46 protein-coding genes (2 of these 46 running past the window's edge) are annotated in these 57671 nt (G+C 38.7%); 38 read left to right on the forward strand and 8 right to left on the reverse strand.

Translation table 11 applies throughout. From position 1 onward, the window contains the following. Positions 1-748 carry the 3' portion of an MFS transporter gene (locus PaeCFBP13512_RS15305; RefSeq protein ID WP_193555957.1) on the forward strand. 536 nt of this gene lie to the left of the window's left edge, so the window shows 748 of its 1284 coding nt (coding positions 537-1284); its start codon lies off the left edge, out of view; the stop codon is at positions 746-748. A gap of 56 nt (positions 749-804) precedes the next feature. On the opposite strand, the gene PaeCFBP13512_RS15310 is transcribed toward PaeCFBP13512_RS15305, so the two are convergent. Next, positions 805-1686 carry an AraC family transcriptional regulator gene (locus PaeCFBP13512_RS15310; RefSeq protein WP_137224208.1) on the reverse strand — a complete coding sequence of 294 codons (882 nt, stop codon included), beginning with the start codon at positions 1684-1686 and terminating at the stop codon, positions 805-807. Between the two features lie 163 nt (positions 1687-1849). Here PaeCFBP13512_RS15310 and PaeCFBP13512_RS15315 point away from each other — a divergent pair, with 163 nt between their 5' ends. Then, entirely contained in the window at positions 1850-2884 is a 1035-nt protein-coding gene (locus tag PaeCFBP13512_RS15315; protein WP_137224210.1) for a quercetin 2,3-dioxygenase, read from the forward strand. A 74-nt stretch (positions 2885-2958) separates the two neighbouring features. Beyond that, positions 2959-4305 (forward strand): MFS transporter, encoded by a 1347-nt coding sequence (locus PaeCFBP13512_RS15320; RefSeq protein ID WP_137224212.1) that lies wholly within the window; start codon positions 2959-2961, stop codon positions 4303-4305. A gap of 209 nt (positions 4306-4514) precedes the next feature. On the opposite strand, the gene PaeCFBP13512_RS15325 is transcribed toward PaeCFBP13512_RS15320, so the two are convergent. Beyond that, positions 4515-5738, reverse strand: coding sequence for a glycoside hydrolase family 16 protein (locus PaeCFBP13512_RS15325; protein ID WP_137224214.1), 1224 nt, complete (start codon positions 5736-5738; stop codon positions 4515-4517). Between the two features lie 129 nt (positions 5739-5867). Then, positions 5868-6737, reverse strand: a complete 870-nt coding sequence (locus PaeCFBP13512_RS15330; RefSeq protein WP_137224216.1) for a helix-turn-helix transcriptional regulator — start codon at positions 6735-6737, stop codon at positions 5868-5870. 216 nt (positions 6738-6953) lie between these two features. Between PaeCFBP13512_RS15330 and PaeCFBP13512_RS15335 the strand changes: the two genes are divergently transcribed. From PaeCFBP13512_RS15335 to PaeCFBP13512_RS15430, 20 genes are all read left to right on the forward strand, one after another. After that, positions 6954-9341, forward strand: a complete 2388-nt coding sequence (locus tag PaeCFBP13512_RS15335) for a glycoside hydrolase family 31 protein (RefSeq protein ID WP_137224217.1) — start codon at positions 6954-6956, stop codon at positions 9339-9341. A gap of 192 nt (positions 9342-9533) precedes the next feature. Further along, complete coding sequence (locus tag PaeCFBP13512_RS15340; protein WP_441343335.1) at positions 9534-10910, forward strand: aspartate aminotransferase family protein; 1377 nt, start codon at positions 9534-9536, stop codon at positions 10908-10910. Positions 10911-10930: 20 nt separating this feature from the next. Further along, on the forward strand, positions 10931-12352 hold the full coding sequence (locus tag PaeCFBP13512_RS15345) for an MDR family MFS transporter (protein WP_342671984.1): 1422 nt from the start codon (positions 10931-10933) through the stop codon (positions 12350-12352). Between the two features lies 1 nt (position 12353). Beyond that, positions 12354-14336: an IucA/IucC family protein gene (locus tag PaeCFBP13512_RS15350; RefSeq protein ID WP_137224219.1), complete on the forward strand. Its 1983-nt coding sequence runs from the start codon at positions 12354-12356 to the stop codon at positions 14334-14336. Positions 14337-14436: 100 nt separating this feature from the next. Further along, positions 14437-16338, forward strand: coding sequence for an IucA/IucC family protein (locus tag PaeCFBP13512_RS15355; RefSeq protein WP_137224221.1), 1902 nt, complete (start codon positions 14437-14439; stop codon positions 16336-16338). Beyond that, the gene (locus PaeCFBP13512_RS15360; protein ID WP_137224223.1) at positions 16332-17138 is read left to right on the forward strand and encodes an HpcH/HpaI aldolase family protein; all 807 of its coding nucleotides are present in this window, start codon (positions 16332-16334) and stop codon (positions 17136-17138) included. The genes PaeCFBP13512_RS15355 and PaeCFBP13512_RS15360 overlap by 7 nt, the downstream gene beginning before the upstream one ends. 49 nt (positions 17139-17187) lie before the next feature. Continuing rightward, complete coding sequence (locus PaeCFBP13512_RS15365) at positions 17188-18480, forward strand: type III PLP-dependent enzyme (RefSeq protein WP_241669399.1); 1293 nt, start codon at positions 17188-17190, stop codon at positions 18478-18480. Then, the gene (locus tag PaeCFBP13512_RS15370) at positions 18477-20726 is read left to right on the forward strand and encodes an IucA/IucC family protein (RefSeq protein ID WP_241669400.1); all 2250 of its coding nucleotides are present in this window, start codon (positions 18477-18479) and stop codon (positions 20724-20726) included. Before PaeCFBP13512_RS15365 ends, PaeCFBP13512_RS15370 begins: the two co-directional genes overlap by 4 nt. Positions 20727-20838: 112 nt before the next feature. Further along, complete coding sequence (locus PaeCFBP13512_RS15375) at positions 20839-22455, forward strand: ABC transporter substrate-binding protein (protein ID WP_137224227.1); 1617 nt, start codon at positions 20839-20841, stop codon at positions 22453-22455. Positions 22456-22608: 153 nt separating this feature from the next. After that, complete coding sequence (locus PaeCFBP13512_RS15380; RefSeq protein WP_275094491.1) at positions 22609-23568, forward strand: ABC transporter substrate-binding protein; 960 nt, start codon at positions 22609-22611, stop codon at positions 23566-23568. Positions 23569-23695: 127 nt separating this feature from the next. Further along, positions 23696-24706, forward strand: coding sequence for a FecCD family ABC transporter permease (locus PaeCFBP13512_RS15385; protein WP_069327623.1), 1011 nt, complete (start codon positions 23696-23698; stop codon positions 24704-24706). Next, complete coding sequence (locus tag PaeCFBP13512_RS15390; protein WP_069327622.1) at positions 24697-25758, forward strand: FecCD family ABC transporter permease; 1062 nt, start codon at positions 24697-24699, stop codon at positions 25756-25758. Before PaeCFBP13512_RS15385 ends, PaeCFBP13512_RS15390 begins: the two co-directional genes overlap by 10 nt. Before the next feature lie 53 nt (positions 25759-25811). After that, positions 25812-26621 (forward strand): ABC transporter ATP-binding protein, encoded by an 810-nt coding sequence (locus tag PaeCFBP13512_RS15395; protein WP_137224229.1) that lies wholly within the window; start codon positions 25812-25814, stop codon positions 26619-26621. Then, positions 26602-27417, forward strand: a complete 816-nt coding sequence (locus PaeCFBP13512_RS15400; RefSeq protein ID WP_161594282.1) for an IucA/IucC family C-terminal-domain containing protein — start codon at positions 26602-26604, stop codon at positions 27415-27417. Before PaeCFBP13512_RS15395 ends, PaeCFBP13512_RS15400 begins: the two co-directional genes overlap by 20 nt. A 61-nt stretch (positions 27418-27478) precedes the next feature. After that, a complete protein-coding gene (locus tag PaeCFBP13512_RS15405) occupies positions 27479-28105 on the forward strand; it encodes an RraA family protein (RefSeq protein ID WP_137224233.1) in 627 nt (208 codons plus the stop codon). Between the two features lie 222 nt (positions 28106-28327). Continuing rightward, the gene (gene rhaD, locus PaeCFBP13512_RS15410) at positions 28328-29188 is read left to right on the forward strand and encodes a rhamnulose-1-phosphate aldolase (RefSeq protein WP_137224235.1); all 861 of its coding nucleotides are present in this window, start codon (positions 28328-28330) and stop codon (positions 29186-29188) included. A gap of 300 nt (positions 29189-29488) precedes the next feature. Beyond that, entirely contained in the window at positions 29489-31891 is a 2403-nt protein-coding gene (locus tag PaeCFBP13512_RS15415; RefSeq protein WP_137224237.1) for a bifunctional diguanylate cyclase/phosphodiesterase, read from the forward strand. A gap of 175 nt (positions 31892-32066) precedes the next feature. Continuing rightward, a complete protein-coding gene (gene licT, locus PaeCFBP13512_RS15420; protein ID WP_137224239.1) occupies positions 32067-32909 on the forward strand; it encodes a BglG family transcription antiterminator LicT in 843 nt (280 codons plus the stop codon). A 132-nt stretch (positions 32910-33041) separates the two neighbouring features. Beyond that, a complete protein-coding gene (locus PaeCFBP13512_RS15425; RefSeq protein ID WP_137224241.1) occupies positions 33042-34940 on the forward strand; it encodes a beta-glucoside-specific PTS transporter subunit IIABC in 1899 nt (632 codons plus the stop codon). 63 nt (positions 34941-35003) lie between these two features. After that, entirely contained in the window at positions 35004-36467 is a 1464-nt protein-coding gene (locus tag PaeCFBP13512_RS15430; protein WP_137224243.1) for a 6-phospho-beta-glucosidase, read from the forward strand. A 168-nt stretch (positions 36468-36635) separates the two neighbouring features. Here the strand turns inward: PaeCFBP13512_RS15430 and PaeCFBP13512_RS15435 are convergent, their stop codons facing one another. The 3 genes from PaeCFBP13512_RS15435 to PaeCFBP13512_RS15445 all read right to left on the reverse strand — a co-directional run bounded on the left by PaeCFBP13512_RS15435 (position 36636) and on the right by PaeCFBP13512_RS15445 (position 37925). Then, positions 36636-37097, reverse strand: coding sequence for a DMT family transporter (locus tag PaeCFBP13512_RS15435; protein WP_137224245.1), 462 nt, complete (start codon positions 37095-37097; stop codon positions 36636-36638). Positions 37098-37109: 12 nt separating this feature from the next. Next, positions 37110-37541 carry a DMT family transporter gene (locus PaeCFBP13512_RS15440; RefSeq protein WP_083243468.1) on the reverse strand — a complete coding sequence of 144 codons (432 nt, stop codon included), beginning with the start codon at positions 37539-37541 and terminating at the stop codon, positions 37110-37112. A 69-nt stretch (positions 37542-37610) separates the two neighbouring features. Continuing rightward, positions 37611-37925, reverse strand: a complete 315-nt coding sequence (locus tag PaeCFBP13512_RS15445) for an ArsR/SmtB family transcription factor (protein WP_069327612.1) — start codon at positions 37923-37925, stop codon at positions 37611-37613. A gap of 212 nt (positions 37926-38137) precedes the next feature. On the opposite strand from PaeCFBP13512_RS15445, the gene PaeCFBP13512_RS15450 reads away from it, so the two are divergent. Further along, complete coding sequence (locus PaeCFBP13512_RS15450; RefSeq protein ID WP_137224370.1) at positions 38138-39676, forward strand: acyl-CoA synthetase; 1539 nt, start codon at positions 38138-38140, stop codon at positions 39674-39676. Between the two features lie 319 nt (positions 39677-39995). Here PaeCFBP13512_RS15450 and PaeCFBP13512_RS15455 read toward each other — a convergent pair whose 3' ends face one another. Further along, on the reverse strand, positions 39996-40832 hold the full coding sequence (locus PaeCFBP13512_RS15455; RefSeq protein WP_137224247.1) for a helix-turn-helix transcriptional regulator: 837 nt from the start codon (positions 40830-40832) through the stop codon (positions 39996-39998). Between the two features lie 138 nt (positions 40833-40970). Between PaeCFBP13512_RS15455 and PaeCFBP13512_RS15460 the strand changes: the two genes are divergently transcribed. The 4 genes from PaeCFBP13512_RS15460 (at position 40971) to PaeCFBP13512_RS15475 (ending at position 46660) form a co-directional block, all read left to right on the forward strand. Then, the gene (locus PaeCFBP13512_RS15460) at positions 40971-41711 is read left to right on the forward strand and encodes an SDR family oxidoreductase (protein WP_137224249.1); all 741 of its coding nucleotides are present in this window, start codon (positions 40971-40973) and stop codon (positions 41709-41711) included. A gap of 442 nt (positions 41712-42153) precedes the next feature. Further along, on the forward strand, positions 42154-44367 hold the full coding sequence (locus tag PaeCFBP13512_RS15465) for a putative bifunctional diguanylate cyclase/phosphodiesterase (protein ID WP_161594283.1): 2214 nt from the start codon (positions 42154-42156) through the stop codon (positions 44365-44367). 209 nt (positions 44368-44576) lie between these two features. Further along, complete coding sequence (locus tag PaeCFBP13512_RS15470; RefSeq protein WP_137224253.1) at positions 44577-45509, forward strand: LysR family transcriptional regulator; 933 nt, start codon at positions 44577-44579, stop codon at positions 45507-45509. A 23-nt stretch (positions 45510-45532) separates the two neighbouring features. Beyond that, positions 45533-46660, forward strand: coding sequence for a 5-methyltetrahydropteroyltriglutamate--homocysteine S-methyltransferase (locus tag PaeCFBP13512_RS15475; protein ID WP_069327607.1), 1128 nt, complete (start codon positions 45533-45535; stop codon positions 46658-46660). A gap of 127 nt (positions 46661-46787) precedes the next feature. On the opposite strand, the gene PaeCFBP13512_RS15480 is transcribed toward PaeCFBP13512_RS15475, so the two are convergent. Then, positions 46788-47519, reverse strand: a complete 732-nt coding sequence (locus tag PaeCFBP13512_RS15480; RefSeq protein WP_137224255.1) for a spermidine synthase — start codon at positions 47517-47519, stop codon at positions 46788-46790. A 171-nt stretch (positions 47520-47690) separates the two neighbouring features. On the opposite strand from PaeCFBP13512_RS15480, the gene PaeCFBP13512_RS15485 reads away from it, so the two are divergent. The 10 genes from PaeCFBP13512_RS15485 to PaeCFBP13512_RS15530 all read left to right on the forward strand — a co-directional run. Continuing rightward, positions 47691-47930, forward strand: a complete 240-nt coding sequence (locus tag PaeCFBP13512_RS15485) for a YkuS family protein (RefSeq protein WP_137224257.1) — start codon at positions 47691-47693, stop codon at positions 47928-47930. A gap of 115 nt (positions 47931-48045) precedes the next feature. Beyond that, positions 48046-48984, forward strand: coding sequence for an alpha/beta hydrolase (locus PaeCFBP13512_RS15490; RefSeq protein WP_137224259.1), 939 nt, complete (start codon positions 48046-48048; stop codon positions 48982-48984). Between the two features lie 790 nt (positions 48985-49774). After that, entirely contained in the window at positions 49775-50242 is a 468-nt protein-coding gene (locus tag PaeCFBP13512_RS15495; RefSeq protein WP_069327594.1) for a DinB family protein, read from the forward strand. Between the two features lie 182 nt (positions 50243-50424). Beyond that, positions 50425-51006: a hypothetical protein gene (locus PaeCFBP13512_RS15500; protein ID WP_137224261.1), complete on the forward strand. Its 582-nt coding sequence runs from the start codon at positions 50425-50427 to the stop codon at positions 51004-51006. Beyond that, entirely contained in the window at positions 50984-52036 is a 1053-nt protein-coding gene (locus PaeCFBP13512_RS15505) for a BtrH N-terminal domain-containing protein (RefSeq protein ID WP_137224263.1), read from the forward strand. The genes PaeCFBP13512_RS15500 and PaeCFBP13512_RS15505 overlap by 23 nt, the downstream gene beginning before the upstream one ends. Then, positions 52037-52780 (forward strand): LytR/AlgR family response regulator transcription factor, encoded by a 744-nt coding sequence (locus tag PaeCFBP13512_RS15510; protein WP_069327591.1) that lies wholly within the window; start codon positions 52037-52039, stop codon positions 52778-52780. A 3-nt stretch (positions 52781-52783) separates the two neighbouring features. Further along, the gene (locus PaeCFBP13512_RS15515) at positions 52784-54070 is read left to right on the forward strand and encodes an ATP-binding protein (RefSeq protein WP_069327590.1); all 1287 of its coding nucleotides are present in this window, start codon (positions 52784-52786) and stop codon (positions 54068-54070) included. Between the two features lie 144 nt (positions 54071-54214). Further along, positions 54215-56275, forward strand: a complete 2061-nt coding sequence (locus PaeCFBP13512_RS15520; RefSeq protein WP_137224265.1) for a serine hydrolase domain-containing protein — start codon at positions 54215-54217, stop codon at positions 56273-56275. 148 nt (positions 56276-56423) lie between these two features. Beyond that, on the forward strand, positions 56424-57371 hold the full coding sequence (locus tag PaeCFBP13512_RS15525; protein WP_069327588.1) for an AraC family transcriptional regulator: 948 nt from the start codon (positions 56424-56426) through the stop codon (positions 57369-57371). Positions 57372-57605: 234 nt separating this feature from the next. Further along, positions 57606-57671, forward strand: the beginning of a protein-coding gene (locus PaeCFBP13512_RS15530) for an SDR family oxidoreductase (RefSeq protein ID WP_137224267.1). It continues 894 nt past the right edge of the window; the window shows 66 of its 960 coding nt (coding positions 1-66); it begins with the start codon at positions 57606-57608; the stop codon falls past the right edge of the window.

Here is a 57671-nt window from a genome sequence, read left to right on the forward strand (position 1 = left end):
TTCAGGTTTTATCTATATTCAGTTGAAAAGACAACTGGATAAAAGTAATATTTCTGAAGTACAAGAAAATGAACCTCAAAAACAAGTAAGCTCTTATTTTGCAGAATTAAAAGAAGGATATATTTTTGTAATTCGGAATGCTTTTCTAAAAGTGATGTTGCCATTTTATGCTTTGACTAATTTTGCAATGTCGATCTTAATTATTACGGTGCCTGCACTAGCTGTTTCGTATGGTTCGCCGATTTATTACAGTTTACTTTATATCGCTTTTTTTGCAGGGATTTTTGCAGGATCAGGTCTAATCAATATCATGAAGAAAAATGGACTAGTGATTGCATTATCATGGATTCTAATGGGTGTTTCCCTGTATCTATTCGCTATTGCGCCAGTACTATGGATGAAGCTCAGTGCAGTATTAATGATGGGTGTATTTACAGGTATTATCAATGTTCTGCAAACCTCTATGATCCAGATTATTACACCGACAGAACTGATGGGGCGTGTTATGGCGTTTCTGCATACTCTGTCTAATGCGGCATTACCTTTAGGAGCTTTAGTAGGTGGGATGCTGTCATTAAGATTTCCATTAGAAAGTGTACTTTATATCAGTGCGATGATCATTGTGGGATGCGGGATTATTTTACTCTTTATTCGTTCCGTACGTCAGTTCCAAATGCCATCTGAAAAAGAACAAAAAGAATCAGCCGCTGGCATTAAAGAACCTGCCATTGTAGAAAAGCTTATTTAATAAAAAATAAAAAGAACCTTTCTTATACAGCATAGACTGTAGGAGAAAGGTTCTTTTTATTTGGTACGTGCGTGATGCTGGCGGAAATGAAGCGGAGTTAGCCCACAACTTGTTTTAAATAAACGATAAAAATATTTCATATCATGGATACCAACTTCGTCAGCAATATGTTGAATACTTCGATCGGTATTGATTAACAATTCACAACTTTTTTGTATACGAATTTGTTGCAACATCTGAGTATACGTATAACCGGTTGTTTCTTTAAACTTGCGTTGGAGATGGCGGGGACTGATGGATAACCATTGGCAGAACTCTTCCATTTTGAGTGGATCACGATAATGGACTTGAATATATTCAATCGTAAAAGCAACAGGATCGACCCATTTATCAGGTCTCGATAACAGACTGAATTGTTGGAGTCGGTACAATGTATTGAGCAGATCGAGTAAGCAAATATACAACTTATAATGAAAACCCGGTGACTGAGAATTAACAGCAAAATTCATGTTATACATTATTCGAGCCAGTTCCCCACCTTGATCTTGATACCGTAGCCAAGCTTCACTTTGACGAAAAAATTGGGCAATTGCGTCAAATTCGCGATCTAATTCATTTTTGGGCTCATATTGAGGTGCAAGAAGCTCCGTTTGGAACATACAATTCATCATTTGCAAAGGTAGAGCAGAGGGAGAAGATTCTGCTTTGAGCAAGTGAGGCATTCCGATCGGAATAAAAAATAAGTCTCCTTCTTCAAAAGGTAAGGAATCTTTGTGAATAAATAATGTGCCTTTACCTTCTGATATATAAATAATCTCATAAAAATCATGGGCGTGTTCTTGAAAAGAGCCTTCCACCGTAAACATTTTAAAAGAGATCGGTGTTTCTATAGGAAAAGGATGCTCAAGCATTTGAAAAGAATGATCGGATGATGACATATTACAGCTCCTCTATACAACATAATCGTATGTCGCTTTTGCCTATTTTTTTGTCGTATTCAACTATATTTCAAATTTGTAGATTTCGCTACAATAAAATAGTACAAGAGATCAACAATAACTCTTACAGACTATACGAATACTCACATTTCAGGAGGAACATATGACAACATCATTAACAACACATTTACCAAATACTGTAGCACCTTATTTACTTCGCCGAGGAGAAGGGAAACGTTATTTATTTGGCAAACAGTTAGCTACTGTCATCGCTAATTTTCAAAGTACAGGCGATATTTTATCAGCGGCTATTCTGTCAGGGCCTAAAGGGGAATCGTTCCCACTGCATATGCATCAGAACACCTATGAATCTATTTTTGTATTAGAAGGTAAAATTCAATTTGTTATCAATGGGGAGAGTCATCTATTATTACCGGGCGATTATGCACATATCCCACCAATGACAGAACATGCGTATCAATTACTGGCTCATCGTAATGCGTTTATTTCCTATTCTATCGCAGGTAATGTAACTGATATTTATGAGATCTTAGGTCAAGCCCATACACCATATGAATATCCAGCAGTTAGCAACCATGTGTATTCTACAGATCATTTACAACAAGCTGCGCAACAAGCGGACATTATGTTTTCTACATCGCACACGGTATTTTCTGATTATACCTTGGTCAGCAACAGTGTAATTCCTGAATCTGTAGCAGCTTATGTATTAGAAAGTGGAGAAGGTACCAAATTATTAACAGGGGATCAATTACATCGTTTATTGGCTACACAAGCGTCTACAGATGGCGATTATATTATGGTATCTACAGAAGGACCCAAAGGAGATGCCATCGTATCTCATTATCATGAACACCATACAGAAACCTTTTTCTGTGTACAAGGGCAGATGACGATGTGGGCAAATGGAGAAGAAGTTCAATTGTTACCCGGTGACTTCTTGCATGTACCTGCTGGAACCGTACACTCTTATCGTCTGGATACACACTATACCAAATTTGTAGGTGTACTGGTTAGTGGATTATTTGAACCGTTTTTCCGTCTATTAGGAGATGAATATGAACATTATATTTTCCCTGATACACCGGGACCTCTTCGTATGGATCGAGTGATTGCCAATATCCAAACGTTGGATCTTAAAGTTGTAACTCCACCTGGCGGTCACCGTCCAGAATAATGGGATAAAGGAAAAGAATAACGCTAGTCTTATACGTCTCTACTATGTGTATAAGGCTAGTATTCAGGTATATTATGAAAATTATTTATATTTTAGCATTGGCTATGATCATTTCTGTCATGAACTCAACGATGTTTAATGTAGCTTTACCATCCATTCGTCAAGATTTTGATCTCAGTAGTTCACAAGTGAGCTGGGTCGTAACGTCATATATTATTATTTACGCGATTGGCTCAGTGACTTATGGCAAGCTAGCCGATAAATACCGTCTTAAAAATTTGCTGACTGTAGGTATTTGCTTATTTGCGGTCGGTTCTATTGTAGGGTTTGTCGCTTCTGATTATTGGATGGTGATTGCAGGAAGAATTCTACAATCAGCAGGTGCTTCTGTTATTCCAGCATCGTCAATGATTATTCCGATTCGTTATGTATCTCCTGAAAAGCGTGGGAGAGCACTAGGCATTACTTCTTCTGGTATGGCATTAGGTACAGCTATAGGGCCGATTATTGCAGGTATGATTACCAGTTTTGCAGATTGGCGTTATTTATTTGCGATCTCTTTGCTATCATTAGTAACGATTCCATTTTTCCGCAAATATCTTAATCAAGATCAGGTACGTCCGCTGAAAATAGACCTCTGGGGCGGTGTAATGTTAGCAGCAACCGTAACATTACTTTTACTAGCGATTACCAATGTAAGCCTCATTCTTGCGATGATGACGATTGTATTATTAATTATCTTTATTTTGTATATTCGTCAAGCCAAACAACCTTTTCTGGATCCAGCGATTTTTCGTAACTCCACCTATACAATGACGATGATTATCGCTTGTCTGGCATTGATCTTTAATCTATGTGTGCCTTACTTGATACCCCAAATGTTAAGCAGTATTCATCAGTTGTCTTCCTTTACGATTGGTATGATTATGTTTCCGGGTGCATTGATCGCTGCTATTTTTGGTATCGTCGGTGGACGCATTGCAGATAGCAAAGGAAATACGTTTTTGCTTCGGATTGCTTTTATCTTACAACTGATGACGTATATCATTCTTGCTGTGTTTACCGATCGTTCGTACTGGATGATTATGGGCGTACTGGTGATTGGGAACACCGGACTGACATTTGCCCAAGTAGGGCTTGCGAATACCGTTTCTCGGACACTAGACGGCGCACAAGTAGGTGTAGGGATGGGTCTATACATGATGTTAAGCTTTATTTCAGGAGCGATTGGGACAACGGTCTTGGGATTGATTTTAGATCGTGTACAATCGCCGTGGTCATTTAATAGCTTATGGCATTATAGTGAAGCCAATACGTTCAGTAATATTTTCCTCGTATTTGCGATATGGATGGCAATAGTATTTATCTTTTTCTTCCGTTATTTACGAGTAGCGAATCAGAATAGTAAGATTGCGAAATAAAGATGATTTTAAGGTCATACAATCTATTTTTTTAGATAACGCTGTGACAAGTGCTATTCCGAATTAGATTCTATATCACAAATAAAATGCCTAAAATTAAAAACAGCAATAATGCAAAAAGGAAGCCTGAGATTGCGTATAGGCTTCCTTTTTGCATTGTAATAGTGAATATAATAGTGCTAATTAGTGATACCTTTACATTTTACTTTTTACTGCTTGATCACTTCGAAAGCTTCCCAACCGCTAATGGTACTTCGATTGGCAATCAGCGGGCTATCTCCATAATTGTCTGCACAGACATACTGATTATTCGCTAATGATTTGAAGGTTCGTTTCCCATCCGCTGTTGTTCCGATTTGGAACGTTTCCCATGTGCCAATCGCCGTTTTGTTAGCTATTAATGGGCTTGCACCTGTATTATCAGCAGATACGTATTTATTATTAGCTAGAGAACGCAAAGCAACATTGTTATTTCCAAGATCGATTAACTCAAATTTCTCCCAATCGCTTACTGTAGTAGAACGGGCAAGTAGAGGTGCATTTCCATAATCTTCAGCAGCTACATATTTTCCATTAGCTACAGCTTTAAGGGCTACAATATTACCTGTATCTCCAGAGCGCTGGAATACACGTACATAGTCGATTGCATATTTTTGCGGGAATGTAGTACTTGCATCAGGATAGCCAGGCCAGTTACCGCCTACAGCTAAGTTAAGTAATAAGAAAAATGGTTTATCAAATACCCATTGATTACCACCAATATCTGCTGATGTACGTGTATGGTATAGATTGTTATCGACATACCAGCGGATGACATTCGGTTCCCATTCAATCGAGAACGTATGGTAAGCGTTACTGATATTTTCACCGATAGTATAAGCCGCAGATAGACCACCTGCGCCTGAATAACCAGGGCCGTGAATAGTGCCATACACAGTGTTTGGAGCATTAGCACCTACGTATTCCATAATATCGATTTCACCGCTTTTTGGCCATTGGTTGCTACCGATATCGCTACCTAACATCCAGAATGCAGGCCAGATGCCTTTACCATAGGGAAGTTTAGCACGCATTTCAATTTTTCCATATTTCACGTCGAATTTGCCAGCTGTTGTTAAGCGAGCCGATGTATAAGGAGCACCATTATAATTTTCTTTTAACGCTTGAATAACCAGATTGCCATTATCCATATAAGCATTGTTGGTACGATTTGTATAATACTGTAACTCGTTATTTCCCCAACCGCCAGCACCTGTTTCTGAATTCCATTTGGAACCATCTACCCCTGTTCCGTTAGAGCCATTGAATTCATCTGACCAGATCTGTTTCCAAGTGCCTGCTGCTTCGGCTTGAGAATTCCAAGTCCATGATCCCAATAATGTAAATAAGCATAGCGTGGATAAAAGAATAGCAATCTGCTTGCGTATCAACATGAATACCCCACCTTTTATATGGTTTAATTTCCATTTTATTGTATTTTATGAAAGGTGAAAAATAAACTGTATTTACAAAAGAGCGTAGAAATACACATGTTCTACACAATAATACAACTTTAGTTCATTCTACGATTTGGCGATATGCTTGAGCCAACGACTTGGCGACATCTGCTTGTATTGTTTAAATACTCTGCCAAAGTAATTTAGACTCGTGAATCCACAGTGATAAGCCACTTGACTGATATTCCAATCACCAGAACGCAACAATTGCTCGGCTTCATGAATACGTAGCATATTGATATATTCGATAAATGTTTTGCCTGTTGTCTTTTTAAATAAATAACAGAAATAAGTAGGCGTCAATTGACATAGTTCAGCGGCTGTCTCGATCGAAATAGATTCTCGAAAATGATGACTCAGATGTTGAAACAAAGGTTGCATATAAGCAGGTTGATGGGAGGCAGGCAACTCTATATGATCATGAGCAACAATACGATAAAGCCAACCTATACAAGCCAGCAGATAGGATTTGATCAATAATTCAGAACCATAGGTAGATTGTTCATACTCTATAATCATCTGTTGTAAATAAAAGGTGACCTGTTTGGCTAACGGATGATCTTTGGGGAAAATAGCAGGTAGTATTAATTGATTTTCCAATAGGGGTCGAATATAGCGTGACTCTGTATGATCTAACTGGATATTCCGAATCAATGCTTCATTGAACACAATACATATCAATTCAGTATCTTCCTCCAAAGGAAAAGCGGCATGAATCTGACGGGTATTAACAAACACAATATCTCCTACCGCAATATCTTGATGCTCTGTACCGATTTGAACACGGAAAGAGCCTTTATAGACGATCATCCATTCCAAATGTTCATGCCAGTGCAAAGGTACCCAGCGCCAATGAGGTGCAGCAACGTGAAAGATATTAATCGGAAATGTTTTGTCGGGCATTTGAGTAACTTCATAAGGGGGTGAGAGTTGCATCTGTGGTCAACCTCCATTATATGTATAGTGAAATTAGACGGTATAGGAATCGGAAGCGATACGGTAGAGTATATATTTTATTTTGATGTACTTCGATGATCGTAATATTGTGCGAATACTACATAGAATTAGAGTAGGTTGAATCTATACAAAAGTATACAATATTTTAAGATGTAAACGTTATCAATTAAATAAATAGTGAGAGGATAACTACGAATGATTCGATTATATGATACAGCATTACTTTGTGAACCTATTGATATGAGCAAAGCATTTGGACAGATTGAAAATACCTATTTTATGGGGATGCATATCGAACATTTCAATCCCGAAACGGCTACCGGCGAGATACATTGGGAACGGTATTCACGTAAGCCTAGATTGGATTTTGGTAAATATACATTGCCTTTTACAGCCACAGAATCGTGGGAATTTCCTGCCTATACCGAATCACCTTCTTTTCCTTTTCGCTTGGAATTTGTTGATGCACAGACAGTTCGGATTCGATTAACCGTTCGTAAGCCCACTTTAGAACCCCGCCATAGTCTGATGCTTACAGAGGAAGAAATACCTGTTAGTCAAGATTGGATTATCGAACAACAGGATAATGATCATGTGACGTATCGAAGTGATTACGGCTCGGTAACGATAATGTACCAACCATGGCGGATAGAGTTTCGAGATGCTACAGGAAAATTATTAACACGCACACATCATATGGCAGATCAAGCTTCTATTCTCAGCTCTGACCCAACTCCATTTTGTTTTATCCGATCGGCGAAAGATATGAATCGTAGTCTAGCAGCAAGTTTTGCTTTATCTCCAGGAGAACGATTATATGGAGGTGGCGAATCCTTTTTGAAAATGGATAAACGCGGACAAAAGTTTAACTGGTTTACATATGATCCTTTAAGCGCGCAGACCGCAGATATGTATAAGCCTATTCCATTGTTATGGAGTAATCGAGGCTATGGGATGTTTTTTCATCATAGCTGTCCGATGACTTGTGATGTAGGGCATCATTTTGATGGAACCAATACGATCTATATTGGGGAAGATGAACTGGATTTGTTTTTCTTTTTCGGCACACCCAAACAAATACTGTCTAGTTACACATCGTTAACAGGGAAGTCTACTGTTCCACCGTTATGGTCTTTCGGATTGTGGATGAGTCGTATAACGTATCAATCCGAACAAGAAGTGAGGGAAGTCGCTAGTCAGTTGCAAGAGCAAAGGATTCCTTGTGATGTCATTCATCTGGATACCGGTTGGTTTGAGCATGATTGGCGTTGTGATTATCAATTTTCAACCAGTCGCTTTGATCATGCAGAGCAAATGATTACGGATTTACGTGAGCAAGGATATCGGATTAGCTTATGGCAGTATCCTTATTTTATGCCTTCTAATCCGCTATATGAAGAGATTATTGCCAAAGGTTATGCGATTAGTGATGGCAATGGTTATATTGCAGGGGAAGATGCCATTTTAGACTTTTCCAATCCTGAAGCCGTAGCGTGGTATCAGCAAAAGATTGCAGGATTATTAAATATAGGTGTAAGTGCAATCAAAGTCGATTTTGGAGAAAGTGCACCGATTCATGGTTCGTATTATTCTCGTCAAAATGGATGGAAAGAGCATAATCTGTATCCTCTTCGCTATAATCAGGCGGTATCTGAGATTACGCAAAAAGTCACCGGTGAATCGATTATCTGGGCACGTAGCGCATGGGCAGGCAGTCAACGTTATCCTTTACATTGGGGTGGTGATGTTGAAAATACGGATAATGGCATGGCGGCTTCTTTGCGAGCAGGAATGTCGTTGGGGTTGAGTGGCTTTACTTTTTGGAGTCATGATATCGGTGGATTTGTCCATCAAAGTCCGCGAGAATTGTATCGACGCTGGATGCCTTTTGGAATGTTGACGTCGCATAGTCGATGTCATGGAGCACCTCCCAAAGAGCCGTGGCATTATGATGAAGAGTTTGTCGAAGATTTTAGAAAAGCAGTCGAGTTAAAATATCAGCTGATGCCTTATATTTATACACAATCGGTTGTAAGTGCTGAACAAGGCATTCCATTACTGCGTCCACTATTGCTTGAATATCCAGATGAACCGGGTGTATGGCAGATTGAAGATCAGTATTTGCTAGGAACAGATCTGTTAATTGCTCCGATGTTAGAACAAGGAATGACAGCTAGAGAGGTGTATACTCCTTCTGGAGAGTGGATCGATTACCAGACAGGTAAGAGATATGCAGGCTCTACATGGCATCATATAGCAGAATCCATCATTCCGATCATTATACTGGTCAGAGCAGGTAGCCTGATTCCACATGTACCGGTTGCATTATCGACTGCATGGATCGATTGGACAGCGGTAGAGTGGCGACATTATGAAGCTACAGATTCAGCTAGTAATAAATACGATTGGCAAATCGCTTTACCTGTAGATAAGCATTATAGCTGGTTGACAGGCCAATGGATCGACAAACAGATTACGATAGAATCCACATTATCATCTAGCGAAAATGACCCTCATTCTGCCAACGAAAAGAAATATCAAGAGCTTATTCATACATGGACATATCGAAAAATGAATAGCTAATTTGTTGTATCGACGATTTCTATAGTTCTCTTATAGAGTCGTCTTTTTTTGTCTGATCGCGATTCCTAAAAATGAAGATGTAGTATTTGTACAAATACAGGACGTAAATGTCTATGGAGTCTAGAAATTTATTCCATATACTAGAGAAGTGCCTAATTGAAAATGATTATCAATATCAAAGGAGCGATTATGATGATAGAAACAGTAGATTCAGCCGTATCTCAAAATACACGTTATTTGCAAAGCCAATCCGAAAGAGAGTCTAATGCTCGTTCCTATCCACGCCGATTACCAATTGTCATCAAAGAAGCTGAAGGGATTCATATTACAGATATGGATGGCAAAGTATACTATGACTGCTTAGCAGGTGCAGGAACATTAGCTCTTGGACATAATCATCCTGTTGTGATCGAAGCGATCCAACAATTACTAAACAGCAAGCATCCGTTGCATACCTTAGACCTGACTACACCCCTCAAAGAACAGTTTGTAGAAGAAGTATTTGCAAGTCTTCCGCCATCTTTTGCCCAAAATGCCAAAATTCAATTTTGTGGCCCTACCGGAGGAGATGCAATCGAAGCAGCGATAAAGTTAGTCAAAACAGCTACAGGTAAACGTAGTATTTTATCTTTTCAAGGGGGATATCATGGATCGACTCATGCCGCAATGAGCCTTAGTGGAACATTAGGGCAAAAAGAACGTGTGAATGGATTGATTCCTGATGTTCATTTTATGCCGTATCCGTATGAGTATCGTTGCCCCTTCGGAATCGGCGGAGAACAGACGCATCAGATCAGTAGTAGTTATATCGAAAATTTGTTGGATGATCCTGAGAGTGGCATTGTATCGCCATGTGCAATGATTTTTGAAGTGGTACAAGGTGAAGGAGGCTCTATTCCTGCTCCTGTAGAGTGGATTCGTGAAATGCGTCGTATTACACAAGAACGCAATATTCCATTAATTATTGATGAAGTACAGACAGGACTTGGTCGGACAGGCAAATTGTATGCTTTTGAACATGCAGGTATTATTCCTGATGTATTGGTATTGTCCAAAGCTATCGGAGGAAGCTTGCCATTATCTGTTGTTATCTATAACAAAGATTTAGATCAATGGAATCCAGGCGCACATATCGGTACTTTCCGTGGTAACCAGATGGCGATGGCAGCAGGACTTGCAACATTACGTTATATTCGTGAACATCATTTGCCTGAGCATGTCACTGATATGGGATCGTTATTGGTAGAACAGTTACAGCAGATTCAACAGCAAGTGGGTTGTATTGGTGATATTCGTGGTCGTGGATTAATGATTGGAGTGGAGATTGTAAATGATCAGCACATCATGGATCATCTAGGGCATTATCCAGCACATCCACAATTAGCAAGCTTGATCCAGCAAGAATGTTTGAAACGTGGACTGATTCTAGAAGTAGGAGGAAGACATTCTACCGTCATGCGGTTTTTACCACCCCTTATTATTACAAGAGAGCAAGTATTAGAAGTCACTCGTATTTTTGGTGAAGCTGTCACTACAGCGTATCAAACGTTACAGACTTCTACAGTGTAATGATCAAGCATCGATATAAGTTGGCTATTTCTGCGGAATGGATGATTTTATGTAGTATTTTACTAGGGACATTTACAGTCATTTTGAATAACAGTTCGCTCAATCCGGCTGTCCCTGAATTGATGAACGTTTTTCAGAGTAATGCCAGTTCCACCAGTTGGATTATTACTATTTTTCTGCTAGGTATGGGAATGACGATGCCATTAACAGGATATCTGGGTGATCGATTTGGTAAAAAAAGAATTTATTTGCTCGGACTGTTCCTGTTTATTATCGGGTCTATACTTGGGTCATTTTCATGGAATTTGTTATCTGTAATCTGCTTTCGTGGGTTACAAGGGATTGCAGGTGGATTGATGATTCCGCTATCACTAGCGATTATGTTCGATGCTTTTCCCAAAAATGAACGTGGTCGTGTGACAGGAATCTGGGGCATTGCGATTATGGTTGCACCTGCTATTGGCCCCACAGTCGGGGGAATGATGATCGAATGGGGAAGCTGGCAATCTTTATTTTGGATGAATGTACCTACTGGATTGCTCGGGTTACTGATCGGGCTTAAGTATTTGCCACATACGATCCCTGATCGGAAGCGAACATTTGATATGAGCGGATTTGTTACAGTGTCGCTGGGAGTTGGCATTATTTTATGGACACTGGGTCAAATGAAGCATCTGGCAGATATATGGTTAGGGTCTAATCTTGTGATGCTGGGTGTTGGAGTTGTATTGCTTATTATTTTTGTTCGTTTGGAGTTAACCAAAGAACAACCATTACTGCATCTGCGTATCTTCAATATTCCGACCTATACGCTTAGTGTCGTGGTAGTCAGTGTACAAGCCATTGCGATGTTTGCTACGATTTTTATGGTTCCTTTACTGGTGCAAAATGTATACGGATATAGTGCAATGATGACCGGATTGGTGTTTTTACCTTCAGCGATTTTCACAGGTATTTTTGTCCGGATTGCAGGTAAGCATCTTGATCGTAAAGGGCCAAAAATGATTGTGTTGATTGGTTTATCTATGACCTGTATTACGACTGCGATGTTGGGTATGTTGCAAGTTAATTCACCAATCTGGATCATTTTTGTACTGATGATGTTGCGCGGAGTAGGGTTGGGATTATCGAATATGCCTGTCACGACAGCAGGGTTAAATGCAATTCCTGATCAGTTGGTATCTCAAGGCTCAGCCATGAATAATGTGATTCGAAGAATGACTTCCTCACTCGGAATTGTGATCATTTCAGTCTATTATGAAGTTCGGCGGACTCAGCTTATAGCTGATGGACATTCAGATGCCTTTAGCACATTGCATACGATCAATCAGGGATTCTGGGTGTTAAGTATAATCATTTTATTTACGATTCCAGCGGCTTTCTTTATGCATCAGACGGTAACATCTTCTGAGCCTATCCATCATACGAAAAGGAGTGCATAATGTGTCTTCTGTAGATATCCATCAAAATCAGAAATTAATGCAACAAACAACGGATAGTAAAGACTTTAAATTAACTGAAAATCCTATTTCAGATGCCAAAAAGTGGGCACTTGCTGCAAGTATTCAAGCGATACTCAATAGTTATTTACGAGAAACGAAACAATTTGACCCTAGAATTTCAGCCGTGATTGAGAAGTTCCCTTTACTGCACAACAAAATGATATCCAGATTAGATATCAATATCGAAGAATCGTATGACATGATACTGATCCAGCTTCCTTTTACCGGGCGATGGATACAGACAGGGGTGACGTATTATTCCCTGATCGGTCAGCATCATTATATTTATTATTTTGTGTGTATTGAACAAGAGCAATCTCCAGCGATTATAACGGCCTATCAGTTGATCGATTATATGATCGAAGAAGTAAGTCATTATACAGATAGTCAAGCAAGAGGTTCGCAGAAGCAACAAATGGTAGATCGCATCGGAAACAGTCTGACCAAAATGGAATATTACTATGATCATCATCTTGCTGATCACGGCTCAGATCGTAACGAGTATATCTATTCGGAACAGTCACTGATTGCAGGGCATCCTTTTCATCCATTTCCCAAAAGTTCAGAAGGATTCGCTATCCCTGAATTAGCATTGTATAGTCCAGAAATGGGAGCTAGCTTCCAGTTGTTTTATATTGCGGTACAGTCGATCTATATCGAGGAACACTGGCTAGATGAGCAGACCAGACAAGAAGCAATCTCACCTGCTATATATCAGCAAGCAACAGACCTGTTACATGCAAAAGGTGTACAGGCAGATCAATATCACCTTTTACCAATGCATCCGTGGCAAGCAAAGTATATTCAGACGCTTCCTATCGTGGAGCAAGCGCTACAGTCTCAGTATTTGGTATTGTTAGGATCATTAGGTGATGAACTATATCCGACTTCTTCGGTCAGAACAGTTTGGAATCCTAAAGACCATCGAGGCTATAAGTTACCCCTGCATATCCGAATAACGAATCTTATTCGTGAAAATACAACCGAACAAGCCAAACGGACTATCGACGCTGCACGCATTATTCATCATAAACGGACTGCAATAGAATCGAATCATTTTAAAGTGTTAACAGAAACAGGCTACAGTTCAGTAAAAGTCGGTACGTTAAGTACACAATGGACAGACGATCTAGCGGAAAATCATAAAGTAAATGATAGCAAATCAGCTACCGACAACCAGTTTAACTCATTGACAGCCATGACTTTGGCGCAGCAAGAGCAATGGACTGCTGCCATGACTGTCATTTATCGTCCACAACAGATTGATCCTGAGCATACGTATGTTGTAGCTTCCCTATTGGAATCAGCGCCCAACACTAATGAACCCAAATTAATATCAGTGATTCGTCAACATGCAGAAGATCCAGTTCCACATTTATCAACATGGTTATCAAAGTATACAGAAATTACTCTTTTATCGTTATTACGTGTTTTTACAGATTACGGGATAAGCTTTGAAGCCCATCTGCAAAATTCATTAATTTCGCTCAAAGACGGGATGCCAGACTGTTATTATGTACGCGATCTGGAAGGAGTCAGTATTGATCGAACATGTCCATCCGTAGAGGAATGGATTCAAACGTTAATTGAACAGGATAGTCATGTGCTATATGACCGTGAGACTGCATGGTTAAGAACAGGATACTATTTTGTAGTCAATCATTTAGGTTCATTGATTCACACCATAGCCGCCTATGAGCAGTGTAGTGAGCAGGACTATTGGAATATAGTACAACAACAATTATTAACATGGAGAACCCAAGCAGCGTTAGAAGGAAATAGTTCTCTTTGCCATCATATTGAATCTTTACTACACGTAGAAACGTTACCCGCTAAAGCTAACTTTATCAGTTGTTTTCAAGCCAAAGGCGATCATCCTTCATTTATCGCTATTCCGAATCCTTTATATCTAGCTAAAAGTTGATAAAAACGAAGAATAATGTCACTCAATTCATGCAAATTTTACGGACACGTTCCAACATCCAATCTCTATAGGTATGACTAACTTAATCCGAGGTGAAATAATGACGTTTACACAACAATTACCTACGTATTCAGCCTTATCATTGACACAATCGACTGATCCTTTTGATATGATTAAAGCGCTCCATTCAGAACATTTTCCAGCAGTAGAACAGCGAATTATTCGTCAATTAATGCAAGCAATCATCTATGAAGATATTCTTCCTTATCTTCAGACTGAAATGTCTCAGCAACAAATACGTTCTAGCTTATCAGAGCCAAAAGCTTATCAGCAGTTTACTATAGCCGGTGTAACTACAGATCAACAAAAGGTGCAGTATATGTGTACGGGTAAGCGGATGGTGAGCTTTGGCAGAGTAAGATTAGAGCAAGTTCCTGTTATACGAATAGCGACAGACGGACAACAACAGACAGCACGTCTGCATGAATTTTTGAATGAAGTACTTCAACAAGTACAACAAGGGGAGAAGCTACAACAATTCCGTAATGAACTGGAACAGACATTATTGAAAGATTTACAATCTCAAGCATATGTACAACAAAGTGTATTCTCAACAGAACAGCCTTATTATGATCAGTTGGAAGGGCAGATCAAAGACGGTCATCCGTACCATCCTTGTTATAAATCTAGAATCGGTTTTACGTTAGAAGATAATGCTCAGTATGGGCCAGAATTTCAACAATCGTTGTACCCGATTTGGTTAGCGGTGGCTAAAGAATACAGTTTGTCTGCTTTTTCAACCACAGTCGAAGATCACGATTCATTTATGCAGGAATCATTAGGCACCAAGCAATGGAATCAATTTCAGCAGATTTTACAACAGCAACAATTGAATATAGAAGATTATCACTTGATCCCTGTTCATCCGTGGCAGTGGAAGAATAAGATTGTATCGGCTTTTTACCGTGAACTAGCCAGTCAACAGATCGTTCCGCTCGGAATTGGAAATGATGCTTATTATGCTCAGCAATCGATTCGTACATTAGGCAATCGAACAAGACCTGAAGCGCCTTATTTGAAAATGGCATTAAGTATTACCAATACATCAACTGCTCGTATATTAGCAGGGCATACGGTTCTTAATGGAGCAATGATTACAGATTGGTTAACTCGATTGATTCAACATAACGAGACTGCCCGTCAGCTTGGATTTGTAGTTTTACGTGAGCGTGCAGGAATCACTTTCAATTATGAAAAGTTGCCCGAATATCGACAGTCACAGACCTATGGTTCATTAGGAACGATCTGGCGTGAAAGTCTGCATACGTATCTAAAAGAAGGCGAAGACGGTGTTCCTTTCAATGGATTATGTCATGTGCAACCAAGCGGTGTACCTCTGATCGATCCGTGGATACAGCAATATGGAGTAGAACGGTGGACATATGCCATGTTAACAGCAACGGTTACTCCTATTATTCATATGTTATATGCGCACGGAATTGGAATGGAATCACACGGTCAAAATATTATTCTGATTCATCATGATGGATTACCTACACGTATTGCACTCAAAGATTTTCATGACGGTGTTCGTTTCTCAGTGACACATCTGGTAGAACCTGAATTATGCCCTGATCTAACACCGGAACCGCCAAGTCATGCAAAGATCAATCGTAATTCATTTATCCAAACGAATAACCCGGATGATGTACGAGATTTCTCTTATGATGCGTTCTTTTTTATTGCGGCTACAGAAATGTGCATGTTTTTGGAACAGCATTATCAGTTATCCGAACAATCATTCTGGAAAATGACTACCGATATTATCCATCAATATCAGCATGACCATCCACAGCATCAAGAACGGTTTGATTGTTTTGATCTGTTTGCGGAGACAGTATTAATCGAAGAATTAACCAAAAGAAGATTGTTCGGAGATGGTGAGCTTCATTTCAAAGATGGAATGAACCCATTGTATGCTTACCGACAATCCAAATGTTAACGTCTAATCGGCTACGCCAGCAATTAGCACAACAGCAGACAGTATTTGGATTGATCGCTTCTGTGCCTGCACCGATTATGGTTGAAATGATAGCTTATGCCGGTTTTGATTTTGTAATTATTGATATGGAACATGTGATGATCAATCCTGAAACGGTTGAACATATGATTCGGGCGGCTGAACAATCTGGGATTACACCACTGGTACGTATCCCTGAAATCAATGCCAAAACAATTTTACGTGTTCTGGATAGCGGAGCGATGGGAATAGTTATTCCGCAAGTGGAAACTAAAGAACAGATCGAAGCTGTGATTCAAGCGGCTAAATATTTCCCAATCGGTCAACGAAGTATGAATAGCGGGCGACCAGGTGTTTTTGGACGAGACAATCTAGTGGATTATATGGATCGAGCGAATCAAGAAATCATGATTGTACCGATGATTGAAACGGTCAAAGGAGTCGAACACATCCATGAGATTCTAAGTGTAAAAGGAATCGATATGGTGCTTGAAGGAGCAGCTGATCTATCACAATCTTATGGTGTACCTTGGCAGACCGAGCATCCTCATGTGCGTCAAGCATTGGATCATATTCAACAAGTTGCCGCTGACCAACAGATTCCTTATTGCGCAATTCCTCGTCAACCGGATCAATATGATTACTGGCAAGGAAAAGGAGTACAGGCTTACGTATTAGGAGATGAACGTGGAATAGCTTTTCGAGCGTTACAAAGTAAATTAGCTCAATTTCCTGTAGCTTCTGCTATCCCTTCCAAACAACAATCGCACAATCATCAATGATCTATCGTAATTGCATTATAGATATTCAGCACGCAAAGGAGGCTTTATGTTGAACTCAAATACTACTCAATCGCATGCTCCCTATATAGCGCAAGCGCCTTCTTCGATTGTGGATGAAGTCTATCGAATAAGAGCAGCAGAACAAGCCAATCGTGATCCACATGTCATATCTAGAAAACCAGTATGTGCTTTTATTTATGATCTCAATACATTACGTGAGCGTACACGTTCCAAAGTAGCCGATATGCCAGCAGGCACGCATTTATTTTATGCAGTCAAAGCGAATCCTGATCCACGTCTGATTGAAGCATTAGCTCCAATCGTTGATGGTTTTGAAACGGCATCAATCGGAGAAGTGCAAGCGATTCGCTTAGTCGATCCAGATGTTCATATTATTTTTGGTGGGCCGGGTAAAAAAGATATCGAGATTGAGCAAGCGATTGATCACAATGTGATGCTTATTCATGCTGAAAGTGTACATGAAATCCGCCGAATCGCATGGATAGCGGAGCAAAAAAATAAAACGGTTCAGATTCTACTACGTGTTAATTTAAGAAAAAGTATTCCTACAGGTACGGTTACGATGGGTGGGAAACCGACGCAATTTGGGATCGATGAAGTACAGATCGGAGAAGCGATCCAATTAGTACAGTCTTTGCCACAGTTGACGTTAGCAGGATTCCATATGCATTCGGTATCTAATAATCTGGATGCTCAATTACATGTAGAACTGGTTCATATGTATATTCAATCGGTGAGTCGTTGGATTCGTGAATATAACTTGTCTATTCAATACCTTAATGCTGGCGGAGGATTTGGTATTTGTTATACAGAACCAGATCGTCATTTCGAATGGGAGACATTTATCAACGGACTACACCATATCTGGAACGAAGAAGTATTGCCTGGCGTAGAACTGATTTTTGAACCGGGTCGATATATAGTCGCTCATGCAGGTTATTATGCGTCAGAAGTGATTGATCTGAAATGTAATCATGATAAGCATTATGCGATTTTACGTGGAGGGACTCATCATTTTCGTTTACCTGTCTCATGGGGACACAATCAACCTTTTCAAATGATAGCGATAGAGCAGTGGGATTATCCGTTTGAACGTCCCCGTCAAGAGCAAGTGACTCTTACACTGGCAGGCGAACTGTGTACACCCAAAGATATCCTTGCTCAAGAGGTAACACTAGAACAGATTGCTGTAGGAGATATTGTTTTGTTTTCGATTGCCGGTGCGTATGCATGGACGATATCGCATCATGATTTTCTAAGTCATCCTCATCCCGATATGATCTATATCGATCATCACACAGGAGGTTATGAATCATTATGAATTGGAATGAAGTGTTAGAACCACTTGCTACTAACAAGGATCAACTTGTTTCTGAGCAATCGATTACTCCAGCATACACAGATTTAGAGCAGACTGAGATTCAAATCAAGCAAAAAGTAGCTTTGGAACAGGTGATGCAAGATCTGATAAACACATTGCTAGCCGAAGGATTCTGGTCTAACGATCAACTGCAACTATTATCTACAGAACAATTAAAGCAAAAATTGATCTCTACTTTAACAGACCAGCATAAGTCACAAAAAGAAGACATCTTATCTGTTCTATCTTCTATAACAGATATCTCTTTATTGCAAAATAGCTTATGGTATTACTGGGAAATTCCATCTTTATCACTTGAGCCATCCACATTATCTGATTCATCTCAACGAGTAGATCAACCACAATATACGGTTATTTTCCCTGTACAATCAGCGATTGTGCAACCGTATCGTTATGTTCCTGCCAGTGTAACTATACATTCGTATAAGCAACGGGCTACAGCGCGACCTGCCTCATTATCTGCAAAAGAACTAACCGATACGCATGTCTATGCTATTCGTTATTCAACTACATGTACCACAGATCACAATGCACCATTACTACAGATCACTCCATTAACACCCATTCAATTGATGAAAATAGTCAATGATCAATGCTTAACAGCCACTTACCGCGAACAACCGGGAGTGAAGCGATTTGTACAATTATTAGAGGAGACAATAAAGCAGACCACATGGTCGTTAGATCATTCCCTATCTGAAGAGTCATGGTTTGATCGGTCTGCCAGTGACTTTTTTCAGCAGATGGAGCGGTATGCTTCTTTAAGAGATCGACCTTTTCATCCTGTATCCAAAGCCAAAGTAGGATTAGATGAGCAAGATTATCGTCAATATAGTGCAGAATTTGCACAGCCGATCTCGTTATCATGGGTCGCTATAAAGCGCAATCTGGTGATGGAAGGGGAAGCGCTTGTAGACAGAACAGTGCTCGATTATCAGCTTTATGATTATCGCCAAGATAGCACATTAGCTTGCGATCTATCAGAACCAATGACTGATCTTTTATCGTTAGACCAACAACAGCAAGTGCTCCAAGCGATTGAGGACAAAGGATTGAATACGAATGAATATATAGCGATTCCTGTTCATCCGTGGCAATTACAGCATAATCTGCCTCACTATTTGAGAACAGCACAAGCACAAGGCGATTGGATTGATCTTCAGCTTCAACTGGGTCTTTTTGAAGCTACATCTTCTGTACGGTCACTATCTCCTGTAAATGATAGCCCGCATTATATCAAATTACCGCTTAGCGTCTTTTCACTAGGGGCTTCTCGCTATCTGCCAGCTGTCAAATTGATTAACGGTCAACGTGGACAACGCATGTTAGAACAAGCATTAAAGTGTGACCCTATATTGGCACAACAGTTATTTCTTTGTGATGAACGTCGCTGGTGGGCATATATGCCTGAAGCAGGAAGTTTATTTGATGATGAACCCAGACATCTAGCAGCAATGGTGCGCACCTATCCAACATCGTTAATCACAGGGGAAAAAGGTACACGTTTATTGCCGATGTCTGCTCTTTCGGTAGTATTACCTGTATCTACTAATGCACCACGTGAAGGACACTTTTTTGATGAATGGATGAAGGTTCGTGATCTGGATGTTAATCAAGAATCGATTTGTATTTTATTTGGCGAAGTCTGTCAGACTTTTTTCCAAATCAATTTACGATTATTCCGGTTAGGATTAATGCCAGAGTTGCATGGACAGAACAGCGTATTAGTCTGGCAACATGGATATATGAAGCAGATGCTGTTACGAGATCATGATTCTGTACGGCTTCATTTACCATGGCTTCAGCAACAAGGCATAGACGATCCTCAATATATGATTCGTCCGGGTTACTCTAATAGCCTATACAATGACACACCTGAAGAATTGATCTTTTACTTGCAAACGTTAGGGATACAAGTCAATTTGTATGCGATTATAGATGCGCTATCTACCGTGTATAATATCGAAGAGAAATTATTGTGGAATATAATGCGAGATCAATTGCGAGAGCAGTTACATGAAGTTCCTTTTGAGGTAGAAGTGAGACAAGCAATCTATTCTATTTTATTCGAAAAAGAAGAATGGCCACTTAAATTGGTTGTGAAGCCTTTGTTAGAACAAGCGGGTGTACCGGGCAGTATGCCATCCGGTCAAAGTACGATTCAGAATCCATTTTTACAGTTGTAATCTCTAGCGTCAATTGCTACAACAATTTACTTTTCCGTCTAAATCTATATAATGAGAATAGTTCTCATAATTATGATAATTATTCTCAATCTATGTAGAAAGGCGACGAGTGATGAGTAAGGTATTAGATCAGTATCGACAATTTCCTTCCTATATCTATAAATTACAGACTGTGCAATATGCGGATCAAGTGTTACCACGCTACGATGCCACATTGCATAGTCTTTTACTTTTTAAAGAGGCCAAAGGGCAGATTATTATTAACGGTAACCGTTATGATCTACATCAGCAAAAAGTGTTTTTGGTACCTCCACATGCTTCGCTCAAAATAATGATTGAAAGCGATAGTCGTACCGAATACTATATTCTTTCTTTTCATGTATTACAGCCTGACGGACAAGGGCACTTTGTACCGATTGAATTACTCGGATTGTATGAACTGCATGTGGCTCATTTTCGCTGGTTTGCCGATCGTGTACGTGAGATTCAAGATAAGCATGATCAAGAAAATCTATGGGATCAGATGAAAGCCAATGTTATTTTTCAAGAATTGTTAATCCATTTGTTCAAAGAAGATGCTCAAGAGCAGAAGCCTGATATGAATAAAGCGATAGCCGCTACATTGGATCATATGGAACAGCATTATGCCACTTCAATTACTCGCAATCAATTGGCAGAGATTGCAGGGATGAGTGCAGATTATTATTCGCGTGCTTTCAAAAAAGTAGTCGGTAAAAGTCCGATGGAGCATCTCACTGAAATTCGGATTACACAATCCAAGCAAGTGCTCCTTCTTTCTAACGATTCTTTTCGCTCGGTGGCTCAGCAGGTGGGATTTAGCGATGAGTTTTATTTTAGTCGCAAATTCAAAGCAGTCACAGGTCGTTCGCCCAAATCCTATATTCATAATATCCGGTATTCTAACAAAATCGCTTCACTTAAACATTTGTTAACCGGTCATCTGGTAGCACTTGGGATAGAACCCTATGCAGCAGTGATTAACAATGCCTATCCCATAACAACTCAATTTGAACATACGATTCCGATAGGCGACAACAAGCCTGATCTGGAGAAATTAATGAATGCTCAGCCCGATCTGATCGTGACCTGCGAATTTCGAGATTTTGAAAAGTCGCAAAAAGAAAAAATGTATGAGCAGATTGCACCCACGATCACATTGCCTTTTTTTGAAGACTGGCGTGTTCATTTTCAGACGATTGCACGAATCGTAGGTAAAGATCAAGAGGCGCAAGTCTGGTTAGAACAATATGCAGATATCGCTCAATTATTACGTCAACAATTGAAAAATAAATTCGGTCAACGCTCATTGCTTATTCTTGGTGTCGGAGAGAGTAAAATCTGCATTTATGGCAAGCGTAATCTAGGTGCTGTATTGTATAACGATCTTGGGTTCATCATGCCTGCTGGGGTCGAGAATATTGCTCATTACTATGAAATTCAACCCGAAGAATTAATTCATTATGATGCAGATTGTATCTTAATGACTCCTTTTCAACATGATGGAACTGTAGGGATGCAAGCAGGTATTGAGCAAGGTATTTTCCGTTTATGTGCAGATCCATTATGGCAACGTCTCCAAGCAGTACAGACGCAATCTGTATACGAAATGTATACCACTCAGCATATGCACACCTGTTATAACTCATATTCACACCTTATGCTGTTAGAAAAAGTGCGTCAATTGTTTTTGGATAAAAACGACAAATGACGGATTATTCCAAGGACTAGACTGAATTGTCCATGTTAAAGGAATAAACGTTCACTATAATTAATAATGAGAATCAATATCAATTGTAGTGAGCAGAAAGGAAGATCGAAGACCATGTTGAAATCGTTTAAAGGTATACATATGTTATGCATCATGATGACTCTCGTGATTATTCTCGCAGGTTGTGGTGCAAATACGAATAAAGGCGCAGTAGAGCCTACCGCTCAAGCAGCAGGTGACAATGCAAGCGCTGATTCATCTGTACGTACGATTGAACATGAAATGGGAGCCACCGAGGTCAAAGGAACACCGAAACGGATTGTGACTTTGTATCAAGGAGCAACCGATGTGTTAGTCGCTTATGGTGTCAAACCTGTAGGCGTAGTAGAAGCACATACAGGTGAACCTGCTTATGATTATTTGAAAAAAGATCTGGCAGGCGTACCTACAGTGGGATTAGAAACCCAACCTAATCTAGAAGAAATCTATAATTTAAAGCCCGATTTGATTATCGGTTCTAAATTCCGCAATGAAGCTACGTATGCTCAGTTGTCTGAAATTGCTCCAACCGTTATGGTGGATCAAGTGTACGATTGGAAAAAAACAGTCGATCTAGTAGGTCAGGTCTTAAATGAAAAAGATAAAGGTACACAATTGCTACAAGCGTGGGAAGATCGTGTAGCTGATTTCAAAAAGCAAATGGGCGACCGTTTACCGATTGAAGCTTCGATTGTAAACTTCCGTGCAGATCATGCGCGTATTTATTATATGGGGTATGCAGGCTTGATATTGAAAGAACTTGGATTCACTCGCCCCGCGGCGCAAGAGCAAGAAGAATGGGGAATCAAAGTCAATTCGAAAGAAAGTATTCCTGATATGGATGCCGATGCAATCTTTGTATTTGATTCAGGAACAGACAAAGCAGCTATCGAACAAAATTATCAACAATGGACACAGCATCCATTATGGAAAAACTTAAAAGCCTACAAAAACAATCAAATTTACAAAGTAAATGAAGTCAATTGGAATCTAGCAGGTGGTTATATATCTGCAGGTCTGATGTTAGATGAATTGTATGATATCTACAAATTAGAGAAACCTCAAACCAAGTAATCATAAGGAGGAGAACAGGTAGCGACATCACCTGCTTCTCCTTTTATCACATCTACTATTGAGCGATAGAAGTGAGTCATAATGATACTCACTTCACGAAATGTAATGATGAAAGAGTGAATGTCTATTGGTTTTATTCAAAAGCAATACAGCCAAAATATGGAGTCTGATTATTACTTTACTACTATGTGTAGTATGCCTTGGGATCAGCCAAATGTTAGGAAGAACCTTTGCATCATGGGGAGAAGTGGTTAATGCTTTTCTGCATTACAATCCTGAATCGACAGCAGATGTATTGATACATACCGAACGGTTGCCACGAGCGATTATCGGGTTAGTCGTAGGTGCAAGTCTGGCGATTGCAGGCGCATTGATGCAAGCATTGACACGTAATCCATTAGCTTCACCCAGTACATTTGGGATTAATGCAGGAGCTATCTTTTTTGTAGTGGTCGCGAGTCTGATGTTTTCGATATCAGACATGACACAATTGATGTGGTTTGCTTTTGCAGGAGCATTAGTAGCCGCTATTATCGTCTATGGATTGGGGTCTATTGGACGTGATGGATTAACACCGATCAAGATAGTTCTGGCAGGATCAGCTATTTTAGCGTTATTTACTTCATTTACACAGGCGATGCTGGTATTAAATGAAACAGGAATGCAAAATGTGCTTTTCTGGTTAGCAGGAGCGATCGGTGGACGAACACTGGAAATGTTACAGCCTGTGCTTCCGTTATTGACTATAGCGGGTGTGACTGCATTAGGTATGGGCCGAGCTATTAATTTATTTGTAACCGGTGAAGATATCGCTAAAGGTATGGGGCAACGAGTAGTATTGCTCAAAATAGTCATGGGTCTGACTATTGTGATTCTTGCAGGTGGTTCGGTAGCGATTGTAGGAGCTGTCGGATTTGTAGGGTTATTTATTCCGCATATGGCACGTGCACTGGTAGGCACTGACTATCGCTGGATCATTCCTTTTTCCGGTGCTTTAGGAGGGCTACTATTGATGACAGCAGATCTGATTGCACGATTAGTGATTATACCGGCAGAAGTTCCTCTGGGTGTGATTACTGCTTTTATCGGAGTACCGTTCTTTCTCTATATCGCTCGTAAAGGAGTGACATGGAAATGAACAAACCTAGATATTGGACATTACGCAGTCGATCTGCGAGATTTCATATGCAATTGGAAAAAAGATCTGTTCGTACTCTGGCGATATTAACAATGATTGTTATCGTAGTCAGTATAATAGGCATCGGTATAGGAGAGACATGGATACATCCGTGGGAAGTTATTCGGGCGATATTCGGTCAGAGTTCAGGAGCATACGATTTTGTATTATACCGATTACGATTACCACGTGCTGTTGTAGGGTTACTGGCTGGTGCCGCTTTAGGGATGTCTGGCGCTATTTTGCAAGGGATGATTCGCAATCCTTTAGCTTCGCCGGATATTATCGGGATTACAGGTGGAGCTTCTGTAGCTGCGGTATTATTTCTTTCGTATGGAAGTAGTGTATTTCATCTAAGTATCGACTGGTTACCTGTAGCAGCCATTATGGGAGCGTTGATCGTATCTGCACTGATCTATCTATTGTCATGGCAAAATGGAGTCACACCGATGCGACTGGTGTTGATTGGTATTGGGATATCCGCAGGGATGAGTGCGATGACGACATTTATGCTAGTCATTAGCTCTACATTTACAGCAAGCAAAGTGTATATCTGGTTAACCGGCAGTGTCTATGGAGCGACATGGAGTGGTGTGTATTCGATTCTGCCTGTATGCGTAATTGCGATTCCATTGCTGTTGTATTTTGCCCGTAGTCTAAATTCCCAGGAACTTGGCGACGATGTAGCACTCGGGTTAGGTGTACGTGTACAGAAGCATCGGTTATTGCTGTTGATACTGAGCGTTATTCTGGCGGGCAGTGCTGTTGCTGTGGTAGGCGCAGTCGGATTTGTCGGATTAATTGCTCCTCATATTGCTCGTAAATGGGTGGGGCGTACATTTGGTAGCATTTCGCTTGCATCAGGGTTAATTGGAGCACTGTTGGTGTTTGTCGCAGATGTGATCGCACGAACAGCTTTCTATCCAATTGATATTCCAGCAGGTATATTTACAGCGGCAATCGGAGCTCCCTTTTTTATCTATTTGTTGTATCAGAATCGCAATCGCTTTTGATCCTATAGATATATCTATGTGAACGTTATCTCGAATATAAAGGAGGGCATATGATGGATCAATTACAAGCTCGCAATCTGACAATCACATATGGAGCAGATCCTATTATCGAAGATCTACATTTGCATATTCCTAAAGGTAAAATTACGGTATTGATCGGAAGTAATGGCTGTGGGAAATCGACTATTTTGCGTACATTAGCACGTCTACTTAAGCCTAATACTGGATCGATATTATTAGCGGGCGAAGAAATTGCTCATATTTCCACTAAAGAAATTGCACGCCGGATGTCTATTTTGCCGCAAGGCCCTTCTGCTCCTGAAGGGTTAACAGTAGAACAGCTGGTGAAGCAAGGACGATATCCGCACCAAAGTTGGCTGAAGCAGTGGTCGATTCAGGACGAACAAGCGGTACAACGAGCATTGGAATTAACACATATGCTAGAACTATCTCATCGTACAGTGGATTCATTATCCGGAGGACAACGGCAACGTGCTTGGATTGCGATGACTTTGGCGCAAGGAACAGATACATTATTGCTAGACGAACCCACCACTTATCTAGATATGACCCATCAGGTGGAAATTTTGGATTTGCTATTTGACTTGAATGAACGAGAAGGACGCACGATCGTTATGGTACTGCATGACCTGAATCTCGCTTGCAGGTATGCCCATCATATGATTGCTGTCCATGACCGGGGTATTTACGCACAAGGAAGCCCTGAAGAGATTATGACTGTCGAAAATGTACAATCGGTGTTTCAAATGCGTTGCCAGATTGCACGTGATCCTTTGTTCGGCACACCGATGCTTATACCTTATGGAAAGGGGAGGATCTTACATGAGTCCGTTTCTGTCTAATCCTACAACTTGGGAACCTGAAGAATGGAACTATCTGAATCAAGAATTGAGATTAACAGATCAGATCGCAGAAGATAATACGTATAGTGTTACTTCTGCTGAACTATTAGACCCCGAGCAATGTGCAGACTATCTGGATCGTCTACAACCATTGTATCGTTCTTCTTCACGGTCACTTACAGCTTCAATGTTTTCAAAGCGTTATGCTTTTATGATGGTATGCCCTATGTTGTATGCCATGAGCGTATATCGCAAAACATTTTCTCTCACTATCGACAATTGTCAGTTAGAATCAGCTTATTTCCAATTGCCTACACGCAAAACATGGATGCCTAATCTATGGTTGCATGATCCAAGTGTATATGAACTTCAATCCATACATGCAGAAAATAATGAGCTGTACACACAACAGCGAGAAGATATTGTACGACGTATTTTTGCAGACCATCTGCAACCGATTTTAAAAAATATATCCGAAGTCTCATCTATTTCACGAACGATACTATGGGAAAATATAGCGATCTATGTGTATGTCTTGTATGAAAATCGGATATTAAAAGAAGTTAGCGAAGATCAACGGCAACGCATACAACATGATCTAGACTATCTTACCAAGCAAGCACCGGCTGATTGTTTTGGCGAAAAGCGTAATCCATTAGCTCAGTTTTACACACCCAAACGTGTAGTTCCTCTTTCAGAACAACCTCAACGTGTACGCAAAACATGTTGTGCTCATTATGAATTACCGGCTCCAACAGATTATTGTCCAACCTGTCCCAAAATTTGCAAAAGTTGATCTAAGCAGATGCTGATCATTCAACTAGAGTTAGACAACACAAAATAAGGAGGGGTACGGTATGATACGTATCGAGCCACGAGTACAAGGCTTCACTGAAGAGTTACAAACACTTTATAAACAGCTTCAACCTTCTACACTGGGACATTTAACCGACTTTGGATTTTTACGAGGAATACAGCCTCTTTTTCGCCCAATTCGGATGTTAGGTAATGCCGTTACTGTACGTATTCCTCATCTGGATTCGACGGCGATAAGGCATGCACTACAACACGTAATGCCTGGTGATGTAATCGTAGTCGATATGTCAGGAGATGATTTTCGAGCCTGTTGGGGAGAATTTCGTACATATGTAGCGATGAAAAAAGGAGTAGCAGGCGTAGTTATCTCAGGTTGTGCTACCGATATTAAAGTAGTGCGAGAACTCAACTTTCCAGTATTTGCATTAGGAACTAGCGCATTAACAACGCGTAGCTTAGAGCTGGAAGGCGAAGTGAATACGCCTATAAGTGTAGGTGGTGTTACTGTACATCCCGGCGATATCGTACTAGGCGATGATGATGGTGTATGTGTTGTTCGCCCTCAACATGCTCAAGCACTAGGAGAACAAGCATTAGCCAAGCAAGCACAAGAAGCTATAAATCGTCAAAAATATGGATATGATCTTATCAAGCCATATCCTGTATGATAACTAAATAGAATCGTGAAAAAGACATAAACAAACATTTAATAAGGGTATTAATCTTTATTATTATTTATTTATGTCTTTTTATGTTGACTTTATTTAAGGCTAGAGCTAATATTAATTTATAAGTTAGTTCTAATTTTCACAAAGTATGAATTTGAAGTGTTTAAATCATCATTTTACTTTATGTATCATCCTAACCATATTGAATAGGAGCGATGTAACATGAACACAGTGACAGTTTCTCAACAGCAGTCGAGGGTAGGGATCGATATTCCTTTTGTACGTGAAATGGCAGAGACGACCTATAATATGTGGAAATTCGGTTGGGATGAACGTAATGGTGGAAATGTAAGTTGTATATTAGACGAAGCAGAAGTAGAGAAGTATATAGATATTGAGCAAGTGAAATATACGATTCAACCTGCATTTGCTGTACATGAATTAGCAGGTAAGTACTTTATCGTAACCGGATCAGGTAAATACTTTAAAAATGTGATTGATAATCCTGAAGCCAATTTGGGGCTTTTACGTGTATCGGCTAATGGAGAGCAATTAGAAGTATTATGGGGTTTCAAAAATGGTGCTGTACCTACCAGCGAATTACCTTCGCATTTTATGAGTCATATTGAACGGTTAAAAGTAGATCCTAAGCACCGGGTTGTGATACACAATCACGCAACCAATGTGATTGCAATGAGTTTTGTTCATGATCTGGATGAAAATCAATTCACCAGAACGTTATGGGAAATGTGTACTGAATGTATTGTTGTTTTTCCAGATGGCATTGGTGTGATTCCATGGATGGTTCCAGGCTCGAATGAGATCGGGCAAGCTACAGCACAGAAGATGAGGGATCACCATGCTGTATTATGGCCGCATCACGGGATATTTGGCACAGGGCACTCGATTGACGAAGCTTTTGGACTGATTGAAACGATTGAAAAAGCCGCTCAAATTTATATGCTTATCGCAAATCATTCGATTCGTCAAAAAATTACCGATCAACAACTAGCGGATCTGGCACATGCATTCGGAGTGACTCCACGGGAAGGGATTTTACAAACCATAACATCATCATTTTAAGTAAATATAGCATTTACTAAAGCAGATCAATTTGATATTGGTCTGCTTTTTTTATACCGAAAATTAGGACTTTTGATTTAATTTTCAGCTTAAAATGAAATAAAACGAAAAAAAATTAAAATTTTATGCGAAAATTAGCGAAAAATAAAATTTTTTCATACTTTATTAACAATTTTTATGTAAAATGAGTTTAAAGTCTTTACTTTTGGTTTAAATTTATATGATAAAAGACTCATAGTAATTAGTCTAAAGAACTAATGAGAGATAGAAGCATAGAAACGTAACGAAAGAGGCAGAAAAATGAATACGATTTTGGAAACGACGATACCCGTCCACTGGTTATATGTGTGTATAGCCGCTTTAGCTTCTATGGTAGGTTGTGCTGTCATAGTTATTGGCTCTTCGTGGTCTAGCTCTTCGTTGCGTAATCAAAATATGAAAAAAAGACAGCGAATAATTGCTCTTATTGGCGCACTGGCTTTTAGTACGTCTCATATTTTGATCCCTATATCAATGAATGTACCGATTACGATGAAATATTATGGATTACATCTTATATTTACGATTTTGGGTTGTTATGGAGCAGTCTATGCTGCTTCACGGTATGCATTTTCTTCATGGCGCGGATCCATGCAATTTTTTATGACCAGTATGATTGTTGCTGTCACTATTTTAGTTTTTGATTATGCCAATACATTGTATCTATTCCGAGGGTTTTTAATGTGGAATCCTGAATTGATTTGGATGACGATTCCGATAGCTATTTCTATTTGCTTGGCGGTTATGCGCTTATTTTCATTATCTAGTCGTAATCGGGAACATGGTCTACGTTCACCTACAATGATTTTTGGAATCGTTACTTCAGGTATAGGGCTTGCAGGAATACCTTTAATTTGTGCATATTCCGTATTATCTTTTGAACAAATGGGATTGACTGATAAATCGTACCTTATTCCTTATATCTTCATGATTTTTGTAGCAACCAGTCTATATGCTATACCTGATAGTTTTATCTTTGTACGCGAGCAGAAAGAAAATCGTGAAATGATACAACGGGAGCAATACTACAGTTCATTGTATGAGCAGAACCCGGATAGTGTTATCGAATTTGATATTCATGGTGTGATTACAGGCATCAATCGTAGAGCAGAGAAAATGTCTAAAGAAATAGGCAAGCCTTTAATTGGAGTACGTGCTACAGATCTATTAGAAGGGGAACAGAAAACTCTGGCTCAAGATCACCTTGAATTAGTATTAAGCGGACATTCCAGTACGATTGATCTAGAATTACGTTCTGAGCAAGGTCGCATATTATCAATTGCATTAACGTCTATTCCTATTTTTGTCCATGGCAAAATTGCTGGTGCTTATACCATTGCCAAAAATATTACTAAGCGCAAAAGAGATCAAGAAACGATCCGTCACCTTGCTTACCATGATGAATTGACAGGGCTGGCGAATCGACGTTCTTTTGAAACTAGACTATCCATGTATACGATGGTCGATAATCATCATTCACCATTTACGTTATTTTTTATTGATTTAGATCGCTTCAAACGTATTAATGATTTGTTTGGTCATGCTTTTGGAGATGCAGTCATTCGTCATTCCGGTCTGGTGCTCAAAAGCTGCTTGCCTAAAAATAGCTTTGTAGCTCGGATGGGTGGAGATGAGTTCACCGTTATTGTACCGGGATTATCTGATATTGAAGAAATCAAAGCGATCGCAAGCAAAGTGATTGATCGATTTGTACAACCTTTTCATATCGAAAAACATGCGGTTAAATTATCAGCATCGATCGGTATTGCTCGTTTCCCTGAAGATGGAGCATCCGCAGGTGTATTGACACAACGTGCTGATACAGCGATGTATACAGCCAAAGAAAATGGTAGCTCTCAATATCAGTTTTATGATGCTGTATCCGATCAGAGCAGTCTGGAACAGATTATGCTTGAAAATGATCTAGAGCAAGCGATTGATAATAATCAATTAAAATTAGTTTATCAACCGAAGTTCGATATCCGTACTGGATTGATTATAGGGTATGAAGCATTGATTCGTTGGTATCATCCGATTCTAGGTGAGATTCCACCGCTTTCTTTTATACCTTTAGCAGAAAAGTCAGGGATGATTATTGCGTTAGAACAGTGGGTGTTACGTACAGCTTGTTTGCAAAGCAAACAGTGGCAGTGTGAAGGGTATGATGCGGTACCGATCGCTGTTAATGTATCACCTATCCATTTAATGAAACCAGATATTTACGAGACCATTATTAGAACGTTAAAAGAACTCGATTTTGATCCGACATTGTTAGAAATTGAAATTACTGAGAGTGCTATGATGCATAATGAAGATCATGTAATCGATATTCTGGGTAAATTGAAGCAGTCCGGTATATCGGTATCGATGGACGACTTTGGTACAGGATATAGCTCACTTAGTTATTTGCATAATTTGCCGATTGGTTGTCTCAAAATTGATCGTTCCTTTATTCGTAAAATTACTATTGATAAAGACAGTCGTGCAATTGCTGAAATGATTATTTCGATGGCGAAGCAGTTAGGTTTGAAAATTATTGCTGAAGGTGTAGAAACGGAAGAACAAGTGGCATTACTGCGAGAATGGAAATGCTATAATGTACAAGGATTTTATTACAGCCGTCCGCTTTCACCAGAGAATGCTATTCATAGCCGTGTATCATAACTACAAGCATGAATAAGGATTGACACCGTTTTCAGATCATGATAACGTAAAGGCAAGGCTTGTTACCGGTAATGCGGGCAAAACCACATGAGGATACAGTTTTGTATTCCTTTTGTTGTTTTGCCCTTTTTCGTGTTTTCACATGAAAGATAGTCGAAGAAGTAGGTGACTGAATATGATCATTAAGCAAATTTTTAACAACAATATTGTAAGTACACTGGATGATAATCATCAAGAATTACTTATCCTCGGCCGGGGTATTGGATTTAATTCTCATGTAGGCGACGCGATCCATGAGAATCAGATTGAGAAGATATTTCGCTTACAAGATGCAACGATTTATGAGAAATTCAAAGCAACTGTGATGCAGGTTCCGATTGAAATTTTGCAAGTGACTGATGATATTGTCAGTCTGGCACGTACACAGTTAAATAAAACGATCAGTGATGGCATTTATGTCTCTTTATCCGATCATATTCATTTTGCAACAGAACGTATTCAGCAAAATATGATTGTTCGTAATCCGCTATCGTGGGAAGTACAACACTTCTACAAAGCAGAATACGATGTTGCCAAAGAAGCGTTGACATTGCTCAAAGAACGATTGAATATAGCATTTCCCAAAGAAGAGATTTGCAATATTGCTTTGCATTTTATCAATGCCGAAGTGAACGATTCGATGAATGATGTCACTCACTTGATGCAGTTGCTTCAGGAGATTATGAATATTATTAAGTATCATTTTAATATCGAATATGATGAAGACAGTATTAGCTATTTCCGCTTTATTACACATCTCAAGTACTTCTGTCAGCGGGTGATTACCCATGCTAGCTATGATGATGCAGAAGAGTATCTGTATGATGTCGTGAAAAAGAATTATCAAGAAAGTTTTAACTGTATTCGTAAAATCAAAACGTTTATTCTGAAAAATTACGGTTATACGATGACCCACTCTGAACAATTGTATCTTACCTTACATGTAGAGCGTTTGGTCAAAAATAAACCGGTACAATAAAATAACCAAGGCTTGTTACTGCTCTGGCAGGCAATACCTGAATGATTAGACCTATCTAGGATACGTCTGTTCGTTCAGGTTTTTTTATTGGCAAAATCACACCAATATAGGGGTATAGGAGAAGATGAGCATATGAGCCATTCACAAACAGCCAAACAAATCGTCGAAGCTGTAGGAGGAACAGACAATATTAATTCGGTGTTTCACTGTATTACACGTCTACGATTCGATCTGAAAGACAACAGTAAAGTCAATTCAAACGCTTTGAAATCAATAGATAAAGTAATGGGCACCAATATATCAGGAGATCAATTTCAAGTGATTGTCGGTAACGATGTTCCTAAAGTATTCGACAGTCTCGTAGAACAGTATCCGGCGTTACAAAATAGTGAGAAAACCACTTCAAAAGAAGACAGTACCCATTCTTCATCTAAAAAGAAAAATGTAATTTCCAGTATTTTTGATGTGATTTCTGGTGTGTTTGCACCGATTTTGCCAGCGATTGCTGGAGCTGGTTTACTCAAAGGATTAATCGCTTTACTGGTATCTCTAGGATGGATGTCCGCAGGTACCGATACGTACCGTATTATTTCAGCGATTGGTGATGGAGTATTTTACTTCTTACCAATACTACTAGCTGTAAGTGCTGCTCGTAAATTTGGAGCGAATCCTTATGTCGCTGTGGCGGTTGGAGCATCATTGTTATATCCAGATATGGGAGCGTTATTGTCGTCTGGTAATGGAGTAAGCTTTATCGGGATTCCTGTTACGGCTGTAAGTTATGCTTCATCAGTTATTCCTATTTTATTATCGATCTGGCTAATGTCTTATGTGGAAAAGTATGTAGATCGGTATATGCCTTCTTCACTTAAATTGCTATTTGTACCGCTGATTACATTATTGGTCGTTGTGCCAATTACTCTTATTTTGATTGGACCTTTAGGTACGTTTATCGGTGATGGATTGTCTGGTGTGATCAACTGGTTGATCGCTAAAGGCGGAATCTTTGCAGGTATACTTATCGGTGGAACAATGTCGTTATTAGTGATGACTGGTATGCATTATGCGCTTGTGCCTGTCATTATCAGTAATCTAGCGAAGTTCGGTGTGGATAAATTTTTGCCGATTACTTATATCGCTAATATGGGACAAGCAGGAGCTACATTCGGTGTGTTTTTCCGGGCAAAAGATAAAAAGTTAAAATCATTAGCATTGTCTACAGGATTAACAGCGCTAATGGGTGTAACTGAACCTGCGATTTATGGTGTCAATATTACGTATAAAAAGCCATTTCTAGCAGGACTGATCGGTAGTGCGGCAGGGGGAGCAATTGCTTTAGGATTTGGAGCGAATGCTTATGTACTGGCGGGTAATGGTGGTATTCCAGGATTGCCTGCTTTGATAGGGCCTACATTCGTGTACTCTTTACTCAGTATGGCAGTCGCTTTTATCGTCGCAGTGATTGTCTCTTACATTCTAGGTATCAAAGAAAACGGAGTGCATCCAGCAGAGCAAGAAGTTGTTCCTTCTGCACCCGTAGAATCGGACAGTATCGCTACTTCTACATCTGTTAATTTAGCATCTGAACAGATTATGTCTCCGATGAATGGACAAGCGATTGCGTTGCAAGAAGTGAACGATCCTACATTTGCAGATGAAATGATGGGCAAAGGGATTGCTTTTGTACCTTCTGAAGGTATTTTGGCATCGCCAGTGACAGGCACAGTACTGAATGTATTCAAAACCAAACATGCGATGGTGATACGTAGTGAGCATGGAGCAGAGATCCTTATCCATGTAGGAATCAATACTGTCAAATTGCGCGGAGAGTTCTTTGAAGCTCATGTGAAGACAGGCGATCAAGTAAATACAGGTGATCTATTGCTGACATTTGAATTGGATAAAATCGCTGAACAATATGATATTACGACAGCGATGGTTGTGACGAATACCAATGATTATCAACAGATTGAACCGATTCAAAAAGGCAATATTCAGATCAATCAACCAGTATTACAGCTAAATCTATAATGAATCACGATCTAACATTTCATTCTAAAATGATAAATATTTCAATATAAAGGAGCTACTTATATGACAACAGAACACGTTTTTCCAAAGGATTTTTTGTGGGGCGGAGCGATTGCAGCGAATCAAGCAGAAGGAGCTTTTAACGTTGATGGTAAAGGGCTATCGACAGCGGATATGGTATCGTATACCAAAACGAAAAATTACAGTGATATTGCTTCCTTAATGCATCGTTCTAGTGAGTCGATAGAGAAAGCATTGCAAGATCCATCAGCCGAAGGATATCCGAAGCGTTACGGGATCGACTTTTATCATCATTACAAAGAAGATATTGCATTATTTGCTGAAATGGGCTTTAAAGTATTTCGTTTATCGATTGCATGGACTCGTATTTTCCCAAATGGAGATGATGCACAGCCTAATGAGCAAGGGCTACAGCATTATGAAGATTTGTTCAACGAATTACGTAAATACAATATCGAGCCTTTAGTGACTCTTTCTCATTATGAAATGCCGATGAATCTGGTACTCAAATATGGTAGTTGGAAAAATCGCGCAGTGATTGGATTCTTTGAACGTTATGCAGAAACGGTGATGACTCGTTATAAAGATCTGGTGAAATACTGGCTTACGTTTAACGAGATTAATACGACCATTATCGAACCTTTTACAGGAGCAGGAATTATTACTGATCGAGAAGAGAACCCACAACAAGCAGCGTATCAAGCATTGCATCATCAATTTATAGCCAGTAGTCTGGTAACAAAGCGTGCGAAAGAAATCAATCCTGAATTTCAAATCGGTTGTATGTTAGCACGGATGTTACATTACCCTGCGACTTCCAAGCCAGCTGATATGATACAGTGTCAATTCGATAATCAAATGAATCTGATGTATACAGATGTACAGGTACGAGGAAGCTACCCGCCGATTACCAAACGCTTTTTCGCTGAAAACGATATTCAGATTCAGATGGAAGCAGAAGACGAAGCTATTTTGAAAAAATATACGGTAGATTTTATCTCATTTAGTTATTACATGACACTGATTTCTACTGTAACACCAGAAGACTATGGAGTGACCGGTGGGAATCTATTTAGCACTGTCAAAAATCCATATCTAGAAGTAACCGAGTGGGGATGGCAATTAGACCCTGAAGGTTTACGTTATGCGCTCAAAGAAATGTACGATCGTTATCAAGTGCCTTTATTTGTAGTTGAAAATGGTCTTGGCGCATCAGATGTACTTGAAGCAGATGGTACGATTATCGACGATTACCGAATTGAATATTTCAGACAGCATCTAGGGCAATTGAAAGAAGCTATTCAAGATGGAGTAGATGTGATGGGTTACACCAGCTGGGGAGCTATTGATATTATCAGTGCTTCTACCTCTGAAATGTCTAAACGTTACGGATTTATCTATGTTGATCAAGATAATGAAGGACAAGGTACACTGAAGCGCTTTAAAAAGAAAAGTTTTGATTGGTATAAAAAAGTGATTGCTAGTAATGGTGAAGATTTGAGTTAAAAGGTAAGAACAATAAATATCCAAATCATTTCTAAAAAGAAAACCCTAAGTTCTGTGGTATACAGAGCTTAGGGTCTTTTCTATTGAAAGCTATATGCAATCATACAGATTATGCCGTAGAGCAGGCTAATCATATATACGGTCTATTCATGAGTACAAATCAATGACTTATGATGTAGTCGTCTTGGTCGACGTTTTCTCACGGAAAACAAAGAATAAAGCGATAAGCATTAATACTACTCCGATTAGACGCTTAATACCAAAGTGAATCGTTGCACTTTCAAACCATCCAAAGTGATCAATAGCCATACTAGCGATCAATTGACCAACAATAACCGAGATAACAGCAGCCGTAACACCGATCTTAGGAACAGCCAACACCATCAATGACAGATAAATGACTCCAAAGATTGCACACAGTAACTGCCATTTGGGAACTTCATGGATATTCAAAATATTACCTTGTCCAAAGAAATTGACAATAATCGTTAAGAAAATCGCTCCTGTGAAAAAAGTGAAAAAAGCACTTTCTATCGTTCCGATCTTATTGCCGAGTGTACCATTAATAGCTGATTGAATACCTAATCCGATACCTGCTAGTAAAGGAAGAATTAACATCACTATATTCATAAAGTTGACCTCCTATAAGACTAAGAAAAACGACACAGTAAGCAAAACAACAGCTACCAATCGATTGACATTAAATTTGATTTTGGGAGAACCAAGCAGTCCAAAGTGCTCAATAATAATACTGATCACAATCTGTCCAATAATAACGGCTGTGATCGATATGCCTACACCGATTAACGTTACACTAATGACGAGTAGAGCAAGATATACAACACCTAGCAGACCGCCAAGAAGATTCCATTTCGGTACTGTAAAGATAGCACCCAAGTTACCTTTACCAAAAAATAAAGTGACTAGAAAAGTAGCCATAGCTCCGATAATAAAAATGTAATACGTACTTTCTAATTCACCTACGTGTTCACCTAGCGCACCGCCGATCGCAGCTTCGATACTTAGAGACATACCAGCGATAATTGCCGCTAGATAAATCAGTACTTTACGCACATTATTCACTCCTTTTATATAAATATCTCGAATAATCGATATACATTCAAAAAAAGAAACTAGCTTTGTTCAAATGTCTTCATCTAAGAACTTAGCTATTTTCTTAATTGTGTCTTCATTACGACGATAATAAGTCCACTGCCCGTAACGCACAGCTTCTAGAAGACCTGCCTTTTGCATAATAGATAAATAATGTGAAACCGTTGACTGAGATAAATTCACCTTATCATGAATATCGCCTACACATACGCCACCTTTGATACTGACCTCCTTAGGCAAGTGTGCTTGTTGTTGGGGAAAGTTCTTCTCAGGTTCTTTCAACCATTTCAATATATTTAGACGTGTCTCATTAGAAAGAGCTTTAAAGATATCGATTTCTGTCATAAATGCTATTATATCGAATAATACCGATATGTCAAACTGGATCTTTTCTGTTAGTATAGATAGAATTATGACTTTTGATATTAGAACCTGGTCTTAAGACGTGATATACTATTCAGAAGTGGGAACACTTATATTATGGTTGAATAAAGGAGATTACTCATTTGGATTATCAAAAATGGATTGCACCCGAACAATATAACCTGACGTCAGAAATGGAACGTCATGATGCTAATAAGATTGCTTTGAAATGGTTAAATGAGCATGATGATTATGCTGAGATCACTTATGGTGATTTGTTGAAAAAGGCAAATCGTTTGGCAAATGGATTAGTTAAGTTAGGATTAGAAAAAGGAGATCGTGTATTGGTCATGGTACCAAGACAGATTATTGCTTATGTCATTTATCTGGCTTGTCTAAAAAGCGGATTAGTGATTATCCCTTCTTCAGAGATGCTACGCGCTAAAGACTTAGCGTATCGTTTGGATCATTCTCAAGCCAAAGCAGTGATTGCATGGTCTGATGTGATGAATGAAGTCGACAAAATTGAAGACGAGTTACCTTCTTGGAAGCATCGTATTGCTGTATCTAATGAAGAGATTGCCTTGTCAGATCAATGGGTTGGACTGGATGAACTGATGAATGGACAATCTGAAGAATTTACAGCTATAGATACTCGCCGTGATGATATGGCGATTCTAGCGTATACTTCAGGCACAACAGGTAATCCTAAAGGCGTAGTGCATACTCATGGTTGGGCATATGCTCACCTTCGTATTACTTCACCATGGCTTGATATTCGTGATACCGATAGTGTATGGGCAACAGCGGCACCGGGCTGGCAGAAGTGGATCTGGAGTCCTTTCTTATCGGTTCTAGGTAATGGGGCGACTGGATTTGTCTATAATGGAACATTTCATCCCAAACGTTACTTGCACTTGCTTCATGATTACAATATCCAAGTGCTTTGCTGTACACCGACAGAGTATCGGATTATGGCCAAAATCGAAGGGTTAGATGAACATAAATTACCTAACTTGCGTAGTGCTGTTTCTGCGGGCGAACCGCTTAACCAAGAAGTCATTCATACCTTTAAGCGACATTTCGATATCACGATTCGTGATGGTTATGGACAGACTGAAAGTACCTTGTTGATCGGGAACTTGATTGATACCGAAATTCGCTTAGGTTCTATGGGTAAATCGATGTCACCAGGATTAGTAGAAGTAGTAGACGAAGAGGGGATACCTGTAAAAGCTGGACAAGTAGGAGATATCGCTGTACGAATGGATATGCCTGCATTGTTCCAGACGTATTACCTTAATCCAGAACGTAAACAGGTCAACGTTCATGGCGATTATTTTGTAACTGGCGATCGTGCTTGGAAAGACGAAGACGGATATTTCTGGTTTGAAGGTCGTGGCGACGATATTATTATCAGTTCCGGTTATACGATAGGGCCTTTTGAAGTAGAAGAAGCTTTGATGAAGCACAAAGCAGTGAAAGAATGTGCAGCAGTGGCCAGTCCTGATGAAGTTCGTGGTCATGTAGTTAAAGCATTTATCGTGCTACAAGATGGAGTCGAAGAGACTCACGAATTGATCAAAGAGCTACAAACTCACGTCAAAGAGTGGACAGCCCCTTATAAATACCCGCGTAAAATCGAATTTGTGAGCGATCTACCGAAAACCAGTTCTGGCAAAATTCGCAGAATTGAACTAAGAGAACAAGAAAAGAAGAATAATAGCGTGTAATTGCTAGAAAATAGAATAATTAAATGATAAACCACTGAAAATAGCTCATATTTAGCTATTTTCAGTGGTTTTTTTGTTTTTTTAGAAAAGGGAGCAATCCTAATAGATAAGCATTTTTTTCGATCACCAACGATATGCCAACGACTATAAATATAATTTCAACATATGAAAAATTCACAATAATAAAACCAAAATTACTCGCATCATACGCAAAATCAAGACAACTTCGACGCTCAATCAGAAAAAATAAATAACACATCTCTATAATAGATACAAATACAAAATAATACGGCTATTACTGAATAAAAGTAGTGTTTAACTACTTCTGATTCAGTAATAGCGCTAATTTTTGAGCTGTATCGTATTCGGGTAACGCTATATTTACTAAAATTTGTACATCTGGAACATCTATAGATTGAAATGAAATATGTTCAAATGCTAATTCTTTGACTACAGGATGATGTATCAGTTTACGTCCTTCAGGAGCATCCAAAACCTCATGTAATTCCCATAATTGTTGAAATTCTATACTGTGCTGTTGAAGATCAAGAATAAAATCAGCATACCAATTATCTTCGATAAAACGGGCATAGTGTGCACGAAGCTGAGCAACAAGGCGAAGAGCATGATCTTTCCACTGAGCTCCTTTTAAAGCCAAAAATGCAGGAGACATAAAGGTTTGCCATAATAAATTACGTTCTCGTGTATTGAAATGATCATAATCGCCATACACCACTGAGAAGGCTCTATTCCAGGCTACGATATTTAACTTCGCATCTATAGCACAAGCAGGAGCATGACCTAATTGATCTAGAAAACGTTGCAACGTATCACTCACTTGCAAAGGAGGGCGTTCAGTCTCCGGTGGTAATTGACGATGAGCTAACAAAAAGAGATGCTTACGTTCAGAATCATCTAATTGAAGAACACGAGCAATACTTTCTAAGACTTGATTAGAAACTTGAATATCTCTTCCTTGCTCAAGATAGGTATACCAATCGATACTTACTCCAGCCAGCATAGCCACTTCAGCACGACGTAACCCGGGGGTACGTCTACGTCCATTTTCAGGTAATCCTACATGTGCAGGTAATATCCGAGCACGACGATTTTTGAGAAAAGCTCCTAATTCCAATTGACGATCTAATTCTAGCATAGTAACCTCCTATAAATTATTTTGTACATATATTCAATATGAATAGACTGGGATAAAAAATCCTAGTATAAATGCTCATCTATTTAACAGAGTTCTCCTATTATACACTAGGTTCAAGAATGAGGGAGGATGATAAAAATGAATATGATTTCAAAAAAAGTTGTACTGATTACAGGAGCTAGTAGTGGCATTGGAGAAGCCACTGCACGGGTATTATCTGAAGCAGGAGCGTATGTAGTATTAGGAGCACGACGTACAGATCGCTTAGAGCATGTCGTCGAAGAAATCAGAGCAGCAGGAGGACAGGCAGAGTATTATACTCTTGATGTAACACAATTAGAGCAGATGAAAGCATTCGTCGATTTTGCCAAGCAAAAATTCGGAAAAGTTGATGTATTCATCAATAATGCTGGGGTCATGCCCTTGTCTCCATTGAATAGTTATAAAGTAGAAGAATGGAATCGAATGATTGACGTCAATATTCGTGGAGTATTACATGGAATTGCAGCCGGTTTACCGGTTATGGAGCAACAAAAATCAGGTCATTTTATAAATATAGCTTCTATAGGGGCTTACGAAGTGAGTCCAACCGCCTCAGTATATTGTGCTACTAAATTTGCCGTACGTGCAATAACAGAAGGATTGCGTCAAGAATCAAGTGGAGATATTCAAGTGACACTGGTTTCTCCAGGGGTTACTGAATCTGAATTGGCTGATAGCATATCGGATGAACAAGCTCGTATAACGATGATCGAATATCGTCGTATCTCCATACCAGCTCATGCTATTGCTAACGCTATTTTGTATGCAATACAGCAACCAAAAGAAGTAGATGTTAATGAGATTATAGTAAGACCAACAGGCACACATTCATCATAAATCAGTGCAACATATTATTTTGAAATAAGATCAAAGCTACCTTTAAATTAGAGGTAGTTTTTTTCTTTGGACACCCATAAACAAATGAATAATGTAATACATATTAATACTTTTATGGTATAAAAAGGATTAAAAGATATAAATATGATCGAAGTATGTCGAAAATTGCCTCTAACCCTAATCTTTTTGTCTATATTGTTCGATATTTAAGATATAACGTTATAGTAACGTTAGGTTGGAGGATACGATTATGTTTATTTTTTTGATCAGTTTAGTGAGCTTGTTTTTACCCTTTTTATTTCTTACGACTTTAGCGATAAATGTAATTTTGAGAAACCCCAAACATTCTTTGCATCGACTAACGATGCTGGTTATGTTTACATTGGGATTAATTTTTTTAAGTGATTTTTTAATGCATACTTTAGAGTTTCAATATGGACAAATGATTTTTTCATTTTTAGGCTATAATCTATCTTTTTTAGCAATGACTTTACTGATTTACTTTTTTGCTAATTTGAGTCGTTTGCTTATTCCTAAATACATTGTTCATTTGCTAGCTTGTATTCCACTTATAGGTATTCCTTTGCTAAATGGATATCCTTACTTATTTAATATTTCTATTACACAAAGTGAATACTGGCGCGTCGAAGAACGTACGTTGTCATTTGATGTGATGTTTATTATTATTGCTCTTTATAGCTTGACTACTCTTATTACATTTGTAGTCCTTAGTTACCGCAAGATGAACGGCTCACTATTGTATCAACGTGAGAAACGTATGATGGCAACGATTATTCGAGGAAGTATTGTGGCAGCCATATGGTTAGTAGTTACTTTTGTGTATACTTCTTTCTGTGGCGAGATCAGTTTTTTTCCTATCGCAAGTTTGCCCGCATACGCAGGGATGATTCTCGCTATTACCCTTCATATTGCAATGCACAAATATAACTTTCTAGCAGCAGCTGAACGCCGGTATAAGCTTTTATTTACATTATCGAGTAGCGGTATTGCTTTGATGAATCGAGATGGTATCGCAGTCGAAGCTAATCCTGCATTTCGCTTATTAACAGCGGTATCTGAATCTCAAGGTGAAATTGATATTTTGGCAATGATTCAGCATGAAGATAAAGATAATTATCGAGATCGTTTAAAAAAAGCATTTGAAAATCGTACGATATTACAGAATTCTCAAGTACAGATCCGCAATTTGACGGGAATGTCTTACATTGTCGAAGTGAATAATGACTTTTTGGAGATTGATGGTGAACTGTATTGTTATCTATTAGTACGTGATATTACAGCTCAACAGCTAAATGAAGCTCAATTAATCGAACTAGCTTACAATGATCCACTTACAGGACTAGCTAATCGCTTTCAATTTAACCGTAAATTATGGATGGCTGTAGATAATATCAATCAGCAGAGTAATAAAGTGGTTGTTATGCAAATTGATCTGGATCATTTCAAATGGATCAATGATACGATGGGACATTCAGCTGGAGATATTTTGTTAAGACATGTGGCTCAGTTGTTACAACAATATGTTCCTCCTCATGCTGTTGTCGCTCGTATGGGTGGAGATGAATTTTCGATTATGATAGAACTGGCTCCTGATGAAGGTGAAGAGATTGCTATTGGGATAGCCAATCAGATTCTTCATGCTTTTGAAGAGCAAGTGGTCATTGTAGGAAAATATTATAGAGTTTCTTGTAGTATCGGGATATGTATTTCTCCGGATGATGGCGAAGATTCAGAAACATTACTACGTCATGCAGACACAGCTATGTATGTCGCCAAACGCTCAGGTCGAAATCAATACCACTTATTTACCAAACAATTGAAACGATTAGCTGAAAAACATTTATTGCTACAACAAGGATTAGAGAACGCTCTTCATCGTGGAGAATTTTCGCTTGTATATCAACCTCAAGTGAATAGCCATACTCAACAAGTATTTGGCGTAGAAGCTTTATTGCGGTGGAGTTCACCTGATCTAGGGATTGTGTCACCAGTAGATTTTATTCCGATAGCCGAACAGAATGGAGCGATCCGGCAAATCGGAGAATGGGTGATGAAAGAAGCTGCTCAGCAAGCGGCATTATGGATCAAACAAGGACATACTGATCTGCAAATGTCGGTCAATGTATCAGCTAGTCAACTAAGTGATCCTAACTTTGCCAAAAAAGTAGAATGTATTCTCAAAGAAACCGGGTTGCCGGCTCATCTACTATGTCTCGAATTTACAGAAAGCGAAGCCATTCGTGAAGAAGATCAAATTCTAAAAGTATGTAAATCGCTTGTCGATATGGGCATTGCTTTAGCTGTTGATGATTTCGGGACAGGATATTCCTCAATGAGAACTATTACACGCTTTCCTTTTCAATTTATCAAAATCGATCGTTCATTGATCTATGATATTGGTACCAATCCACGTAATGTTGCTGTTGTCCGTTCAGTCATAGAATTAGCTCAACAGTTAAATATGAATGTGATAGCAGAAGGAGCAGAAGTTGAAGAGCAAGTAGAACTGTTATCTCAATTAGGATGTTTTCAAATTCAAGGCTACTATTATGGTAAGCCGATGAAAGCAAAAGATATCGAACGAAAGCTATATCGTGATCTAGAAGAAAATACTCGGATTGATCAGGCGTTATAAATTACATCAGAATAAAATAGATAAGCAGTTCTTCGATCATTAAGGAGAACTGCTTTTTGTTTTGTCATACAGTGGATCAATAGAGAAATAACAAAAGCTTTTGATTTTTTACAGTTGAACATATATGCTACGATTAGATGTAAATACAGGATCAGACTAGAAGTACTCTATCATAAATATTGAAAAAGGATGGAAAAGGAGGAATACGGTTGACATTGCAGCAGCTCCGGTATGCTATCGAAATCGCTAACTGCGGTTCAATGAATGAAGCAGCCAAACGTCTTTTTATCTCTCAACCGAGCCTTTCCAATGCGATTAAAGAACTTGAAAATGAGTTAGGTATTATTATCTTTGATCGTACCAATCGAGGAATCAGTATTTCTATCGATGGAATGGAATTTCTGGGTTATGCACGTCAGATTATAGAACAGACTGAATTAATCGAGAATCGCTATCATGGTAAAAATCGCACACAAATTCATTTCTCTGTATCTACACAACATTATGCTTTTGTTGTAGACGCTTTTGTTAAACTCATGAAGCAAAGTGATGTCAGCGAATATAGCTTTCATTTAAGAGAAACACAGACATATCCGATTATTGAGGATGTTCGTTCTCTGCGAAGTGATATTGGAATTTTGTATATCAATGAACGTAATTTCAAAGTGATGAATAAACTATTTAGTGACGGAAATCTCAAATTTACCCCGTTGTTTAATACAAGTCCTCATATTCTGATTCGCAGTACACATCCCTTGGCACAGAAAGAAACCGTGAAAATGGATGACTTGTTGGGTTTTCCATATATTACGTTTGAACAAGGGATTAATAATTCATTACACTTTTCAGAAGAAATGCTTAGTATTCGGAGCAATGAGAAAAGTATTAAAGTGAGCGATCGAGCTACATTATCTAATCTATTAATGGGCACAGATGGGTATACTGTAGGAACAGGTATTTTAGTATCCGAACTTAATGGAGATCAGTTAATCTCTGTTCCTGTCGAAACCAATGAAACGGTAACGATTGGTTGGATTGCTCATAAAGATCGACAACCTAGTGATATTACCGCTCAATATATCGAACTACTGAATGATATGATCTCTCAGAACTTACTTGATCTGAATCAATTCTTATTATGATTACACTTATACAGGAGGATTCTATGCTCAATCCAGTCATCGGCACCAAACGAAATAAGCCTCCTTTTCGCTATGATATCGTTGGAAGCTTTCTTAGACCGGACGATCTGAAAGACGCTCGTCTGCAATATGAACAAGGCGAAATTACAGCTGATCAATTAGCAGTGATTGAATATGAAGAAATTGCTCAATTAGTAGAAAAGCAAAAAGCGTTAGGACTACAAGTGATTACAGATGGAGAATTTCATCGTTCGTGGTGGCATCTAGATTTCTTCCTAGGTATTCAAGGCACTCAGAAAATTTATCTCAATCAAGGCACAGGTGGACAAGATAGCAAAACACGCACAGAAAGTTTTCAAATTGTAGATAAAATTTCTTTTGCTAATCATCCGATGTTAGCTCATTTTCATGAACTACAACAGTTGTCTGGAGATCGTATAGCCAAAATGACGATTCCTTCACCAGCGCTATTTCATTTTGTAGAACACTATAACGGTAATGATGTCTATTCGGATCAAGAAGAACTGTTTACAGACATTATTGCGGTCTATCAACAAGCAATTCAAGCATTCTATGATGCCGGTTGTCGCTATTTACAACTAGATGATACCACATGGGGAACGCTATGCAGTGGTAGACATCGTGTTCATTTGCGTAGTCGTGGACTTGATCCTGATCAATTAGCCGAAGATTATGTACGGTTAATTAATGAAAGTATAGCTCATCGTCCAGAAGACATGACGATTGCGCTACATGTGTGTCGGGGTAATCTTCGTTCCACATGGTTTGCCGCAGGCGGGTATGAGCCGATTGCTGAGACTTTATTTGCACATGCACAAGTCGATGCTTTTTTTCTAGAATATGATAACGAACGTTCTGGTGGATTTGAGCCGTTACGATTTGTTAAAGATCAGTTTGTTGTTCTAGGGTTAGTTACTACCAAACATGGTGGACTTGAAAGCAAAGAAATGCTCAAAGCTAGAATCGCTGAAGCCGCACAAGTGGTAGATCTGAATCAACTTTGTCTAAGCACGCAGTGTGGATTCGCTTCGACTGAAGAAGGCAATATGTTAACCGAAGAAGAACAGTGGGATAAGATTCGTCTGGTGATCGAGACAGCGAATGAAGTATGGACTCAGAACGGTTCATAATATGCTTTATACAATACCCCTGTTCCTTTTACAAATCACATTCATATACTCTGTGTAAAAACCAGAAACATAAAAAGGACTTGCTCGTCTGCACCATAGCAAGTCCTTTTTGTGTTTCGATATCCTTTTATTCATCTTCAATAATATAGCCCTGTCCTAGTGATCTACTCTCAAAACCAGCCATATGACGACCCTGATATCGTATAGGCTGATAACCAGCGATCATAATCATATTTTGCATATCAGATGTTCCTTCAGCAGGTAGAGCGAAACATTCTAGATGTGGATAGACCTCATACAACGTCGTTGAGATCGCATTGATAAGCCGATCATGATTCGCTTTACCGATCAGGTTGATCATCAAGTACCCTTTATCATGTAACTTGGTAGCAGTCATCTGAAAAAATAATAAAGAGATTAAATGTTGCGGAGTACCTTCTGTCGTAAAAGCGTCTAAAATAATATAGTCATACTGATGATCGTTCTCTGACGAAAGCAATGCTCTGCCATCTCCGATGCGTACATTATTTATCGCATAATTGAAATAAGTCTGGCTCAGTTCTACTACCAAAGGATCAATCTCAGCAATCCGAAAGGTCTTGTCTGGATAGTGACTCGCAATCGTTCCTATTCCATGACCAATCATAAACACATCTTGAAACTCTGAATTGTTAAGCTCCATGAGATGAATCATAGCACGTGGATATTCAAAAAGGATACGCTCTGGATGATGCAGATCGATTGCCCCTTGTATATCTTCATTCGCAAATTGGAGAATCCGAAACCATCCTTTTTCATGATAAAATTCGTTTGTTTCATATACAGAGAGTTGCGCTTCATTTTGAAATAATACCTTCACTATCCTAAACTCCTTACTATATTAAGTTATCCGCACTATAGAAGAAAATGGATAAATACAATTCACATTAGTATACCAAATTGCACAATATGGTTCATTATACATATAGTTGGTGAATCATAGAATAGAGCATAACGAAATATAAAAATATACTTTTGGAGGGTAACTATCATGGCTAAAATTGCTGTAGAAAAACCATTTGACGATATTAAAGAAGTATTAGAAGGTAAAGGACATCAAGTTGATCTAGTCAACAGCGATCAAGAATTAAAAGGATACGATGTAGGTGTTGTTCGTGTTCAAAATGATGGTGACACTGGATTGTATGATTTCCCAATCGTGAGCGTAGAAGGTGCATCTATTGAAGAAGTTGTTGCACAAGTAGAACGTTATATCGAACTTTCCAAATAATCAACGTATACCGAACTGATCCTTGTTTCAAGGGTCAGTTTTTTGTTCATTGCAGATTTCATATATAATAGATAGTATGTACGTTAATCTACATTCGGAAAGGATGTACTCACTTATGCCCGTCGATCCTCAAGTTCAACAATTGCTTAATATGATCAATCAATTTCCTATGCCTCCATTTAATACGATCTCTCCATCAGACTATCGCGATATGGAGAAGATGATGACATTACCTTTTATGGCAAATAAAACAGAATTACATGAAGTGAAAGATCAAGTGATTCCTTTGAAAGATCGTGACCTTGCTATTCGTATCTATAGACCAACCGCAGCAGAAGGACCACGTCCAGCACTTGTTTTTTATCATGGTGGTGGATGGGTAGTAGGAAGTCTAGATTCTCATGATGAAATGTGTCGTAGGCTTGCACATGAGTCTAGTTGTACCGTGATTGCTGTCGATTATCGTTTAGCACCAGAATATAAATTTCCCACAGCGGTATGGGATGCGTATGATGCATTAGTGTATTTGACAGAACATGCAGAAGAGTTCCAGATCGATCCGATGCGAATCGCAGTAAGTGGAGATAGTGCAGGTGGCAATCTAGCTACGGTAGCTTGTATTATTGCGAAGCAACGGGGCGGAGTACCTGCTATTCAATATCAATTGCTATATTATCCGTCTGTAGGCAATGAGAAAGATACAGATTCTTATCGTGACAATCAAAAAGGGTATTTGCTTACAGCAGATATGATGGATTGGTTCCGTACACATTACTTCAATACAGAAGAGGAAAGTCAGCATATGTATGCAGCCCCATTATTATATGAAGACTTGAGTGGATTGCCTCCGGCGATGATTATTACAGCTGAATATGATCCATTGCGAGATGGTGGAGCAGCTTATGCCAAAAAGCTACAAGAACAAGGTGTTGCTGTAGAATATATGTGTTACGAAGGAATGATTCATGGTTTTATGAGTATGCCACAGATCGATAAAGCAACAGCAGGTGTGCTACAAGGTGCAGAAGCGTTAAAACGTATTTTTAATCTATAAAACACATAAAACCCCGCATCCTTGAATATCAAGAGTGTGGGGTTTTACGTGTTATTTTGAATATACAATTAAATTTTTCCTCCTGAAACAATCCTCCTGCGTGACATGGCACATACTTTCATATTTTCCATGTTGCCGATCATTAGGTCTTCACCATTTCAATAATCGTTGTACTGATTGTTATACTTATTTGATAAAAAAGCATTTCTTTGTTCGCCTTACCTCCAAACTCTACGTAAAGGAGATAGCGATATCCGTTCCTCCAATCTTCAAGTTTTGGAGAACTTCATCAAGCATATCCGGCTTCCATCCAAATCATGTCGCTTATGATTTCCCGTATACCCACGATCTCACGAAAAACGTTTTCACTGACGCTTTTCTTGCGTGTTATCGATTCTAGTATACTTCGCTAACATTTTCCAACGGAATCCTGCTCCCTTCCTGTATATCTTAACTACTAATACGGAAATGAGACTATCACCTGATTGGTGCTTGTGTGTTGCTTATGTGATGCAGCACCTCTTGGTGATGTCTTTATAATAAACCTATCTTTTCAAAAGTTAAAGGGGAGTAAAGTTTGTTTTGGGACTGTAAAATCTCATTTAGCTTACTCAGATCACTCACACTTGATTTCGCTTACATTTACTGTTTATTTTTAGCTTTTTTAATGTTTTATTTAGTAGCAAAGTTGAATTTAAAATGGATTAAAGTTAGACTTTAAAAGGTTGCTTTTATTTTGTTCTATAAAAGCATAGAGATTAGATTATATTTTTATATTAGGAGGATCATCATGTCAGACTTATTTATATTTGGATTATTTGAAAGAACACGTAAAAGTATTCTTGGTTATACGGCAGAGTTGACTCCAGAACAACGTTCGATTGTTCCTACAGGGTTCAACAATAATATTCACTGGCAATTGGGTCATATTATGGTGGTTACGGATATGATTCTATTTGGTTTTTCAGGCAAAAGTGGCGAGGTTCCTGCTGAGTACAAAACATTCTTCGGACCAGGTACTAAACCAGCCGATTGGACTACAGAAGCACCAGCATGGGAAGAATTGCTTGATCTATTTGCTAAGCAAACTCATCTGGTACGTGAAACATTTGCAGGACAGATCAATGAACCTGTAGTGAACAAAGAGAACTTTGCCAAAGCAGATACGATCGGCGATCTGTTGGAGTTGAACACGATGCACGAAAGTTCACATTCAGGTATGGTCAATGCGATGTCTAAATTGGTCAAACAAGCTTAATATCTAATAGATATAGCCATAGATAAAAGGACTATAGCATATACAGCTGTAGTCCTTTTTTGGTTATATTAGTGTAAATAAAGTAAGCGTTCACATTAAGATTGACTATCATTATAAAATAACGTAACATTCGAATTAATTGGAATATTATTACATAATAAACTATCTTCGAGGTGAGCCTGATGGAAAAATATTATCCTTTACCTTTAGACGATTATTACAATAACAACGGGTTTAGTTATGATCTAGAACAACGAATAGGTAATTTCACTACATTTGGCTCCTCTTATCCTGGAGATGAGATCCCAGATCAGAAAGATCTCATTATTGAAGATATTCCGTTTTTATTTCCAGAGGCTAAGTCTACTTTTAATAATATAGAATTAGAAAATCAGCGGTTATCTGTTCCGGAACATCACTATACCGCAATGTTTATTTTGGGTGCGGCAGATAATGGCTCTTATGATGAAAATGTTGAGTATCATTTGAACGATACATTAGTACATCAGATGCCGTTAGCTTTGACCAATTGGACCGATCAGATGCCTAAATACAATGAAAAAGTAGTCTATCGTTGTAGTGGTATATATACACAGAAAGGATCTTTGTTAACAAGTAAACAAACTACCATTTGGCTACAAACGATTCAGTTTGAGCATCCTATTCATATCAATGCTATCGTATTACCGGATAATCCTTGTATGCACCTATTCGCCATAACCTTAAAAAAGGAGAATACGAATGAACATGCAACCACGATCTGAACCCAAAGAAGGTGAAGACTGCTTTACATTATGTGTTAGCAGTATTTTGGCATACCACAAAGTTCCTGACTTTTGTAGTGTATCGAAACAATGCGGATTGGTGTATACAGAACAAGGAACAGAGGACACAGCTCGAATCTCTCCAATCTATAGGGCTACTGAAAAGGATTTGCAACATATTCACCATATCTATCTACAGATTTATCGGACAGATGATCAGAGTAGTGTGGTATCCCATATCAAACAATTACTTCTTCAAGGGGAACCTGTGATTGTCTGGTTGGATGTTTTTGATATGAAATATAACTCCTTATATCAACTGCGCCATTTTGCACATTGTTTGTTACTTGTAGGTTATGCAGACGGACAATTTGAATTTATAGACGAATTTTATCATCTTAAAGATACGATCGATGAACAGACCTTGATTAACGCACTCGATCTGACACAGACCGAAATGATTGAAGAAGGCACGCAATATGTCTATAATGTGGTGGATAGTACTCAAGCGGTTATGGATGTGCAAGAACAGGATATCTATGATGTGATCCAAATGAATCTAGAGGTGATGGAGAGTCAGCATTCCAATGTGCTCACAACCGATCATGGACAACCTGTAGTGAATGCGTATACAGGCTTAGAAGCATTAGATCGATATATAGATCATATTCGTCACTGTACAGCAGATGTTACATTATTAACAGATAATTATGTTGAACAAATGTATCAAGATTTATCCAGAATAAGTAACAATCGCTATTTGTTTACCTACTTTTTGCAACAAGGTATATCCTACCATCCATCTATCGAAAAATTGATTTACAAGTACCAGTATGTAGCACAGCGTTGGAAGCTAGTCTCTAATATGGCACTCAAAAGCCAATATGTCGAAGGGGAAAAACGTCAACATATGCTTATTCGCATTTTGCACAAATTAGAAGATGTTCGTCCGTTAGAAAGTGAACTGATCGAAATCAGCCACATGATACTAGCAAAAAATGATCAAGAGATAGAAATGGAGTATTTATAAATGACCTATAGAGTGGCTATCTGTGATGATGAGCAGCAGCAACGTGAACTTGTCCAACATATGCTGATGACATTATCTATGAAAACCAGCATTGATTTTGAAATTGAATATTTTGAAGCAGGCGAATCATTGGTATCTCATTACCAGAATGGTCAAGAACCTTTCCATATCTTAATTTTGGATATCGAAATGAATGGGATTAATGGAATTCAGACCGCTCAACGTATTAGAGACCTCAAGCATCTGGATGAACAGATCGTATTTTTAACCAGTTATCCCGACTATATGATAGAAAGCTTTGATGTAGTGACTTTTCAATACTTGCTTAAGCCTATCGCAGTCGATGTTTTTGAAGAAAAGATGCTTAAGCTGTGTCAGTATTTTCAAGCGCTAGATAAAAGAATATTGATTATCAAATCAGACTATGAAGAAGTTGTACTTAAACACGATGATATTATTTCAATTGAAGTGGTCAAAAGCTTAACGATCAAAAACAAATTGCATGTAGTGACTTCTGAGCAAACGCATACAACCAAAGGCATTATTTCGAACTATGCTACAGCGCTGAAGTCGTATCACTTTTTACAAATTCATCGTTCGATTATCATCAATTTACTCCATGTCAAAAAATTCGCAGGAGGGATGGTATTGATGTCCAATGGAGAAGAACTACCGATCGGGCGTTCTAAAGTGAAAGAAGTCAAAGATGCCTATACTAAATTTATGATTACAGGTATGAATTAACGTATGGAAAATCAATTATTGTTACTGAATGCGTGTATTGTGTTAGTGATGGGTTATCAAATTAATTTTTATTTTAATGCTGTTTTTGGCAAAGCTCAGCAGGGATCGAATCGGTGGATCTATTTTATTGTTTTTGGTGTACTTGATTTCGTTTACTTAAATTCGTATACATCGTCTGTATTGTCTTCGGTATTAGCATTAATAGTTATTTTTAGCTTGTCGATTTCTTATCACATTGAACTCAAAATGAAAATCGTTTTTTCGATTCTATATGCTGTATTGTTGACGTTGGTTAATTTTATATCCCTGTATATTTTGTATCCATTCAATGCTGCAAATCTAGGTGTTTCCAATCCTGTGAATATTGCAGAATATGTTATTTTATCCAAAAGTGTATTGCTCAGTTGCCTGATTATGTTTGTGATTATACTTATTATTCGGTTTGTGGTAAAGCGTAGAAGCTTTCCTTTGCATTACCGGTACTATCTACTATTTCTGACTATACCGGCGATCAGTATTTATCAAGTCAATGTATTGTCGATGTATAGTGAGAAGAATATGTATTACTTTATCTCGATTTTTAGCTTTCTTTTTTTGAATGTTTTTATTATGTACATTTTAGATAATATGATTGAGAAATTTCAATTAATGCATGAAAATATGCAGTTGCAAGATCAGATGGATTACCAAGATGCTAATTATGAGAAAACTGTGCATAGTTTCAAACAGATTAAGCGCATAATTCATGATACGCATCAGCAATTTCTTTATATCGAGCAATGTATCGAAAAAAATGAATTAGCAGAAGCCAAGCAACATATCCAAACTACCCTTAATAAGGTCGAGGATGCGTATCAGCGTGTTAATACAGGCAATCTAGTCGTTGATGCGTTAGTGACCAATGCGCTCAATATCGGGCAAGCCAATGGTATTCAGATCGATACTCAGTTACAACTATATTCTCAGCATATACAGATCGAACGCTATGATCTGTGCGTAGTACTGGGCAATATGTTAGACAATGCGATCGAAGCTTCTAAAAAAATTAAAATAGCAGAAGACCGTTATATATTGATCAAAATCCAGTCCAGTTCGTCTCACTTATCGATTCATATCTTGAATCATATGGAACAAGGAGCAGGGCAATTGCAAAGTCAGAAGCTTAACCCTGATTATCATGGGATAGGGCTCACTAATATTGATCGTATCTGTAATAAATACGGGGGAAATATGACGATTGAGAGCAAACATCAAGTATTTAACAATATGGTGGTTATTCCGTTTCAATAAATGATTTCTATCCAAACAATCTCTTATCGATGTCGTTGAGGGATTGTTTTTTTCGTTTCAGCCCCTTTTGGTTATAATTCTGATTTTTATAGGTAAGATACAGTTATTGATTACATCTGAATATATTACAGGAGGCTATACCGAATGAAAAAGATAGGAAGTTTACTATTAGCGGCTGTATTAACCGTGGTACCGATGAGTCAGACGTTTGCGCAGGGAAGTACAGCTAGTCTATCTAGCGAAGAAAAAGCCAAACAATTAGCTACGACAGTGGTAAAAGATTATGGAGCAAGTGGTGTTCAGTATGCTATTGTCGATCATGGTAAAGTAATTTTATCCGGTCATGCAGGCATCAAAAACCAAGCGGCGAAAGAACAGATTACGCCGGATACCATGTTTGGAATTGGGTCTGTTAGTAAAATGTATGTCACTTCAGCGGTGATGATGTTAGTGGATGCAGGTAAAATTGATATCGATCAACCTCTAACGACATATATTCCTGATTTTAAAATGGCAGATGAGCGTTACAAAAAAATCACTCCTCGCCTATTAATGAATCATTCTTCAGGGTTATACGGGTCACATTACCATAATAGTATTCTATTTGATGATAATGATACTCAGAACTACGATAACTTATTAAAAGAGCTACAAACAGAACGTCTCAAAGCAGATCCGGGAGCATTTTCAGTCTATAGTAACGATAGTTTTCAATTACTTGAAGTGCTAGTCGAACGAGTAAGTGGAATGAGTTATTCTGAATTTGTCAAAACTCATATTAGTGAGCCCATGAATTTCAAATCTACACATACGCCATTAGATACGTTTGATCGCAATCAACTATCCAAAACATATTTCCCGGGCATCGCAAATGCATTACCTGTAGAAAACGCAAATATATTAGGGACAGGCGGCATTTATTCTACAGCAGAAGAATTAGCTACATTTGGTGACGTGTTGATGGGAAATAACACCGACCTTTTGTCAGAAAAATCTGCTCAAGCTATGCAAAAAAATGAGTATCGGAATGGAATTTGGGTTCCAGAAGAACGAAATACAACTAATTATGGATTGGGTTGGGATGCGGTTAATTTAGCTCCTTTTAGCGATTATGGAATCAAAGCGTTATCCAAAGGTGGAGATACGATTATGTATCATGCGGATCTGATCTCTTTGCCAGAATATGATATGTCTGCTGCCGTCGTTTCTGCGGGAGGATCTTCTATATACAATACACAATTAGCAACTCAATTGTTGTTACAAGAATTGAAAGATCAAGGTAAAATCAAAAAGATATTACCTGATCAAACCTTCAAACCTGCTGTTCAAGTCAAAATGCCTGCTGAACTCAAGCAATATAGTGGATTATACGGCACATTAGATAACACATTAACATTGGATATTAGCAAAGGGAAAATAGCACTACCTGATATATTAGGTGGAATTATCCCTGCTCAGACGTATGTGTACACAGGCAAAAAACAATTTACCAGTAAAGATGGAAGTGCGATAGTAAGCTTTGATAAACAAAAGAATGGTAAAACCTATATCAAAGTGAACGCAAATGTAAGTCTTCCGGGGTTAGGGCAAACCGTCATGGTATTTTATGAATATCAAAAATTAAGTAAAAATAAAGTTTCGACTGTCGTACAAAAAACATGGAAAGCACGTGATGGTAAAAAATATTATGCTGTAGACGAAAAGATTAATTCTGCTTTTTATATAGCACCGTCTATTTTGACTAAAACATTGAAGGTCGATGCTACAAATGGTTATGTCAATGGAGATCGAATCATCGATCAGAACAACGCTGTCAATGTAGCACAGATTCCTGTTATGACCGGCAGAGATACTTTCGATCTAGAATTTGTCAAACAAAATAATGTGGAATATCTAAAAGCAGTCAAACAACTATATATTCCAGAAGATGCGATTCAACCTTTATCTAAACAAAATGCTTCTAAAGTCACGATCGCTTCTAATGGACATGTAAAGTGGTTCAAAATAGATAAAACGACAGCTGGTAAATCAATCATCGTCGATTATGCCAACAATGCAGGCTTTGTTGTATACGATGATAAAGGAATGGTTGTCCAATCTTCTATTATTAATCACAAAAAATCAGTGGTTCTTCCTCAAAACGGTTTGATTGTTTTTGGTGGCGAAGCAGGCGATGTGTTGAAAGTAACATGGGGTAAAAAGTAAAACAATACCAGTTAAATAAAATAATCTAAATAAAGAATAGAATAAAAAAGAAGTACGTACAAACAGAAAGAATGTTTATGCGTACTTCTTTTTTTGTATTATAATCTTCTAGTAAATATATAAGTACCTGAGAGAGGCATTGGAGACGATGAATAAATTAGAGATTCATTCTACAGAACAGAGTCAAAAAGCATTGGAAGCTGAAACGGCTCGATTAGCAGATTTGATCTCGATCAATGCGACTAAAGATGGAAGTTACGGTGCTGAGCAGATTTCAGGATTATACTTTAATCGTTTCTCTCAAATGGAAAAAGCAGATTATACGCATACCATGTACTGGCCTACAGTAGGTATAGCGGCTCAAGGCAAAAAAGTAATTCAGGTCGGGGATGAGCATTTCGAATATGGTGGTTCGACGATCTTTGTCGCTCCGGTCGCTTTACCTGTCATGATGAAAACGATCGTAGCCAGTCCCACTGAGCCTTTTCTCGGGGTAGGGATATATCTTGATCCACAACGAATTGCTGAATTAGTACCCAAAGTATACCCTCAAGGATTGCCCAAAGTGACAGAGCGCAGTGCTGGATATATGATACCGGGTGATCTAGCCTTTATACATGCGGTTGCCCGTTTGGTCGAGTGTCTTGCTCATCCTAACGATAGTGAATTACTTGCTCCGCTTATTGTGGATGAAATTTTTATACGGCTTCTGCGTAGTCCGATCGGTGTATTTGTGGCTGAGACTGTTTTTGTAGAATCGAATGTACAACGAGTCGCCAAAGCGATTCGCTGGCTTCAAGAACATTTTGCACAGCCTTTAAAAATTCCCGAGTTGGCTGATATGGTTCATTTAAGTCAATCTTCTTTCCGTGAGCATTTCAAAGCAATTACTTCGATGAGTCCGTTACAATATCAAAAAGCATTACGTCTACAAGAAGCAAGAAGACTCATGTTGTCCGGTCGTATGGATGCTATCACTGCTTGTCGGATGGTTGGATATATTAGCGATTCGCAGTTTAGTCGAGACTATAGCCGTTTTTTTGGAAGTCCTCCTAGTAGGGATATGAATAGATGGCGTCAACAGATGAACAGTTAAGCGATAGGAATATCATTTAAATACACCTATGCAATAGAACCTGCGGCTACTGGCTTTGCAGGTTTTTTGGTATATATAGACTTTCTAGCAAAATAGGCAAGAATTCACGCAGAATAGGCAAAGTTCACCCGACAATCTATCCTATACTACAAAAGACTTAAAAATAGATCCCATATATAGCTATAGCAAACAAGAACATTAAAATGATCAATAACGATCTTAGGAGGATAAATGATGCGTGTATTTGTCACAGGGGCGAATGGATTTATAGGAACAGCAGTGATTCAAGAGTTGATTCAA

This window comes from Paenibacillus sp. CFBP13512, from assembly GCF_005233705.1.
Classification (GTDB): Bacteria; Bacillota; Bacilli; order Paenibacillales; family Paenibacillaceae; genus Saccharibacillus; species Saccharibacillus nuruki.

Excerpts from the sequence above, each read along its gene's own strand:
- PaeCFBP13512_RS15310 (WP_137224208.1), bottom strand. The coding sequence starts at position 1,686 with ATGTCATCATCCGATCATTCTTTTCAAATGCTTGAGCATCCTTTTCCT.
- PaeCFBP13512_RS15315 (WP_137224210.1), top strand. The coding sequence starts at position 1,850 with ATGACAACATCATTAACAACACATTTACCAAATACTGTAGCACCTTAT.
- PaeCFBP13512_RS15320 (WP_137224212.1), top strand. The coding sequence starts at position 2,959 with ATGAAAATTATTTATATTTTAGCATTGGCTATGATCATTTCTGTCATG.
- PaeCFBP13512_RS15325 (WP_137224214.1), bottom strand. The coding sequence starts at position 5,738 with ATGTTGATACGCAAGCAGATTGCTATTCTTTTATCCACGCTATGCTTA.
- PaeCFBP13512_RS15330 (WP_137224216.1), bottom strand. The coding sequence starts at position 6,737 with ATGCAACTCTCACCCCCTTATGAAGTTACTCAAATGCCCGACAAAACA.
- PaeCFBP13512_RS15335 (WP_137224217.1), top strand. The coding sequence starts at position 6,954 with ATGATTCGATTATATGATACAGCATTACTTTGTGAACCTATTGATATG.
- PaeCFBP13512_RS15340 (WP_441343335.1), top strand. The coding sequence starts at position 9,534 with ATGATAGAAACAGTAGATTCAGCCGTATCTCAAAATACACGTTATTTG.
- PaeCFBP13512_RS15355 (WP_137224221.1), top strand. The coding sequence starts at position 14,437 with ATGACGTTTACACAACAATTACCTACGTATTCAGCCTTATCATTGACA.
- PaeCFBP13512_RS15360 (WP_137224223.1), top strand. The coding sequence starts at position 16,332 with ATGTTAACGTCTAATCGGCTACGCCAGCAATTAGCACAACAGCAGACA.
- PaeCFBP13512_RS15370 (WP_241669400.1), top strand. The coding sequence starts at position 18,477 with ATGAATTGGAATGAAGTGTTAGAACCACTTGCTACTAACAAGGATCAA.
- PaeCFBP13512_RS15375 (WP_137224227.1), top strand. The coding sequence starts at position 20,839 with ATGAGTAAGGTATTAGATCAGTATCGACAATTTCCTTCCTATATCTAT.
- PaeCFBP13512_RS15380 (WP_275094491.1), top strand. The coding sequence starts at position 22,609 with ATGATGACTCTCGTGATTATTCTCGCAGGTTGTGGTGCAAATACGAAT.
- PaeCFBP13512_RS15390 (WP_069327622.1), top strand. The coding sequence starts at position 24,697 with ATGGAAATGAACAAACCTAGATATTGGACATTACGCAGTCGATCTGCG.
- PaeCFBP13512_RS15395 (WP_137224229.1), top strand. The coding sequence starts at position 25,812 with ATGGATCAATTACAAGCTCGCAATCTGACAATCACATATGGAGCAGAT.
- PaeCFBP13512_RS15400 (WP_161594282.1), top strand. The coding sequence starts at position 26,602 with ATGAGTCCGTTTCTGTCTAATCCTACAACTTGGGAACCTGAAGAATGG.
- PaeCFBP13512_RS15405 (WP_137224233.1), top strand. The coding sequence starts at position 27,479 with ATGATACGTATCGAGCCACGAGTACAAGGCTTCACTGAAGAGTTACAA.
- rhaD (WP_137224235.1), top strand. The coding sequence starts at position 28,328 with ATGAACACAGTGACAGTTTCTCAACAGCAGTCGAGGGTAGGGATCGAT.
- PaeCFBP13512_RS15415 (WP_137224237.1), top strand. The coding sequence starts at position 29,489 with ATGAATACGATTTTGGAAACGACGATACCCGTCCACTGGTTATATGTG.
- licT (WP_137224239.1), top strand. The coding sequence starts at position 32,067 with ATGATCATTAAGCAAATTTTTAACAACAATATTGTAAGTACACTGGAT.
- PaeCFBP13512_RS15425 (WP_137224241.1), top strand. The coding sequence starts at position 33,042 with ATGAGCCATTCACAAACAGCCAAACAAATCGTCGAAGCTGTAGGAGGA.
- PaeCFBP13512_RS15430 (WP_137224243.1), top strand. The coding sequence starts at position 35,004 with ATGACAACAGAACACGTTTTTCCAAAGGATTTTTTGTGGGGCGGAGCG.
- PaeCFBP13512_RS15435 (WP_137224245.1), bottom strand. The coding sequence starts at position 37,097 with ATGAATATAGTGATGTTAATTCTTCCTTTACTAGCAGGTATCGGATTA.
- PaeCFBP13512_RS15445 (WP_069327612.1), bottom strand. The coding sequence starts at position 37,925 with ATGACAGAAATCGATATCTTTAAAGCTCTTTCTAATGAGACACGTCTA.
- PaeCFBP13512_RS15450 (WP_137224370.1), top strand. The coding sequence starts at position 38,138 with ATGGAACGTCATGATGCTAATAAGATTGCTTTGAAATGGTTAAATGAG.
- PaeCFBP13512_RS15455 (WP_137224247.1), bottom strand. The coding sequence starts at position 40,832 with ATGCTAGAATTAGATCGTCAATTGGAATTAGGAGCTTTTCTCAAAAAT.
- PaeCFBP13512_RS15460 (WP_137224249.1), top strand. The coding sequence starts at position 40,971 with ATGAATATGATTTCAAAAAAAGTTGTACTGATTACAGGAGCTAGTAGT.
- PaeCFBP13512_RS15465 (WP_161594283.1), top strand. The coding sequence starts at position 42,154 with ATGATTTTTTCATTTTTAGGCTATAATCTATCTTTTTTAGCAATGACT.
- PaeCFBP13512_RS15475 (WP_069327607.1), top strand. The coding sequence starts at position 45,533 with ATGCTCAATCCAGTCATCGGCACCAAACGAAATAAGCCTCCTTTTCGC.
- PaeCFBP13512_RS15485 (WP_137224257.1), top strand. The coding sequence starts at position 47,691 with ATGGCTAAAATTGCTGTAGAAAAACCATTTGACGATATTAAAGAAGTA.
- PaeCFBP13512_RS15490 (WP_137224259.1), top strand. The coding sequence starts at position 48,046 with ATGCCCGTCGATCCTCAAGTTCAACAATTGCTTAATATGATCAATCAA.
- PaeCFBP13512_RS15495 (WP_069327594.1), top strand. The coding sequence starts at position 49,775 with ATGTCAGACTTATTTATATTTGGATTATTTGAAAGAACACGTAAAAGT.
- PaeCFBP13512_RS15500 (WP_137224261.1), top strand. The coding sequence starts at position 50,425 with ATGGAAAAATATTATCCTTTACCTTTAGACGATTATTACAATAACAAC.
- PaeCFBP13512_RS15505 (WP_137224263.1), top strand. The coding sequence starts at position 50,984 with ATGAACATGCAACCACGATCTGAACCCAAAGAAGGTGAAGACTGCTTT.
- PaeCFBP13512_RS15510 (WP_069327591.1), top strand. The coding sequence starts at position 52,037 with ATGACCTATAGAGTGGCTATCTGTGATGATGAGCAGCAGCAACGTGAA.
- PaeCFBP13512_RS15515 (WP_069327590.1), top strand. The coding sequence starts at position 52,784 with ATGGAAAATCAATTATTGTTACTGAATGCGTGTATTGTGTTAGTGATG.
- PaeCFBP13512_RS15520 (WP_137224265.1), top strand. The coding sequence starts at position 54,215 with ATGAAAAAGATAGGAAGTTTACTATTAGCGGCTGTATTAACCGTGGTA.
- PaeCFBP13512_RS15525 (WP_069327588.1), top strand. The coding sequence starts at position 56,424 with ATGAATAAATTAGAGATTCATTCTACAGAACAGAGTCAAAAAGCATTG.